General features: G+C 60.1%; 54 protein-coding genes (2 of these 54 cut by a window edge). 13 read left to right on the forward strand and 41 right to left on the reverse strand.

The genetic code is table 11. From position 1 onward, the window contains the following. The 3 genes in view from AC1DU8_RS02155 to AC1DU8_RS02165 are tightly spaced (at most 33 nt apart) and all read right to left on the reverse strand, a layout consistent with a single transcriptional unit that may run on beyond the window. Window positions 1-686: the 5' portion of a CaiB/BaiF CoA transferase family protein gene (locus AC1DU8_RS02155; protein WP_477726384.1), read on the reverse strand. 568 nt of this gene lie to the left of the window's left edge; 686 of the gene's 1,254 nt are visible here — the first part of the coding sequence; the start codon lies at window positions 684-686; its stop codon lies beyond the left edge, outside the window. Window positions 687-719: 33 nt separating this feature from the next. Beyond that, a complete protein-coding gene (locus tag AC1DU8_RS02160) occupies window positions 720-1,652 on the reverse strand; it encodes a LysR family transcriptional regulator (protein ID WP_477701667.1) in 933 nt (310 codons plus the stop codon). A gap of 20 nt (window positions 1,653-1,672) precedes the next feature. Further along, window positions 1,673-2,005 carry a polyhydroxyalkanoic acid system family protein gene (locus AC1DU8_RS02165; protein ID WP_477726385.1) on the reverse strand — a complete coding sequence of 111 codons (333 nt, stop codon included), beginning with the start codon at window positions 2,003-2,005 and terminating at the stop codon, window positions 1,673-1,675. Between the two features lie 394 nt (window positions 2,006-2,399). Here AC1DU8_RS02165 and AC1DU8_RS02170 point away from each other — a divergent pair, with 394 nt between their 5' ends. The 3 genes from AC1DU8_RS02170 (at window position 2,400) to AC1DU8_RS02180 (ending at window position 4,823) form a co-directional block, all read left to right on the forward strand. Then, on the forward strand, window positions 2,400-3,314 hold the full coding sequence (locus AC1DU8_RS02170; RefSeq protein WP_477666527.1) for an alpha/beta fold hydrolase: 915 nt from the start codon (window positions 2,400-2,402) through the stop codon (window positions 3,312-3,314). A 235-nt stretch (window positions 3,315-3,549) separates the two neighbouring features. Beyond that, entirely contained in the window at window positions 3,550-4,356 is an 807-nt protein-coding gene (locus tag AC1DU8_RS02175) for a class I SAM-dependent methyltransferase (RefSeq protein WP_457281260.1), read from the forward strand. Next, the gene (locus tag AC1DU8_RS02180) at window positions 4,353-4,823 is read left to right on the forward strand and encodes a GNAT family N-acetyltransferase (RefSeq protein ID WP_477726386.1); all 471 of its coding nucleotides are present in this window, start codon (window positions 4,353-4,355) and stop codon (window positions 4,821-4,823) included. The genes AC1DU8_RS02175 and AC1DU8_RS02180 overlap by 4 nt, the downstream gene beginning before the upstream one ends. A 51-nt stretch (window positions 4,824-4,874) precedes the next feature. Here the strand turns inward: AC1DU8_RS02180 and AC1DU8_RS02185 are convergent, their stop codons facing one another. Then, on the reverse strand, window positions 4,875-6,014 hold the full coding sequence (locus AC1DU8_RS02185) for an aminopeptidase (RefSeq protein ID WP_457281258.1): 1,140 nt from the start codon (window positions 6,012-6,014) through the stop codon (window positions 4,875-4,877). 6 nt (window positions 6,015-6,020) lie between these two features. Next, complete coding sequence (locus AC1DU8_RS02190; protein ID WP_477726387.1) at window positions 6,021-8,150, reverse strand: molybdopterin-containing oxidoreductase family protein; 2,130 nt, start codon at window positions 8,148-8,150, stop codon at window positions 6,021-6,023. 52 nt (window positions 8,151-8,202) lie between these two features. On the opposite strand from AC1DU8_RS02190, the gene AC1DU8_RS02195 reads away from it, so the two are divergent. Both AC1DU8_RS02195 and AC1DU8_RS02200 read left to right on the forward strand, forming a co-directional pair. Further along, window positions 8,203-9,354 (forward strand): ABC transporter substrate-binding protein, encoded by a 1,152-nt coding sequence (locus tag AC1DU8_RS02195; protein ID WP_457281256.1) that lies wholly within the window; start codon window positions 8,203-8,205, stop codon window positions 9,352-9,354. Between the two features lie 174 nt (window positions 9,355-9,528). Beyond that, window positions 9,529-10,659, forward strand: coding sequence for an ABC transporter substrate-binding protein (locus AC1DU8_RS02200; protein WP_457281255.1), 1,131 nt, complete (start codon window positions 9,529-9,531; stop codon window positions 10,657-10,659). A 126-nt stretch (window positions 10,660-10,785) separates the two neighbouring features. Here the strand turns inward: AC1DU8_RS02200 and argE are convergent, their stop codons facing one another. After that, the gene (gene argE, locus AC1DU8_RS02205) at window positions 10,786-11,940 is read right to left on the reverse strand and encodes an acetylornithine deacetylase (RefSeq protein WP_457281254.1); all 1,155 of its coding nucleotides are present in this window, start codon (window positions 11,938-11,940) and stop codon (window positions 10,786-10,788) included. Between the two features lie 162 nt (window positions 11,941-12,102). Here argE and AC1DU8_RS02210 point away from each other — a divergent pair, with 162 nt between their 5' ends. From AC1DU8_RS02210 to AC1DU8_RS02225, 4 genes are all read left to right on the forward strand, one after another. Next, the gene (locus AC1DU8_RS02210) at window positions 12,103-12,981 is read left to right on the forward strand and encodes a decaprenyl-phosphate phosphoribosyltransferase (RefSeq protein ID WP_477666531.1); all 879 of its coding nucleotides are present in this window, start codon (window positions 12,103-12,105) and stop codon (window positions 12,979-12,981) included. Beyond that, window positions 12,978-13,928 (forward strand): lysylphosphatidylglycerol synthase transmembrane domain-containing protein, encoded by a 951-nt coding sequence (locus AC1DU8_RS02215; protein ID WP_477666532.1) that lies wholly within the window; start codon window positions 12,978-12,980, stop codon window positions 13,926-13,928. Before AC1DU8_RS02210 ends, AC1DU8_RS02215 begins: the two co-directional genes overlap by 4 nt. A 74-nt stretch (window positions 13,929-14,002) precedes the next feature. Beyond that, a complete protein-coding gene (locus AC1DU8_RS02220) occupies window positions 14,003-15,541 on the forward strand; it encodes an ArnT family glycosyltransferase (RefSeq protein WP_457281251.1) in 1,539 nt (512 codons plus the stop codon). Continuing rightward, complete coding sequence (locus AC1DU8_RS02225; RefSeq protein ID WP_477726388.1) at window positions 15,529-16,215, forward strand: HAD-IB family hydrolase; 687 nt, start codon at window positions 15,529-15,531, stop codon at window positions 16,213-16,215. The genes AC1DU8_RS02220 and AC1DU8_RS02225 overlap by 13 nt, the downstream gene beginning before the upstream one ends. Before the next feature lie 339 nt (window positions 16,216-16,554). Here AC1DU8_RS02225 and AC1DU8_RS02230 read toward each other — a convergent pair whose 3' ends face one another. The 4 genes from AC1DU8_RS02230 to AC1DU8_RS02245 all read right to left on the reverse strand — a co-directional run bounded on the left by AC1DU8_RS02230 (window position 16,555) and on the right by AC1DU8_RS02245 (window position 20,194). Beyond that, complete coding sequence (locus AC1DU8_RS02230; protein ID WP_477666535.1) at window positions 16,555-17,328, reverse strand: tetratricopeptide repeat protein; 774 nt, start codon at window positions 17,326-17,328, stop codon at window positions 16,555-16,557. Between the two features lie 59 nt (window positions 17,329-17,387). Next, window positions 17,388-18,047 carry a TetR/AcrR family transcriptional regulator gene (locus AC1DU8_RS02235; RefSeq protein WP_477666536.1) on the reverse strand — a complete coding sequence of 220 codons (660 nt, stop codon included), beginning with the start codon at window positions 18,045-18,047 and terminating at the stop codon, window positions 17,388-17,390. Window positions 18,048-18,180: 133 nt separating this feature from the next. Continuing rightward, window positions 18,181-19,452: a patatin-like phospholipase family protein gene (locus AC1DU8_RS02240; RefSeq protein WP_477726389.1), complete on the reverse strand. Its 1,272-nt coding sequence runs from the start codon at window positions 19,450-19,452 to the stop codon at window positions 18,181-18,183. A 238-nt stretch (window positions 19,453-19,690) separates the two neighbouring features. Continuing rightward, window positions 19,691-20,194, reverse strand: a complete 504-nt coding sequence (locus AC1DU8_RS02245; RefSeq protein ID WP_477726390.1) for a phasin family protein — start codon at window positions 20,192-20,194, stop codon at window positions 19,691-19,693. 249 nt (window positions 20,195-20,443) lie between these two features. Between AC1DU8_RS02245 and AC1DU8_RS02250 the strand changes: the two genes are divergently transcribed. The 4 genes from AC1DU8_RS02250 to rfbC all read left to right on the forward strand — a co-directional run bounded on the left by AC1DU8_RS02250 (window position 20,444) and on the right by rfbC (window position 25,029). Next, entirely contained in the window at window positions 20,444-22,429 is a 1,986-nt protein-coding gene (locus AC1DU8_RS02250) for an SDR family oxidoreductase (protein ID WP_457281246.1), read from the forward strand. Window positions 22,430-22,560: 131 nt separating this feature from the next. Next, on the forward strand, window positions 22,561-23,589 hold the full coding sequence (gene rfbB / locus AC1DU8_RS02255; RefSeq protein ID WP_477726391.1) for a dTDP-glucose 4,6-dehydratase: 1,029 nt from the start codon (window positions 22,561-22,563) through the stop codon (window positions 23,587-23,589). After that, on the forward strand, window positions 23,567-24,484 hold the full coding sequence (gene rfbD / locus AC1DU8_RS02260; protein WP_477726392.1) for a dTDP-4-dehydrorhamnose reductase: 918 nt from the start codon (window positions 23,567-23,569) through the stop codon (window positions 24,482-24,484). The genes rfbB and rfbD overlap by 23 nt, the downstream gene beginning before the upstream one ends. Beyond that, window positions 24,481-25,029 (forward strand): dTDP-4-dehydrorhamnose 3,5-epimerase, encoded by a 549-nt coding sequence (gene rfbC / locus AC1DU8_RS02265; protein ID WP_477726393.1) that lies wholly within the window; start codon window positions 24,481-24,483, stop codon window positions 25,027-25,029. Before rfbD ends, rfbC begins: the two co-directional genes overlap by 4 nt. Before the next feature lie 12 nt (window positions 25,030-25,041). Here rfbC and wecB read toward each other — a convergent pair whose 3' ends face one another. The 31 genes from wecB to AC1DU8_RS02420 form a co-directional block, all read right to left on the reverse strand. Continuing rightward, window positions 25,042-26,169, reverse strand: coding sequence for a non-hydrolyzing UDP-N-acetylglucosamine 2-epimerase (wecB, locus tag AC1DU8_RS02270; protein ID WP_457281242.1), 1,128 nt, complete (start codon window positions 26,167-26,169; stop codon window positions 25,042-25,044). Beyond that, the gene (locus tag AC1DU8_RS02275; protein WP_457281241.1) at window positions 26,162-27,175 is read right to left on the reverse strand and encodes a polysaccharide biosynthesis protein; all 1,014 of its coding nucleotides are present in this window, start codon (window positions 27,173-27,175) and stop codon (window positions 26,162-26,164) included. The genes wecB and AC1DU8_RS02275 overlap by 8 nt, the downstream gene beginning before the upstream one ends. Window positions 27,176-27,184: 9 nt before the next feature. Then, entirely contained in the window at window positions 27,185-28,042 is an 858-nt protein-coding gene (locus AC1DU8_RS02280; protein ID WP_477726394.1) for a dTDP-4-dehydrorhamnose reductase family protein, read from the reverse strand. 10 nt (window positions 28,043-28,052) lie between these two features. Continuing rightward, window positions 28,053-29,285, reverse strand: a complete 1,233-nt coding sequence (locus AC1DU8_RS02285; protein ID WP_477726395.1) for a glycosyltransferase family 4 protein — start codon at window positions 29,283-29,285, stop codon at window positions 28,053-28,055. Next, window positions 29,282-30,340, reverse strand: a complete 1,059-nt coding sequence (locus tag AC1DU8_RS02290; protein ID WP_477726396.1) for a glycosyltransferase — start codon at window positions 30,338-30,340, stop codon at window positions 29,282-29,284. The genes AC1DU8_RS02285 and AC1DU8_RS02290 overlap by 4 nt, the downstream gene beginning before the upstream one ends. After that, the gene (locus AC1DU8_RS02295; RefSeq protein ID WP_477726397.1) at window positions 30,330-32,036 is read right to left on the reverse strand and encodes a hypothetical protein; all 1,707 of its coding nucleotides are present in this window, start codon (window positions 32,034-32,036) and stop codon (window positions 30,330-30,332) included. Before AC1DU8_RS02295 ends, AC1DU8_RS02290 begins: the two co-directional genes overlap by 11 nt. A 66-nt stretch (window positions 32,037-32,102) precedes the next feature. Then, the gene (locus AC1DU8_RS02300) at window positions 32,103-33,497 is read right to left on the reverse strand and encodes a hypothetical protein (protein WP_457281236.1); all 1,395 of its coding nucleotides are present in this window, start codon (window positions 33,495-33,497) and stop codon (window positions 32,103-32,105) included. A gap of 52 nt (window positions 33,498-33,549) precedes the next feature. Next, complete coding sequence (locus tag AC1DU8_RS02305) at window positions 33,550-34,575, reverse strand: glycosyltransferase family 10 domain-containing protein (RefSeq protein WP_477726398.1); 1,026 nt, start codon at window positions 34,573-34,575, stop codon at window positions 33,550-33,552. An 11-nt stretch (window positions 34,576-34,586) separates the two neighbouring features. After that, window positions 34,587-35,618, reverse strand: a complete 1,032-nt coding sequence (locus AC1DU8_RS02310; protein WP_477726399.1) for a glycosyltransferase family 2 protein — start codon at window positions 35,616-35,618, stop codon at window positions 34,587-34,589. Continuing rightward, entirely contained in the window at window positions 35,611-36,609 is a 999-nt protein-coding gene (locus AC1DU8_RS02315) for a CgeB family protein (RefSeq protein WP_457281233.1), read from the reverse strand. The genes AC1DU8_RS02310 and AC1DU8_RS02315 overlap by 8 nt, the downstream gene beginning before the upstream one ends. Then, entirely contained in the window at window positions 36,606-38,033 is a 1,428-nt protein-coding gene (locus AC1DU8_RS02320) for a lipopolysaccharide biosynthesis protein (protein ID WP_457281232.1), read from the reverse strand. The genes AC1DU8_RS02315 and AC1DU8_RS02320 overlap by 4 nt, the downstream gene beginning before the upstream one ends. A 13-nt stretch (window positions 38,034-38,046) precedes the next feature. Then, entirely contained in the window at window positions 38,047-38,940 is an 894-nt protein-coding gene (locus AC1DU8_RS02325; RefSeq protein WP_477726400.1) for a methyltransferase, TIGR04325 family, read from the reverse strand. 17 nt (window positions 38,941-38,957) lie between these two features. Next, on the reverse strand, window positions 38,958-40,160 hold the full coding sequence (locus AC1DU8_RS02330; protein WP_477726401.1) for a polysialyltransferase family glycosyltransferase: 1,203 nt from the start codon (window positions 40,158-40,160) through the stop codon (window positions 38,958-38,960). Window positions 40,161-40,189: 29 nt separating this feature from the next. Next, a complete protein-coding gene (locus AC1DU8_RS02335) occupies window positions 40,190-41,029 on the reverse strand; it encodes an SDR family oxidoreductase (protein WP_477726402.1) in 840 nt (279 codons plus the stop codon). 21 nt (window positions 41,030-41,050) lie between these two features. Beyond that, the gene (locus AC1DU8_RS02340) at window positions 41,051-41,806 is read right to left on the reverse strand and encodes an SDR family NAD(P)-dependent oxidoreductase (RefSeq protein ID WP_477726403.1); all 756 of its coding nucleotides are present in this window, start codon (window positions 41,804-41,806) and stop codon (window positions 41,051-41,053) included. After that, window positions 41,796-42,635 (reverse strand): sugar phosphate isomerase/epimerase family protein, encoded by an 840-nt coding sequence (locus tag AC1DU8_RS02345; protein WP_477726404.1) that lies wholly within the window; start codon window positions 42,633-42,635, stop codon window positions 41,796-41,798. Before AC1DU8_RS02345 ends, AC1DU8_RS02340 begins: the two co-directional genes overlap by 11 nt. Then, complete coding sequence (locus AC1DU8_RS02350; protein ID WP_457281227.1) at window positions 42,628-43,596, reverse strand: class I SAM-dependent methyltransferase; 969 nt, start codon at window positions 43,594-43,596, stop codon at window positions 42,628-42,630. Before AC1DU8_RS02350 ends, AC1DU8_RS02345 begins: the two co-directional genes overlap by 8 nt. Window positions 43,597-43,603: 7 nt before the next feature. Next, complete coding sequence (locus AC1DU8_RS02355; protein ID WP_457281226.1) at window positions 43,604-44,041, reverse strand: VOC family protein; 438 nt, start codon at window positions 44,039-44,041, stop codon at window positions 43,604-43,606. After that, window positions 44,038-45,414 carry an aspartate aminotransferase family protein gene (locus AC1DU8_RS02360; RefSeq protein ID WP_477666558.1) on the reverse strand — a complete coding sequence of 459 codons (1,377 nt, stop codon included), beginning with the start codon at window positions 45,412-45,414 and terminating at the stop codon, window positions 44,038-44,040. Before AC1DU8_RS02360 ends, AC1DU8_RS02355 begins: the two co-directional genes overlap by 4 nt. Window positions 45,415-45,422: 8 nt before the next feature. Continuing rightward, a complete protein-coding gene (locus AC1DU8_RS02365; RefSeq protein WP_477726405.1) occupies window positions 45,423-46,148 on the reverse strand; it encodes an acylneuraminate cytidylyltransferase family protein in 726 nt (241 codons plus the stop codon). Then, window positions 46,145-46,738, reverse strand: coding sequence for a D-sedoheptulose-7-phosphate isomerase (locus AC1DU8_RS02370; RefSeq protein ID WP_457281223.1), 594 nt, complete (start codon window positions 46,736-46,738; stop codon window positions 46,145-46,147). The genes AC1DU8_RS02365 and AC1DU8_RS02370 overlap by 4 nt, the downstream gene beginning before the upstream one ends. Next, window positions 46,735-48,627: an N-acetylneuraminate synthase family protein gene (locus tag AC1DU8_RS02375; RefSeq protein WP_477726406.1), complete on the reverse strand. Its 1,893-nt coding sequence runs from the start codon at window positions 48,625-48,627 to the stop codon at window positions 46,735-46,737. Before AC1DU8_RS02375 ends, AC1DU8_RS02370 begins: the two co-directional genes overlap by 4 nt. Further along, a complete protein-coding gene (locus AC1DU8_RS02380) occupies window positions 48,624-50,012 on the reverse strand; it encodes a GHMP family kinase ATP-binding protein (protein WP_477726407.1) in 1,389 nt (462 codons plus the stop codon). Before AC1DU8_RS02380 ends, AC1DU8_RS02375 begins: the two co-directional genes overlap by 4 nt. Next, complete coding sequence (locus AC1DU8_RS02385; protein WP_477726408.1) at window positions 50,009-50,725, reverse strand: sugar phosphate nucleotidyltransferase; 717 nt, start codon at window positions 50,723-50,725, stop codon at window positions 50,009-50,011. Before AC1DU8_RS02385 ends, AC1DU8_RS02380 begins: the two co-directional genes overlap by 4 nt. Further along, entirely contained in the window at window positions 50,718-51,281 is a 564-nt protein-coding gene (locus AC1DU8_RS02390) for a D-glycero-alpha-D-manno-heptose-1,7-bisphosphate 7-phosphatase (RefSeq protein ID WP_477726409.1), read from the reverse strand. The genes AC1DU8_RS02385 and AC1DU8_RS02390 overlap by 8 nt, the downstream gene beginning before the upstream one ends. Before the next feature lie 4 nt (window positions 51,282-51,285). Continuing rightward, window positions 51,286-52,254, reverse strand: coding sequence for a Gfo/Idh/MocA family oxidoreductase (locus tag AC1DU8_RS02395; protein WP_457281218.1), 969 nt, complete (start codon window positions 52,252-52,254; stop codon window positions 51,286-51,288). Window positions 52,255-52,271: 17 nt separating this feature from the next. Next, window positions 52,272-53,225 (reverse strand): Gfo/Idh/MocA family oxidoreductase, encoded by a 954-nt coding sequence (locus AC1DU8_RS02400; RefSeq protein ID WP_477689613.1) that lies wholly within the window; start codon window positions 53,223-53,225, stop codon window positions 52,272-52,274. After that, window positions 53,222-54,439 (reverse strand): TIGR00180 family glycosyltransferase, encoded by a 1,218-nt coding sequence (locus AC1DU8_RS02405; RefSeq protein ID WP_477726410.1) that lies wholly within the window; start codon window positions 54,437-54,439, stop codon window positions 53,222-53,224. Before AC1DU8_RS02405 ends, AC1DU8_RS02400 begins: the two co-directional genes overlap by 4 nt. Window positions 54,440-54,481: 42 nt before the next feature. After that, a complete protein-coding gene (locus tag AC1DU8_RS02410; protein ID WP_457281215.1) occupies window positions 54,482-55,309 on the reverse strand; it encodes a cephalosporin hydroxylase family protein in 828 nt (275 codons plus the stop codon). After that, a complete protein-coding gene (locus AC1DU8_RS02415) occupies window positions 55,306-56,133 on the reverse strand; it encodes an NAD-dependent epimerase/dehydratase family protein (protein ID WP_457281214.1) in 828 nt (275 codons plus the stop codon). Before AC1DU8_RS02415 ends, AC1DU8_RS02410 begins: the two co-directional genes overlap by 4 nt. Next, window positions 56,130-56,610: the 3' portion of an FkbM family methyltransferase gene (locus tag AC1DU8_RS02420; protein WP_457281213.1), read on the reverse strand. 599 nt of this gene lie beyond the right edge of the window; only the last 481 of its 1,080 coding nucleotides appear in the window; the start codon falls outside the window, past its right edge — the gene reads right to left on this strand; it ends in the stop codon at window positions 56,130-56,132. The genes AC1DU8_RS02415 and AC1DU8_RS02420 overlap by 4 nt, the downstream gene beginning before the upstream one ends.

Genomic DNA, 56,610 nt, shown 5'->3' on the forward strand with positions numbered 1-56,610 from the left:
TATTCAGGCAGCAGGCTTTCCATGCAGTTGAACACCGCTTCATAAAGCGCCACGTCAATCACCTGGCCTTTGCCGGAGCGCTGGCGTTCCTGCATCGCCAGCAGGATGCCGATCACGCCGTGCAGCGCGGCCAGCGTGTCACCAATGCTCACGCCGACGCGCACCGGCACACGGCCCGGCTCGGCCGTCAGGTGGCGCAGGCCGCTCATGGCCTCGGCCACCACGCCGAAGCCCGGCTTGTCGCGGTAAGGGCCGGTCTGGCCGTAGCCGCTGATGCGAAGCATGATGAGTCGTGGGTTCAGCGCCAGCAATTCGTCGGGTCCCAGGCCCCAGCCTTCCATGGCGCCCGGGCGGAAGTTCTCGATCAGCACGTCGGCGTCAAGCGCGAGCTGGCGCACGATGGCCTGCGCTTCAGGACTCTTCAAATCCAGCGCCACCGAGCGCTTGTTGCGCGACTGCACCTGCCACCACACGGAAGTGCCGTCTTTCAGCAGGCGCCATTTGCGCAGCGGGTCGCCCGTGCCCGGCGTTTCGACCTTGATGATGTCGGCGCCGAAGTCCGCCAGCGTCTTGGCGGCAAAAGGCCCGGCAATCAGCTGGCCGAGTTCCAGCACTTTGAGCCCGGTGAGCGGGCCCTGGCCGGGAGCGTGGGTAGAAGCCGCGAGGGATTTTTCAGGGGAGGGCATGGGCGGCAGTGTGCCGCCGCGGTCCGGCTCCGTCTATTTCCGTTTTAGGGCTTTAGGTTTCGCGTTTTGCGAAAGCGGGGTAAGAAAATCCACCAGCGATGCAATCCCCGCATCTGACTGGCCCGCCATGGTGGCCGTCAGCAGGCGGCGCTGGGCCCAGGCGTCGGCCAGCGGCCGCCAGCTGAGCTTCATGCTTTTGACCATGGGTAGCGTCGCGGCCTTGGGCAGGATGGCGACGCCCAGGCCGGAGGCCACCATGTGGCAGACGGCGTCAAAGCTGCGCACCTGCATGCGCAGCTTCAGCGGTCGGTTGGCGGCCAGCGCGGCTTGCTGCTGCTTTTGCAGCATGGCGGCGCCGGCGGTCAGGCTGATCCATTCTTCGTCGAGCGCATCGACAAAGGCCAGCGGCGTTTTGCCTGCCAGCGTGTGGCCGGCCGGCAGGATCAGCACCAGCTCGTCTTCGCGAAAGAGACGCGTGTCCAGCCCTGTGGTGTCGGGCCCTTCCACAAATACCGCCACATCGGCCCGGCCTTCGCGCAGAGTGGCCGCCACGGCTTCCGACACCTGCTCTTCCAGGTCGATATGCACCTGCGGATGCAGCTCGCCATAGCGCGCCAGCAAGGGCGGCAAAAACTGGCTGATGGCGGCGCTACTCGCGCACAGGCGGATGTGGCGCGCGATGCCGCGCCGCAGGTCGGCCAGTTCGCCGCCCAACTGTTCCATGGTCTGCAGCAGCGTGAGCCCGTGTTTGACGAAGACGCGGCCCGCCGCCGTGGGGAGTAGCCCGCGTGGATGGCGTTCGAACAGCGCGTCGCCCAGGGCGTCCTCAAGCTCCCGGATGCGCCGGCTGGCGGCAGCCAGCGCCAGGTGCGAATCGCGTGCAGCGGCCGTCAGGCTGCCTGTCTGGGCGCAGGCCACCGCCAGGCGCACCGACACCAGGTCAAACCGGGCGAGGTTGTAGCTCACGGGGAAATGAGCCTGAAAACTCAGGCCGCTTTCTTTTTGGCGGTGGCTTTTTTGGCCGCAGGCTTTTTCGCGATCAGGGTGTCCAGGTTTTTCACGATTTCGTCCTCGATCCTGTCCTTGAAGGCGCCGAGCAGGAAACCCAGCTTGGCCTGGAGATCGAAGCGGTCCTTGGTGACGGTCAGCGTGCCGCTGACACCCGAGCGGGTAAAGCTGACCAGGTCTTCGTCCTTGCCCTGTTCGTAGGTGCATTCCATGTCGAATTTTTCTTCGGCCTGCTCGGCCCATTTGAAGGCGATCTTGCGCGCCTCCGCAAGGCCCAGGGTGTGTTCGCGCTGGATCTGGATGTCAGCCATTGGTGGTCTCCGTGTTGTTGATTTGAAGCGCCTTGTGCCGTTCGTCTTTGGCAGCCGGGCCAGCCGTTTGACTGCATCATAAAACGCTTACCGGTGCCGACGTTTCGTTCAGGCAGTATTTCAAAGCGGGCTACGCTTTCGGCCCTGTTCAAGACACTGCGTTGTGATGTGATACTGAGCACTGTTGACGCACCCCCATCTACCCGTGCGTTGTCAGACAAATTTGCAACAGCCCCCTCTTTTGAAGAATCCAAATTCCATTCATTTTTGCAAAAGCGCCGATGGAACGGCCATCGCTTTCACTGCAACTGGCTGCGGGCCACCAGTCGTATGGGTCACCCTGCAGTACACCGACAACGACCTGACATCGCCTGGACCCGCGAGCAGGCACTGGATGGACGCGCTGGCCGCCCGCCACACCGTGATCAGGCTCGATATGCGGGGCTGTGGGCTTTCGGAGCGAAAACCTGAGCGCATGTCCCTGGATGCCTGGGTGGAAGACATTGAGGCGGTCGTCAATGCAGCGGGTCTGACGCGCTTTGCCATGGTGGCGGTGTGTACGGGGGCGTATGCGGCAATCGAGTATGCCGCCCGCCATCCTGCCCGGTTGACGCGCCTGGTTATCTATGGAGGGGCCGTTCGCGGGCGTTTGCGGCGTGAACTGACTCCCGCGCAACGGGACGATGCCATGGCGGCGTTGCAGGTGTATGAATCCGGACTGGATGGGCGAAGCGAGTTTGCGGTGTCTTTCCGGCGCATATTCACGGCACAATTTCTCCCGGACGCCTCGGCCGGGCAACTTGAGGCCCATGATCGAATCGTCAGCCAGCGCATGAACGGCGCCATCGCTGCGCAGAGCGTCCGGGCGTTCTATGACCTTGATCTCAGCGAAAGTGCGAAGCGGATTGACACTGCATGCCTGGTTCTACACGCCCGCCGAGACATTTTGTATCCGATAGACGAAGGGCAAAGACTGGCCACACTCATTCCTGCCGCACGCTTCGTTCCGATTGACTCGCACAACAACATCCCTTTGGTGGAGGAGCCGGCATGGCCCGGGGTGCGCGATACCGTGCTTGAATTTCTCGCCGGCAACGAGGGCGCTGTGGCACCTGCTTTCCGGCTGACAGTGCGCCAAGCCGAGGTGCTGAGGCAGGTAGCGCAAGGACAGACCGACAAACAGATCGCACGCACACTATCCCTGAGTCCTCGTACGGTTGAAATGCATGTGAGCGCTGCCTTGAAAGCCCTGGGTAGCAAGACGCGGGCTGAAGCTGCGCACCGGGCCGCGCAATACGGGATTTTCTAGCCCGGTCGTGGTCAGAGAGTCGGCTTGGCTACGGTATTGCCTACCGGGCCGAGATCTCTGGATACCGTAGTTCACACACTGTGCAGAGCCTTGCAGGGGCTGGATACTGCTCTTTCGAGAATCACGTTGCTGGCGTCACATCGACGATGTATGCCTGACCGATTGGGGCATCCCGTGCGGGCACTTTGCCGCAGCTCTGGAACGACATGACAACCAAAAAAAGGATCCATGAAGGATGAAAAGCTACCCGCTGCACAGCAGTGAAAAAGAGCGCGACAGGTTGAAAATGCAGGGGCTGGCGATACTGCCGCTTACCGAGAACCTGTTGACAGGGGCCGGCGTACAGCCTGGGTCCCAGGTCCTGGAACTGGGCTGTGGAAGCGGTGATATGACCTTGTTGCTGGCAAGCCGTGTGGGGCCCGGCGGCGAAGTGACGGCGGTGGACCGGGACCCGGCCCAGCTTGATGCCGCTGCGTTGCGCATCGCTGATTCGGGTTTTCAGAATGTGAAGTTTGTTTTGGCTGATCTGGACGATTTTGAGCCACCCCGGATGTTTGACGCTGTGGTTGGGCGGTACTTCCTGCTGTACATCGCAAGTCCCGAGGCTGCTGTTGCACGCGTGGCCAATTGGGTCCGGCCGGGAGGAGCGATGGCGTTTCTGGAAATGGATTTTTTCCGCGGCGTACACAGCAGCATCTGGCCGCCTGCATCGCCAGAAACACATGAGGCGATTGTGTTCATAGGCGATGTCATGCTGGACGCAGGCATCAATCCGTACATGGCAGCAAGGCTCCCAAGTATTTTGACGCGCTACGGCAGTGTGCAGGTGCAGACATCAGCACCTCTTCAGTATGGTGCACGTTCAATCGAACTGCCTCTGGAGGCGGTCAGGTCGGTCACACCCATGGCTCGAAAGCTCGGGCGTGCTGATGCGGATCATCACGATGTCGACGCGTTGCTGGCCCGGGAATTGGCGGGCCGCGACGAGCACACTGTGACCGTGCCGCCCATGTCTGTTGCTGCCTGGGTTCAACTGGCATGAGGCACGCAGCATCTCCTGTGTGCATTGGCCATCTTGCCGACCACCCGCAGCATCTCGCGGCGCTGGCCGTGTGGCACCAGGCGCAATTCGGCTATCTCAATACATCGGTTACGGGTGAGCAGCGCACGCAGAGGCTGAAGGCATCCGCGCAGAAGGGCGCGTTGCCGATGACCTTTGTGGCGGTCTGCGAAGGCCGGCTTCTGGGGTCGGCAAGCCTGCTGCCGCAAACGATTACCCATTCCCACTTATCGCCTTGGTTGTCCAGCGTTTATGTCGCGTCCGAGCACAGGAACAAGGGGATTGGGTCGGCGCTGGTCCGGCATGTGGTTCGGGAGGCCGCCGGCATGGGCAAAGACAAGGTCTACCTGTTTACGCCGAACAGCGAAGCCTTGTATGCCCGGCTCGGCTGGAAAGTCGTCGAACATACGGAACATCAGGGACACCGCCTCACGATCATGTGCGTGTAAGCCTATAGATACGCCCCTCGCCGCATGTGCTGGGACGCTGCCCAGGCTGAACTACTCTTTGGGCTGTCCGGCCTTGCGTTGGTGACTGTGTGCCTGCGCAAGGTTCACCATGTTGTGTTCAAGTGCCTTGCGCCGTTCGTCCTTGGGTAGCCGGGACAGCTTTTTGACCGCATCATAAAACCGTTGCCAGTCGCGGCCCTCGCGTTCGAACAGCGCTTCAAAGCCCGGTACCAGTTCGTCGTACGCGGCCTGTGCGCCAAACGAGGCATTGTTGGCGTTCGCCACCCACTGGTCGTAGCCGGCAAAGCCGCCCCATGATGCCTTGAGTTCAGCATAGGCGTCGCGAAAGCGCTGGTGCGCTATCATTTTGCTAGCTATTTGCGCAGGTTCTGATTGGGCTGCGGCATCTTTTTGATCATAAATTGCGGCCAATTCGCGGCGCGTGGCCAGTGCCAGCGCGCGGAACTGCCGGCGCCGGCCGTCAAATACGGCGTAGGCCTTGCGTGCGTCGTCACCGGCTTGCGTGGCCAGCCAGCGCTCGCTGCCCAGGCGCTCGACGGCAGTGGCAAACGATTCATTGAACATCATGTCACCCGGCGCATACACCACCTGATGGGACAGTTCATGAAAGATCAGCCGGGCGAGTTCCCCCTCAGGGTAGCCGATGAAGGTGTTGAGCAAGGGGTCGCCGCCGGCCCAGTTCATCCAGCCCAGTGTGGAATACGCGGGCACGCCGTAAACGCTGGCTTCCAGGCCTTCGGCCTTGAGCCGCGCCGCTTCGGCGCGCGCGTCGGCCTCGTTGAAGTAGCCGCGGTAGCCGACACAACCTGTGACCGGGAAGCACCAGGTTTTGAGCGTGAGTGAAAACGCCGGCGCCGCCACCACGTTCCAGACCACGGCGCTGCGGCGCAGGTCGGCATAGCGGCGGTAGCTGGCGTTGTCCGGCAGTTTCAGCTCGGTCACCGCAAAGCTGCGGATGCGCTGCGACAGTTCCAGCCGGCTTTTTAATGAGGCCGATGTTTGCGCTTCGCCGAGCCAGTCGTCCACCGGCCGGGCGGCGTTGAGCATCTGCATGTGGCCGCTGACGGACTGCCAGTAGTAACCCAGGTCAGCACACCCCGTGAGGCATAACGCGGCTGCGGCCAGCGCAGCAGCCAGGCCGGTCAGTGTCTTGGCGCGCGTTCGGCTCACCGTGCCTCAGGCTGTTTCAGCGTCGCGCTGCACCTGCACCAGGCAATCGTAAAAGACGGGGCCGCGGCCCATGTCGGTCAGGTGCTGGCTGGTGAGCTGGTTCACGTTGGTGCCGTCCAGGCCCAGCTTGCGCCACCAGATGCCCAGGCCGTTGACCACGCCGGGGCGTGCCCGCGTGGAGACTTCAGCCTTGACCCGGTACTCGCCGCGCTGGTTGAACACCTTGACGACCGCGCCCGTGGTGATGCCGCGTGCAGCGGCATCGTCCGCATGAATCTCCAGCACCGGTTCGGTTTCCATATCGCGCAGGCTTTTCACGTTGACGAAGGTGGAGTTGAGGAAGTTGCGCGCGGGCGGTGAGATCATGGCCAGCGGGAACTGGTCGGATGTGTTGGCTGCTTCGTAATTGGGCACGTGGCCGGGCAGGCCGTCGGCGCCGGTGGCCGCGAGGCGCGCACTGAAGAACTCGCAGCGCCCGGAGGCGGTGGGGAAGTTGCCGGTGGCAAACGGCGCATCGGGCTGCGCCAGCGTGGCAAAGCCCGTGTCCAGCAATTGCCCAAAGTCCACCTTGTCGCCAAACGTGGCGCGGCACAGCTGCTCATCGTTGTCGGCAAAGCAGGGGTCGGTAAAGCCCATGTGGGCGGCCAGCTCGCGAAAGATCTGCGTATTGGGTTTGGCCTGGCCCATGGGCGCGATAGCGGGGCGATTCAGCAGCACGTCGGTGTGGCCATAGGAGGCATGCATATCCCAATGCTCCAGCTGTGTGGTGGCCGGCAGGATGTAGTCGGCGTAGTCGGCCGTGTCGGTCTGGAAGTGCTCAAGCACGACAGTGAAGAGGTCTTCACGCGCGAAGCCCCGAACCACTTTTCCGGATTCCGGCGCCACTGCCACCGGGTTGCTGTTGTAGACGATCAGCGCCTCGATCTTCGGGCCAAATTGAGGCGATGCAGCTTCGAGCAAGGCGTTGCCGATGGTGCTCATGTTGATGGTGCGCGGCTGGCGGCCCTGCAGCAGGTCGGGCCGCTGCAGGGCGGCTTTGTCGACGGGAAAGAGCCCCGAGCTGCTGAGCAGCACGCCACCGGCGCGATGCCGCCACGCGCCCGTCAGCGCGGGCAGGCAGGCAATGGCACGCGCCGCATTGCCGCCGCCGTGAACGCGCTGCATGCCGTAGTTCAGGCGGATCGCTGCGGGCTGTTTTTTGACAAAGCATTCGCCATAATCGCGCGCCAGCGAGCGGATCTGTTCCGCCGGCACGCCGCAGACCGCGGCTGCACGTTCGGGGGGCCACTGCAGCGCGCGCTCGCGCAGCCCGCCGTCCGGGCTTTGCCAGCCCAGCGTGTGCTGCGCAATGTAGTCGTGGTCGAGCCAGTCGTGGGTGATCAGCTCGTGCATCAGGGCCAGCGCCAGGGCGGCGTCGGTACCCGGCAGCAGCGAGATGTGCTCATGGCATTTCTCGGCGGTTTCGCTTTTTCGCGGATCGATGCAGACAAGTTTTGCGCCGTCGCGCTTGGCTTGTTGTGCGTAACGCCAGAAGTGCAGGTTGCTGCCGATGGAGTTGCTGCCCCAGATGATGATGAGCTTCGATTCGGCAAAAAACTCCACCCGCATGCCGACCTTGCCGCCCAGTGTTTGCGTCAGGGCCTCGCCGCCGGCTGATGAGCAGATGGTGCGGTCCAGGAATGACGCACCGAGTTGGTTGAAAAACCGGCCCGCCATGCTTTCGCCCTGCACCTGGCCCATGGTGCCGGCATAGCTGTAAGGAACGATCGCTTCGGGATTGCGTGCGGCGATGGGCTTGAGGCGGGCCGCAATGTCGGCCAGCGCCGCTTCCCAGCTCACCGGCTCGAACTGTCCGCTGCCTTTCGGGCCGCTGCGCTTGAGCGGGCTCAGCAGGCGCTCCGGATGGTAGGTGCGTTCGGTGTAACGCGACACCTTGTTGCACAGCACGCCGCCGGTATGCGGATGGTCCGGGTTGCCCTGCACGCGGATGGCCACGCCGTCCTCCACTGTGGTCAGCAGCGAGCAGGTGTCGGGGCAGTCGTGCGGGCAGGCACCCAGCACCTGTACGGCCGCAGGCTTCAGCCCGGTGTCAGGTTTGACCTCGGTCCTAGGGGAGATGCTGATGGTATTGCTCATGGTTCAACTTTATATTGACAGCCATACCGGCCCCCGGGGATGAGGAGACAACATGACAACAAAAACAGGAATGCAGTCATTCCGCGCGCTGGTCAGGATCACCATGGTAGCGGCACTGGTCGCCCTGATGGCGCCGTGGGTGTATGCCGAGGACGGCATCAGCAAAACCGCTGTAACGCTGGGGCAGTCACTGGCCATGACGGGGCCCGGCAGCACACTGGCTGTGCCGTTTGCCCAAGGCGCGCGCCTTTACTTCGACCACGTCAATGCCGGCGGTGGCGTCAACGGCCGCAAGATCGAACTGACGACGCTGGACGATGCGGGCAACCCCGATACCGCCGCGGCCAACACCCGCAAGCTGCTGGATCAGAAGGTGTTTTCGCTCTTCGGCTACTACGGCTCGCCACAGGTCACGGCCGTCAACCCGCTGCTGAAAGACACCGACATTTTGCTGTTCGCCCCCATGGCCGGCGCCGACGAACTGCGCGGCTCGCTCTATCCCAACGTGTATTCGGTCCGGCCCGGTTATTCGGAAGAAGCTGCCATGATCACGCGGCACGCCGAAACCCTGGGCATGCGCAAGCTGGCCATACTGCACGGCAAGGATGCCGAATCGCTGGCGGCACTGGATTCAGCCGAGCGCACCATGGGCGGGCTGGGCGCCAACCTGGTGGCCAAGTCGGCCCTCTCGGGCGGCAGTGTGGCCGCGAGCGTTGAACAGATTCTGGGCAAGAAGCCTGAATCCGTACTGGTCATCAGCGACGCTGCCGGCGCCGCCAGCGCGATACGCGATTTGCGCGCCAAGGGATTTCGCGGGCCCATCTACGGCTTTTCCAGCACTGGCGAAAGCCTGTTGGCCGAGCAGCTGGGTGCGGCCGGTGCCGGTGTGGTGGTGGTGCGCGTCACACCCAAGTCGGACAACGCCAAGAGCGTCCTGGTCCGTGAACTGCAGGCCGACGCTACAGCGGCCAAACTGGGCAAACCCAATGTGTACATGCTCGAAGGCTACATCGCTGCCTGGACGTATGTCGAAGCCCTGCGCAAGGCCGGAAAGGACCCGACCCGCGTCAAACTGCGCAAGGCACTGGACACCATGCAGGAGTTGAACCTGGGCGGTTTTCGGGTGCACTTTGACGGGGACCGCGTGGGCTCCAAACTGGTGGAACTCAGCCTGATCGATGCCACCGGACGGGTGCGGGAATAGGAAGAGTGAGATAGCGGAAATTGGCGAGTGTTGTGGGTTGGATGATGCAAAAGGTGACAAATTACCGGCTGTTGCGTTGCTGGCTTCCGCTAAAGTAGTGACCTATCTCACGTATTTGTAACTTAGTTTTTACAAATCAAACCGTTTGTAAATTTTTGTTGCGAAGATAGCGTCATGAACATTACTCGCAGAACCTTTTCCACCGCTGCCGGCGCTTCCGTGCTCGCGGGTTTCAACATCGCGCATGCCCAGACCGACAAGATCATCCTGGGCCAGTCAGCGCCTTTCACCGGCCCGGCTGCGCAGTTGGGCATCCAGTTCTACCAGGGCGCGAAGGTGTACTTCGACCAGGTCAACGAACAGGGCGGCGTCAACAAGCGCCTGATTGAAATCCGCAACCTCGACGACGGCTATGAACCTGCTCGCTGCGCCGAAAACACCCGCAAGCTGATCGAGGATGAGGTGTTTGCATTGTTTGGCTACATCGGCACCCCCACCAGCATCGCTGCTCTGCCGCTGGCCATCAAGGACAAGGTTCCGTTCATCGCGCCGTTCACCGGTGCCATGGCTTTGCGTGAACCTTTCAACAAAAATGTCTTCCATGTGCGCGCGTCCTACAACGACGAAACCGGCCTTATCGTCAAACAGCTGACTGCCCTGGGGCTGAAGAAAATCGCCGTGTTCTACCAGAACGATGCCTACGGCAAGGCCGGGCTGGACGGCGTCACGCTGGCTCTGGGTGCTCAGAACCTGAAGCCGGTGGCGCAGGCGACGGTCGAGCGCAACACGGTGGACGTGGCCAAGGCCGTCACCACGCTGGTGGCCGCGGGCCCCGATGCGGTGGTGCAGATCGGTGCTTACAAGGCCTGCGCAGCTTTCATCCGCGAAGCCCGCAAGGCCGGCTACGGCGGCACGTTCTACAACGTGTCGTTTGTCGGCACGCAGGCGCTGGCCGACGAGCTGGGCAAGGAAGGCGCAGGCGTGGTGGTGTCGCAGGTCATGCCTTCGCCCTACAACGGAGCGCGGCCGATTGTGCGCGAGTTTACCGATGCGGTGAAGGCGGCCGGCAAGGACGCGAAGGTCAATTTCTCCAGCATGGAAGGCTATGTGGCTGCCAGGATTCTGGTGGACGGCCTCAAGCGCGGCGGCCCCAAGATGAGCCGTGATTCGCTGATTTCCGGCCTGGAAGCCATCGGCACCCAGTCGCTCGGCGGGTTTTCCGTGACGTTCTCGCCGACCGACCATGTGGCGTCCCACTTCGTGGAGCTGTCGATGCTGACGGGCGACGGCCGAATCAGGACCTGAAGTACTGACTCCCCCCCGAAGCGGCCTGCGGCCGCCTCCCCCTCAAGGGGGCGCCACTAGTGGCCCGGCAAAGCCGGTTCCACGGTGGCCCGCGCGAAAACCCGCCCACTAGCGAAGTCCGTTCGATCAGGCAATTTGGCGCGTAGCGACCAACCCGCGCATGAAATCCTCGCAGCGCGCGAGCTGTTCCAGGCTCACAAACTCGTCGGGCTGGTGCGCCTGGTTGATGCTGCCGGGCCCGCACACTACCGTGGGAATGCCGGCGTTTTTGAACAGGCCTGCTTCGGTGCCGAAAGCGACCAGCGTGGTCTCTCGTGTGCCGGCCAGGCGCTGCGCCAGTTGGGTCACCGCATCGCCGGCGGAGCCGAGAAAGGCCGGTACTTCACAAATCGTCTCAAAGCTGAAACCGGCGTCGGGCGCTATCTTTTTCATAGCTGGTTGCGCAAGTTCCGCATAGGCTACAAGCTCTTTTTGCATTAAAACTGCATCCGCCGTAGGCAGGTTGCGGAATTCGTAGCGGAACTCCGCGTCGCGCGGCACCACGTTGTCGGCAATGCCGCCGTGGAACTGGCCGACGCTGGCGGTGCTGAAGGGCACATCGAAGCCTTCATAGCGCGGCTCGTTCGCTTCAAAGCCGTCGGCCATGTCGCGCAGCTTGCCGACGACACGCGCCGCCATCTCGATGGCGTTGACGGATTGCGGCGTGAGCGAGGAGTGCGCCTCCTTGCCGCGCACGCAGCATTTGTAGCGGTACACGCCCTTGTGCGCGGTGGCCGGCACCATGCTCGTCGGTTCGCCCACGATGCAGGCGAGCGGCTTGATGCCCGCGTCCTTCATGTCGGCAATCAGTTCCTTCACGCCCATGCAGCCGACTTCCTCGTCGTAGCTCAGCGCCAGGTGCACCGCAAAAGGCGCCTGGCTGTTCAAAAAATCTCCGGCGTGGGCCAGTGCCAGGCCAATAAAGCCCTTCATGTCGCAGCTGCCACGGCCATACAGCCTGCCATCGCTGACCGTGGCCGACAGCGGGTCCAGCGTCCAGTCCTGGTTGTCCCAGGGCACCGTGTCGGTGTGGCCTGACAGGATGATGCCGGCCGGTTTGCCTTCGCCCAGCGTGGCAAACAGGTTGGCCTTGGTTTTGTCTGCATTGGTGGTGATGCGGCTGGCAACGCCGAGCTTTTGCAGCTCGTCGCGCACGAAATGAATCAGCGCCAGGTTGCTGTTGTCGCTGACCGTGTTCATGCGGACCAGGGTCTGGACCAGTTGCAGGGCGCGGGGGGACACGGGAGGAAGCGAAGGGGATGGGATCAAGGTGGGGCCCGGGAAGATGGAGGAGGAAGGCGCGGAATCCATCGCCTATTTTGGCCGCATTCCCGGATATCTGGAGCCGGTCCTGTCAGGTATGCTTCAACGTCGCTTTCCTCCGGGGCGTTTTTGCCCATCCTGATGTCTTCCTTGTCCCCTTCTTCGTCCTCTTCCCCGCTTGCGCTGATACGGCTCATGCGGCCGCACCAGTGGCTCAAAAACGCCTTTGTGTTTGCCGGCCTGGTGTTCAGCCAGAACTGGCAGGACACCGCGCTGGACCTGCGCGTCTTCTACGCCTTTGCGGCGTTCTGCTGCCTCTCAAGCATGGTCTACATCATCAACGACTGGCATGACCGCGCGAGCGACGCCCTGCACCCCACCAAGCGCCACCGGCCGCTGGCCAGCGGCGCAGTGGCTGCCCCGGTGGCGCTGGTGCTGGCGGTCCTGTTGCTGATGGCGGGCCTGCTGCTGGCCGCGGGCAACCGCACGCTGCTGGTGCTGCTGGGCCTGTACACGGTGCTGAACCTGGCGTATTCGTGGCGGCTCAAGCAGGTGCCGGTGGTCGATGTGTCCATCATTGCCTCGGGCTTCATGCTGCGCCTGCTTGCCGGCACCGTGGCGGTGGGGATTCCGCCTTCGCGCTGGCTGCTGCTCACCGGCATTTTTGTGGCCCTGTTCCTCGGTTTTTCCAAACGCAAGGCCGAAACTTTTCATGAAGAAGCCAGCCAGCGCGCCGTGCTGGCGCACTACCCGGCGGCCCTGCTCGACACCTTTATGGCCGCGACCATGACAGCCACGCTCACCACCTACAGCCTGTTTGCCACCAGCCCCGAGGCGCAGCTGCAGCATGGCGAGCGCCTGCTCTACACCGTGCCGGTGGTCATTTTCGGCATGCTGCGCTACACCTACCAGGTGCACCGCGGCCGCGGCGAAGACGTGGCGCGTGACATGCTGCGGGACCCGTGGATCCTGGCGGCCGGCGCGCTCTGGCTGGCCATTTTCCTGAGCCGCCGCCTGTGATTCCCGAGGGCGCTCCGCCGCCCGCGCGCGGTACCTTGCCGTTCAAGCAGCTGTTGCTGGTGCTCGGCGTGGTAGCCACGGCTTATGCGGCCGTGCTGCTGATCTGGGGTGACAGCCCCAGGGCCTCGCTCGCGTTGCTGTGGTCGTGGACGGGCGCCCAGGCAGCAGGCCTTTGCCTGCTCAACTATTTGCTGCGAGGCCTCCGTTGGCGGCTCTGGATGGCCCACTTCGGGCGCCATTTCGGCTGGCTGCAGGGGCTGAGGCTCTACCTGGCCGGTTATGCCTTCACGCCCACGCCGGGCAATGTGGGTGAAGCGGTGCGCGGCCTGATGCTGGCCCAGCGCCCGCTAGGCACCGCGCAAAGCCTGGCCATCTTCGGCGCCGAGCGGCTGGCCGATTTGCTGTGCCTGTTGCTGCTGTGTTTGCCCGCCGTGTGGTGGGGCCTGAACCATGGCGCGATGCCGGCATCACCCGCCTGGCTGGCCGGGCTGCTGGCTGCCGCAGCCCTGCTGCTGGCGTTGGTGCTGGGCCTGCTGTTCAAGCACCGCGCACGGCTGTTCCTGCGCTTTGCCTGGCTGCAGGAAGCCTGGTTGTGCCTGGCGGTGCGTCCGCTGCTCTGGTTTGGCCTGACGTTCGCGGCCTGGGCAGCCCAGGGCGTCGCGGTCTGGCTGGTATGCCGCGAGATGAATGTCCCCCTCGGCCTGCTGACGGCCACCGGGTTTTACGCGACCGCCATGGTGGCCGGTGCGCTGTCTGCCTTGCCGGCGGGCCTGGGCGGCACCGAAGCCGTGCTGACCGGCCTGCTGGTGGCACAGGGCGCCACACCGGCTGCAGCCCTTTCCATCACGGTGCTGGTGCGGCTGCTGACCCTGTGGCTGGCCGTCGCCATTGGCGTGGTGGCCTTGCTTTATAGTGCGGCCATCCGCAAGGAAATCAGTTTTCGCTAGCCCCTGCGGGCCTTCTTTCCTGGCCTTCCCCGCACCATGCAAAGCCGCCAGACCTACCCGTTCCCCTAGTTTTCATGCCCCAGAACCAAGACACCGCCGCTTTTCCCGTTTCGCTGAGCCGCTGGCTGCTGGCCGCCGGCCTTCTGTCACTGCTGCTGCGGTTCTGGATCGCCGTCACCTTTCCGGTCACCGGTGACGAGGCCTTTTTCTATTGGTGGGGGGTGTACCCCGCGTGGGGGTATTCAGACCACCCGCCCATGGTGGGTTGGCTGATCGCGCTGATGCGCGCCACGCTGGGCGACAGCCTCTGGTCGATACGCCTGCCCATCGTGCTGCTGCCGCTGGCTCTGGGCGGGGCGCTTTGGTGGGCCCTCAAGCCGGCGGGCAAGGTGCGCGCTGCCTGGGCCGTGCTGTTTTTCTGGCTGGCGCCGCTGAACTGGCTTAACGTCCTGATCACCACCGACACACCGCTGATTTTCTGGTCGGCACTGTCGGTGGCCGCGCTGATGCGCGCCGAGCGACGGGCGCAGCTGGACCGCGCCGCTTACGGCCTCTACGCCCTGTCGGGCCTTTTCCTGGGCTGTGCCTTTCTGTCGAAGTATTTCTCGGTGGTGCTTGGCTTCACCTACTTCGTTTACTTCGTGTTGTACCGGCGTGAGCGGCTCGCGGGTTTTGCGCTGCTGGTGCTGTGTGCCTTGCCCGGCCCGGCGATCAACATCACCTACAACATGTCGCACGGCTGGTCGAACATCATGTTCAACGTCTACAACCGCAATGAAGACGCGGTGTTCGAATGGCGCAAGCCGCTGACTTACATCGGCATGATGGTCTACCTGATCACGCCCGTGGCGGTGTGGATGGCTGTGCGCTACCGTGATGCGCTGATGGCCGCCGCACGGAACCAGCGCCTGCTGGCCTGCCTGGTGGTGGTGCCGCTGCTGTTTTTTGCGCTGCTGTCAGGCAAGAAGGTGATTGGCCTGCATTGGGTGCTGTCGTTTTACCCTTTTGGCTTCGCCTTTTTGGCGTTTGCCTTGCCGGCTGACAGGCTCAAGGCCTGCGCCAAGGGGCTGGCCGTGTTTGCCGGCCTGCATGTGCTGGCGGTGGCCGGGCTGTACATGACGTCGCTGGATACCTGGAAAACGACCAAGCTTTATCCGCAGATCATCCGCAGCTACAAGACCGCCGAAATGCTGCAGCAGGTCACCGTGCCCGGCGTGGTGCTGATGGGCGAGGCCTATACGCCCGCGTCGATTTTCGGTTTCGAACGCCGCGAATACATGCCGGTGTTCGGCGTCGGCAAGTTCCATGCGCGCCAGGACGACATGCTGGTCGACTTTTCGCTCTACCAGGGCAAGACGGTGCGTGTCATCGTTGCCGACAAGCCGAAACTGGAAGAGTTTGCGCCTTACTTCGAGTCGGTGCGTGTGCTCAGCTTCGAGCAGGACGGCGTGCCCTTCTACGCGGTTGAAGGCATGGGCTTTAAATACCAGGCCTACCGCGAAGGTGTGCTGGGCACGATTTTCAAGCGCTACTTCAACATCCCTTCGTGGCTGCCGATGACGGGCTGCCCGTTCTGCGTGCGCTACTGCGGGCAGGTGCGATGCACGAGGTGATCGCTGCCGGGGCCGGCCCTGTCGTTGCCGCCTTTGACTTCGACGGCACGCTGACCCGGCGCGACACCTTCATGCCCTTCCTGGCGCGCGGCCTGGGCTGGCCGCGGTTCCTGGGGGCCTTGCTCCGCTGTTTCCCCTGGCTGGCCGGTTATGCGCTGCGCCTGGTGCCCAACCACGTCGCCAAGGGCCGGCTGATGCAGGCCACGCTGGCCGGCCGCAGCCTGGCCGAGATGGAGGGCTGGACGGCCCGCTGGCTGGCCCACGATTTTCCCGGCCAGCTGCGTGAGGACGCCATGGCACGCCTGGCCTGGCACCGCGAGGCCGGGCATTGCTGCGTCATGGTCAGCGCGTCGCCCGACATCTACCTGCAGGTGGTGGCGCGGCAGCTGGGGTTTGACGCGCTGCTCTGCACGGAAATGGAAGTGGTGGGCGAGGGTGAGGACGGGCATCTCACCGGCCGCCTCACTGGTCGCATGAGCACCCCCAACTGCCATGGCGAGCAGAAGGTGCTGCGACTGCAGGCCTGGGCGCTGGCGCGCTATGGGGAAACAGCGCTGGACGGCGTCACCCTGTATGCCTACGGCGATACCTCCGGCGACAAGCCCATGCTGCGGCTGGCCCGGCATGCGTGGTACCGGGGCAAGCCTTGGGTGGATGCGGCACGGCCGGTGTGAGGGCTTGAGCCGGTCTGGCCCGGCGCCTGACGCAGGCCGGCCCACGTGGGCGCTATGGTTTTGATAGCTGCTTGCGCAAGACCCCTATGCCTTTCAGCCCTGTTTGGCACTCAAAAGATGCCTCAAAACCTGCTTTGCGATGCTGAAAATCGCCAAAACCGGCTCCAAAGCACCAGTTTGAAGGCCACTTCGACCTGTTTTTGAGCATCAATTTGGCCTCCAGCCCAATATTGACTTGCGCAAGTAGCTATCAAAACCATAGCAAAAAACAGGCAGGGCCCGTGCGCCTTGCGACGCGCGAGCCCTGCCGGGAGTGTTGAGTAAGGCTTCGCTGCCGGCTCAGTCTTCGAGTTCGGCCTTGGCCATCTCCACGTCCAGCCGTTCAGTGGCGTCCAGCGGTTTGCTGGCTGCGGCCTGCTCGTACAGCTTGGTGGCTTCCTTCATTCTCTTGTCGCCTTCCAGCATGACCAGGCCATTGGCGTATTCGATCATGCCGATGGCCGAGCCCGGGTGCAGCTTGAGCGCGTCCTTGTAGAGCGCCAGGCCGATGTCTTTTTTGGCGCCATAGGTCATGCCGCCGATCAGCGAGCCCACCTTGTCGATCACCTCGGCATGGAAGGCCGCCAGTGCAATGTGCGCGTCTGCGTGCTTGGGCGACAGCTTGATGGCTTGCTCCAGCGAATTCTTCACCTTGGTCCCGAGGCCTTGGGCCAGCGCCTTGGCCACGCTGATGCCCTGGCTGTAGCGGCCCAGCGCGTAGGCCTGCCAGTACCACGCGTTGGCGTTCTTCGGGTCAGCTTTTTGCTGGGCTTCGGCGCGTGCGGCCACTTCCATGAACATGTCCAGCTTGGCTTTTTCCTTGGTTTCCAGGTAGGTGGCGTACATGCTGGTGGCCTTGTTGGCCACGGTGATGCCGTCGCCGCCGGCCTTGGCGCCGGCTTCAGCCGCTTTCTGGAAGTCGCCGTTATGAAACAGCACCCAGGCCTGCAATACATCGGCATCCTTGGGCAGGGGCTCACAGTCGCCCTGGTGCAGTCGGGCCCAGCTCTTCTTCAGGCTGGCAGCATCAAATGTGTAGTCGCCGGCGTGGGGAAAGGCAGTCCATTTGGCCATGTGTGTTGTCTCCTTGGTAAAAATTGTTGGTGTTATGAATGACGGCAGTTTGACGGAATTCAAGCCGGGTTGCTGTAAGCCCCGACCAGCGCCTGCAGATGCGCGCGCTGGCCTTGCTCAAGATAGGGAATCAGCAGGTTGAGCACGTGGTGCGCACCGCGCAGCAGGGCGGCCTGTGCGTTGGCAGGTTCCAGCGCGTTGCGTGGGTCGCGCACGTACTCAAAGCTCAGCCAGTAAGTGAGCACCACCACCATGCTGGTGGCCGTGGCCTCGACCTCGCGCGAATCAATCGTCACGGCGCCTGAGCGGCTCATGCCGTCCAGCAGGGCTTTCACGGCGCGGGTCTTGTTTTTGAGCACCCACTGGAAGTGGGTTTCGAGGCGGCGGTTCTTGCTCAGCAGGTCATTGAGGTCGCGGTACAAAAAGCGGTACTGCCAGATCAGCTCGAACAGCGTATGCATGAAAAACCAGGCGTCTTCCACGTCGCGAACGCCGTCGCTGGCATTGAGCAGCTCGCTCAGGGATTTTTCGTAGCGGTCAAACAGCGAGTTGATGAGCTCGTCTTTGGCGGGGTAGTGGTAGTACAGGTTGCCTGGGCTGATGCTGAGCTCGGCGGAGATCAGCGTGGTCGACACATTGGGCTCGCCAAAGCGGTTGAACAGGTCCAGGGTGACCTCCAGGATCCGCTCTGCTGTACGGCGCGGCGCTTTTTTCGCCATAAGTTGTCTACCTCGTGTTGTTCTTTACTCTAACCCAGCGTTTCCCCGGGCGACACTAGGGAAGTCCATCAATCCGCACGGCGGTTTGCAACAGGGTGAACGGCATGGCATGCACCTTTGGCAAACCTTTGGGTTAAGCCCCGGCTGACGCGGGCAGCTTGCGTGCAGCGGGCCGCAGCGCGTGGCTCAAATCTTCCATCACATCTTCGAGCGAGGCAATGGCGCGGCCCACACGGGTGGCGGCAGGTCTTTCAGCCACCAGGTGGCGCCTGGGGTCTTCCAGAACGTCCAGGTTCAGCGACACGCCGTGCCGCGCCAGCGTGGCAGACAGCGTGGTCTTGCGCGAGCGCAGCATTTGACGGGTGTTCTGGTAGGCGTGTTCGGCCAGCTCGCGGCGCTGCCGGTAACTGAAGGTATTGGCCAGGAACATCTCGGTGTCGCGGGCGTCGGGTTCCATCAGCACGATGTCAGTGCCGGGATAGGCGTGCGCGTAGTGCTTCATGCCGAGCTCCAGCCGCGAGTGGATCATCGAGCGGAAGGTCTGGCTCATCACGGCGGGCAGGCCGCCGTGCACGATGCGCGGAATGGCCTGCTTTTCAGCCGGCAGGCCGCGGCGCATGACGCGCTGGTTCATGGCCAGTGCGGGTGCGCGGGTGGCGTTGAAGGGCACCAGCGGGTTCAGGCAAAACATCAGGTCAACGCCGTCGTCCAGTGCCACGCCGGCGTGCATGGTCTTTTTCAGCGCGCCGTCCACGTAGTAGTGGCTGTCGATCTCCACCGGCGGAAACAGGCCCGGCAGGGCCGAGCTGGCCTGCACGGCTTTGGAAATGGGCACGTGGTCCCAGCCGGGGCGGCCGAAGGGCGCGGCGTCCCCGCTGTCAAGATTCGTCGCGACCAGTGTCAGCCGTGTGCGGAGCTGGCGAAAGTCGTTGGTGCGGCCGGGTTTGGAAAACAATGCGGTCAGGCGCGTGTCGATTTCGTCATTGGAGAAAACGCCGGTGGGCAAGGCCGGGCCCAGCGCCTCCAGCGCATTGACCAGTGACTTGCGCCCGAAGGTGGCGCGCCAGGCCGCCGACGCCAGCAGGCCGGGCAGCATGATGCCGCGCCGCAAAAATTCGCCATAGGCCGGCACCATGAGCCAGGCCGGGTCAAACACCTCCGACGCCTGGTCGCCGTTTTCAATGAAGGCGGCACACAGTTCGCGCGGCGTCATGCCGTTGGCAAGGCCCGCCGCGATAAAACCGCCGGCTGACACGCCGACATAGTGGTCCAGTTCGGTGAATGAAAGCCCCTGCAGGGATTCGTCGAGCGCGCACAGCGCACCGATTTCGTAGATGGCGCCCAACGGGCCGCCGCCAGAGAGTGCCAAAGCAATGCGCGACCGGGCGGCGCACCGTTTCGTCATCTTTGCCGGGTCGGCTGGCTGCGTAGCAGCTAGATGACCACCGCCCGACAACGCAAGGGCGATGCGCGGTTTTGCAGGGCGTTTATTTTTTGCGGGCTTCGCTTGGGTCATGGCTGGAAAGTGTAGACGGCGGCCCTGGAACTATTTGCTGCTTTGCAGCAAAGTCAGGGCGCTGGGTGATTGCGCGCAGGCGTAAAAAAAGGGACGGCATGTCCCTTTTCTTGTGAGGCCGCCGTGCTTAAGCCGATTTGCGTGCGGCTGGGCGTTTGGCCGCGGGGCGGGCCGCCTTTTTTGCTGCGGGTTTTCCCGCTGCGGTTTTGGCTGCTGGCTTGCCGCCCATTTTTTGCACATTGCGGTTGAGCTCGTCAATGCGTGCGATCAGGGCGTCCACGTCTTTGGCCGAAGGCACGCCGAGTTTGTTCAGGGCCTTGGCCACGCGGTCTTCAAAGATATTTTCCAGCTTGTCCCACTGGTGGCCGGCCTTGGACTGGATGTCGGTGGCCATGCTGGCCATCTTGTTGGTGGCTTCAGAAATTTTGCCTTCAGCCACGGCCTGGGTCTTGCGCTGGATGGACAGGCCTTCCTTGACCAGGGTCTCAAACACTTTGCCGCCTTCTTCCTGCGCCTTCGAGAATGCGCCCAGGCCCGCCAGCCAGATTTGCTGGGCGGATTCCTTGACGGCACCGGACAGCTGTGGACCGGACTTCTTGTCAGCGCTCATTTTTTGCAGTTTCTTGACCATGGTTTACTCCAGACAGTTTGTGGTTATGGAACTTCGCGGGCAGTATGCCGCACGCATGGGGAAAATATAAGCCCTCCTCGCGGCGGCGTTTAGGTGCGGCGTTCTAGAACCGTGAACAGGTTCTAGGCATGCGGCTCTACGGAAAAGCACGTGTAGTCAGGCTGAGCGCGGGTTTCTGCTGAATAGAGAGTCCTGCCGTTTAAGCAAGAATCACTTTTTGACTTGGCCGTTCAGCGGAGGAAACACAAAATGCATTATTTCGTTACAGGGGCCACAGGCTTCATTGGCAAGCGCCTGGTAAAAAAACTTCTGGAACGAAAAGGAACGACCGTTCATTTCCTGATCCGCAAGGAAAGCGCCGGCAAAGTGGCGGCGCTGCGCGAGTATTGGGGCGTGCCTGCTGCCCGTGCGGTGGCCGTGCACGGCGACCTGACCAGCAAAAAGCTCGGTGTCAGCAGTGAAGACATCAAAAAACTCAAGGGCGAGATCGGGCATTTTTACCATCTCGCCGCCGTGTATGACCTGAGCGCCGACGAGGAAAGCCAGGTGGCCGTCAACATTGACGGCACCCGCAACACGGTGGAGTTTGCCAAGGCGATTGACGCCGGCCACTTTCACCATGTGAGCTCCATCGCCGCTGCCGGCCTCTATGAAGGCGTGTTCCGCGAGGACATGTTCGAAGAGGCCGAAAACTACGAACACCCGTATTTCATGACCAAGCACGAGAGCGAAAAAATCGTGCGCAAGGAATGCAAGGTTCCGTGGACGGTGTTTCGCCCCGCCATGGTGGTCGGCGACAGCACCACCGGCGAAATGGACAAGATCGACGGGCCTTATTACTTCTTCAAGCTGATCCAGCGCATGCGGCAGCTGCTGCCGCCCTGGATGCCGGCGGTGGGGCTGGAAGGCGGGCGGGTCAATATCGTTCCGGTCGACTTTGTTGTCGATGCGCTGGACCACCTCAGCCACAAAACCGGCATTGCCAAAAAATGCTTTCACCTGGTGGACCCGGTGGGTTACCGCGTCGGTGATGTGCTGGACATCTTCAGCCGCGCGGCCCATGCGCCCAAGATGAACCTGTTCGTGAATGCCGCCCTGCTGGGCTTCATTCCGCGCGGCGTCAAAAAGAGCCTGATGGCACTTGCGCCGGTGCGCCGCGTACGCAATGCGGTGCTGGCCGACCTGGGCCTGCCGGAAGACATGCTGACGTTTGTCAACTACCCGACCCGCTTTGACTGCCGCGACACCATGGCTGCGCTCAAGGGTTCGAACATCGAATGTCCCAACCTGAAAGACTACGCCTGGCGCCTCTGGGATTACTGGGAACGCCACCTGGATCCAGACCTGCATATCGACCGGTCGCTGCGCGGCACCGTCAATGGCAAGGTGGTGCTGGTCACCGGTGGTTCATCCGGCATCGGTCTGGCGGCGGCGCACAAGTTTGCCGATGCGGGTGCCATCACCATCATCTGCGGGCGCGACCAGGACAAGCTCGACGAAGCCTGCAAGGAAGCCAAGGCCAAGGGCTATAACTTCGTGGCTTACCCGGCCGACATCGCCGACATGGTGGATTGCGACCGTTTCATCAAGGAACTGATCGCCAACCATGGCGGCGTGGACTTCCTCATCAACAACGCGGGCCGCTCCATCCGCCGCGCCATTGAGGCCAGCTACGACCGTTTTCACGATTACGAGCGCACCATGCAGCTCAATTACTTTGGCTGCCTGCGCGTGACCATGGGGCTGTTGCCCGGCATGGCGGCCAAGCGCAAGGGCCATGTGGTCAACATCAGCTCCATCGGCGTGCTGACCAATGCGCCGCGCTTTTCGGCCTATGTAGCCTCCAAGGCCGCGCTGGACGCCTGGACGCGCTGCGCATCCAGTGAATTTGCCGACGTCGGCATCAGCTTTACCACCATCAACATGCCGCTGGTTCGCACGCCGATGATTGCGCCGACCAACCTGTACAACAACGTGCCCACGCTCTCCCCTGAAGAGGCCGCCGACATGATTGCGCAGGCCTGCATCTTCAAGCCGGTTCGCGTGGCCACCCGCCTGGGCATCACCGGTCAGCTCATGCATGCGCTGGTGCCACGCATCGCCCAGATCGCCATGAACACCAGCTTCCGTATGTTCCCCGACTCATCGGCTGCCAAGGGCGACAAGAGCGCTAAACCGACGCTGTCGGCCGAAGCGGTGGCGATGCAGCAGATGATGCGCGGGATTCATTTCTGAGCATGTTTCAGGCTTGAAGCCAAACGGGCCTGGTTTTCCAGGCCCGTTTTTCGTTGGGCGGCGGCCACGGCTGGGGGATAATTCGTTTCCAGGCGCCGTTGCCGCACGTGCGCCGTCAACAAAGGCTATCCATGATTCTGGTCACTGGCGGAGCCGGTTTTATCGGAGCCAACTTCATTCTGGACTGGCTCGCGTTGCACGATGAGCCGATCCTCAATATCGACAAGCTCACCTACGCGGGCAACCGCTACAACCTTCGCGGGCTTGAGGGTGACAGCCGCCATGTCTTTGCGCACGGCGATATTGCCGACAGCCGGTGGGTGGCCGGCCTGCTCGCGCTGCACCGGCCGCGCGCCATCATCAACTTCGCGGCGGAGTCGCATGTCGACCGCTCCATCGACGCGGCCGAAGAGTTCGTCCAGACCAATATCGTAGGCACTTTCCGCCTGCTGGAGGCCGCGCGTGCCTACTGGTCGGAGCTGGAGGGATCAAGCGGCGCGAACTTTCGGTTTTTGCAGGTGTCGACGGATGAAGTCTATGGCTCGCTGACGTCGGCGGCGGCGGCTTTCCGCGAAGTTGACCGCTATGAGCCCAACAGCCCCTATGCCGCAAGCAAGGCGGCCGCCGACCACCTGGTGCGTGCCAGCCATCGCACCTATGGCCTGCCGGTGCTTACCACCAACTGCGCCAACAACTATGGGCCCTACCAGTTTCCGGAAAAACTGATCCCCCACATGATTGTTGCAGCGCTCGAAGGGCGGCCCCTGCCGGTCTACGGTGATGGCCTGCAGGTGCGCGACTGGCTGTATGTCAAGGACCATTGCAAGGCGATCCGCATGGTGCTGGAGGCCGGCCGGCCCGGTGAGACCTACAACATCGGTTGCCAGGGAGAAAAAACCAATCTGGACGTCGTGCGCACGATTTGCCGCCTGCTCGATGAATTGCGACCGGTGCCGGCCGGCTATGCCGGCCTGATCACCCACGTAGCCGATCGCCGCGGCCATGATGCCCGTTACGCCATCGATTCGAGCAAGATTCGCCATGAGCTGGGCTGGCATGCTGACCAGAGCTTCGAAGCCGGCCTGCGCCACACCGTGCGCTGGTACCTGGACAACCCAGGTTGGCTGCAAGCGGTGCGTGAGCGCGGCCATACCGGGTGAGCCGATGCTGAAGATATTGCTGTTCGGCAAGAGCGGGCAATTGGGCGCGGAGCTCGTGCGCAGCCTGGCCGCGTTGGGCGAGGTGATTGCACCCGATCGGAGCCGGCCTGGCGGCGACCTTGCCGACAGCGCCGGTATCCGGGATGCCGTACTCAGTGCCAGGCCCGATATCGTCGTCAATGCGGCGGCTTTCACCGACGTTGATGCGGCCGAGGGCCAGCCTGATATTGCCAACGCGATCAATGCCGGTGCACCGGCCGTGCTGGCGCGGTCGTGTGACGAGACCGGTGCCTGGTTTGTGCACTATTCAAGCGACTATGTCTTTGATGGCAGCGGGGGAACGCGGCCGTGGATCGAGGCCGACCCCGCCCAGCCGCTGAACGCCTATGGCCGCGGCAAGCTGCTCGGCGACCAGTTGGTGGCAAAAAATTGCGCGCGGCACCTGATCTTCCGCACAAGCTGGCTTTATGCGGCGCATGGTGAAAACTTTGCAAAGAAAATCCTGCACAAGTTGCGCAGGGACGGCCGGCTGGCGGTGGTCAACGACCAGTTCGGTGCGCCCACCGCAGCGGCCTGGCTGGCCGACCTGACTGTATTGGCGTTGACGCGCGTTCTCGCGGATGAGCGATTGGCCGGGCTTTATCACGCGGCTGCCGCCGGTGAAACTTCCTGGCATGGCTATGCGTGTTTTGTCGTCGAGCAGGCACAAAAAACCGGCCTGTTGCCCAGTGTGCCCATCGATGCGGTCCAGCCCGTGGCGTCAACCGCCTACGCGCAGGCAGCCCGCCGCCCATTGAACTCCCGGCTTGATACTTCGAAGCTGCGATGGACTTTCGGAGTCGACATTCCCGGTTGGCAAACGGGTGTCGCCAAAATGGTTGAGGAGCTCTCATGAAGGTCACCCCGACGGCCCTGCCTGAAGTGCTGCTGATTCAGCCTGAAGTTCATGTTGACGCGCGGGGCCTGTTTCTCGAAAGCTTCAACAGGCGCGATTTTGAGCGGGCAACCGGGCTTGACGGCGGTTTTGTACAGGACAACCATTCGCGCTCGGTTCGCCATGTGCTGCGCGGCCTGCATTACCAGCTCAGGCAACCCCAAGGCAAGCTCGTGAGGGTGGTCAGCGGCCGCATCTGGGATGTGGCGGTCGATGTCCGGCGCTCCTCGCCGAATTTCATGCGTTCGGTCGCGTTCGAGCTGTCGGCCCAGGAGCATCGGCAGCTTTGGGTGCCGCCGGGCTTTGCGCACGGCTTTTTGGTGCTTAGCGAATTTGCCGACGTGCTGTACAAGACCACCGACTATTACGCCGCTGAACATGAACGCTGCATCCGTTGGGACGACCCGGATCTGGCGATTGCCTGGCCCCTGGCGGGCGCTGTGCCTCTGCTTTCAGCCAGGGATTGCGACGGCGTGGCTATGGCGCAGGCGGAGCTGCCGCCATAGCCGCCACGCGTATTATTTCTTCGACCAGACGACCCGGTTGATGTAGTCGATGTAGCTCGTCACGACACGCACGATCTGCGTCGAGACGAACGGGTTTTCGTAGTCGGAGATGGGTAGCACCGGGCGCCGGTTGCGGTCATATTGCGACGTCACGATCTCGATGGCGTCTATCACGCGGTCCTTCTTGAGGCCGCTCATGATGAGGGTGCCGACATCCATTCCTTCCGGGCGCTCGTGGGCATTGCGCAGGGTGATGGAGCAGAGGTTGAGCAGCGAAGTTTCTTCCGTGATCGTGCCGCTGTCGGACAGCACGCATTTGGCTTCGACCTGCAGTTTCATGTAGTCGAAAAACCCGAGCGGCTTGCCGAACACGATGCGCTTGTCCAGACCTTCGTAACCAGCCTCCTCCAGCCGTTTTCGCGTGCGTGGATGGGTGGAAACGATCACCGGGAAGCCATACTTTTTGACAAGCTCGGTCAAGGTCTCGAGCAGGTCCTTCAGCGCGTCGGGCGAGTCAACGTTTTCCTCGCGATGCGCGCTGACCAGGAAAAATTCATTGGGCTTGAGGGACAGGCGCGAAATGATGTCGGACTTGTCGATTTGCGGGCGGTAGTGGTCGACGACCTCACGCATGTGCGAGCCGGTCTTGATGATGGTTTCGGGCCGCACGCCTTCGGCGATGAGGTAGCGCCGTGCATGTTCCGTCAGGACCATGTTGATGTCCGACAGGTGGTCGAGCACCTTTCGGTTGAGTTCTTCGGGAACGCGCTGATCGAAGCAGCGGTTGCCTGCCTCCATGTGGAACACCGGGATTTTCCGCCGTTTGGCCGCGATCACTGCCAGGCATGAGTTGGTGTCGCCGTAGAGCAGGACGGCGTCGGGCTTCTCGGCCTGGAACACCTCATCGGCCTTCATGATGATCTGGCCGATGGTCTGGGCCGCGTTTTCACCGACCGCATTGAGAAAGTGGTCGGGCTTGCGAATCTGCAGGTCTTCGAAAAAAATCTGGTTCAGTTCGTAGTCGAAATTCTGGCCCGTGTGCACAAGAATGTGCTGGGTGTGCTTGTCGAGCGCCGCAATCACGCGGCTCATCTTGATCAATTCGGGCCGGGTCCCGACTACCGTCATCACTTTAAACACGAAGTGCCTCCTCAATAAAATCCAGTTTTCCCAAAAGCGCCTTGACCTGGGCGACATTGAGCCGCTCGGTGTTGTGCGATGTGTAGTCGTCCAGTTGCGAGATCCGTTCCTCACCGTCGCTGAAATACTTGGCGTAATTGAGATCGCGGTTGTCTGCGGGAATGCGGTAGTACGCGCCCATGTCGTCGATCCGGGCCATTTCCTCGCGCGACACCAGCGTTTCGTAGAGCTTTTCGCCATGGCGCGTGCCAATGATCTTGGTGGGTTGGTCGTTGCCGCCAAAAATGTCCTTGAGCGCTTGCGCAAGGTCGGCGACGGTCGAGGCCGGCGCCTTCTGCACAAAAATGTCGCCCTGCTGGCCGTGCTCGAACGCGTGCAGCACCAGGTCGACTGAATCGTCGAGTGACATCAGGAAGCGGGTCATGCTGGCGTCGGTCACGGTCAGCGGCGCGCCGCTCTTGAGCTGCGAGACGAACAACGGGATCACCGAGCCGCGCGACGCCATGACGTTGCCATAACGCGTGGCGCAAAGCACGGTCTCGCCATCGTTTTGCATGCGTGCCTTGGCGACCATGAGTTTTTCCATCATTGCCTTGGACACACCCATGGCATTGATCGGATAGACCGCCTTGTCGGTGCTCAGGACGACGACGCGCTTGACGTTGTGGGCGATCGCTGCGTTCATGACGTTCTCCGCGCCCAGTACATTGGTACGCACCGCCTCCATCGGATAGAACTCGCAGGACGGGACCTGCTTGAGTGCTGCCGCGTGAAACACGTAGTCAACACCCTTCATCGCCTGGTGAATGCTGTCGTAGTCGCGGATGTCACCGATGTAAAACTTGAGCTTGTCATTGTTCAGCGCGATCCGCATCTCTTCCTGCTTTTTTTCGTCGCGGCTGAAAATGCGGATTTCGCGCACTTCCGTTGAGAGAAAGCGTTTGAGGACGGCGTTGCCGAACGAGCCGGTGCCGCCGGTGATCATCAGTATTTTGTTGTCAAACATGGCTGATTCTTACAGTTTCGAGGAATGCATGATGTCGATAAGCTCGGGCCAGGCCGGTGCGGTGTAGCCCGTCGCTTCGCGGAAACGGCTGGAATCGAGCGATCGGTCCATCGTAAACGTATTGTCCATCTGAATATCAATGGCCTTGCCGTAGGCTGCGGCGATCAGCTTGAGCAGGTCGTATTTGCCGATCGGGGAGGCGCCAACGTGGTACAGGCCGGTCAGCTCGGGCCGTGGAATCACGATGTCGCGGACGATTTCGGCGAACACGACATTCGGCAGACCCGAAAAAATGGCCTTGTTGAAGCCTTTGCAGGAACCCTGTTGGGCAAGGAACCATTCCAGCAACCCGTAAGCGCTTTGCAATTCGTGGCCTATTGTCGAGGTGCGCAAAGTGATCGCGCCCTGGCCCAGCACCTCGCCCAGGAGCTTGGACTTGCCGTAGACATCTTTTGCGTCGGCCGCGTCGGCTTCGATGTAGTGCCCCTTGGAGCCCGAGAAGACGCAGTCGGTGCTGATATGGATCAAACGTGCCGACGCCGCCAGGCATAGCCCGGCGAGCTGGTGTGGCAGCAACGCGTTGATGGGAATCGCGAGCAACGGATCATCAGCTTCGGTATGGTGCTTGGTCAGGCCGATACAGTTGACGACCACGTCAGGCCGGGCATGGGCAAATGCGCGGATGACGCTGTCGCGGTTGTTGATATCGACAAAGGTCAGCATGCGCTCGGCGATGGCGGGCTCAAAAAAGCGCAGCGCCGCGGCATTTCGCATGCTGCCGAAGACCTGCCAATCCTTTTTTTGGCTCAAGACGCGGATCATGGCGCTGCCGATCATGCCGCTGGCGCCCAATACAAGAACTCTCATCGAAAAAACCTCAAGAAGATTCCGCCAGTGCGCGGAAGTGGTCCATGAGCTGATGTGTCAGCATGTCATGGTCGAAATGCTCTTTGAAATACCGTTGGCCGTTGGCGCCAAGAGTGGCGCGTTCTGGTGCGCCCATCTCAGCCAGCCGGATCACCGCGGCGGCCAGAGCCGGCGCATTCTCGGCCGGAACCGAAAGGCCAGCCCCAGCTTCCTCGACGACGCGGGCACCTTCCCCGTTCAAACAGGCAATTATCGGTCGTCCAGCGGCCATATAGGCCTGGATCTTGTTGGGAATGGTCGCCGCGAAAATCGGCTGGTCGGTCAAGGTTACGAGCAGCGCTGAGGCCTTTTGCATGAGGCCGGGCATCAATTCGACCGGGAAACGGCCGGGCAGGTGCAGGTTGGTGAGCCCGCGCGCCGCAGCTTCTTCGGCCATCCAGGCCTGGCGGCTGCCCTGGCCGACGACCACAAACTGGACATCCGGACGCTCGCGGAGCAGGGTAGCGGCCTCGACAATGGCCTCGACGGCCTGGCCGGCGCCGATATTGCCGGCGAATACGACGCAAAACGCGCCGCTGTCCATAACCGGTATCGGGGGCGCTGGTGCGTCGCCGGGCGCGGCAAATAGCGGGTCAACCGAATTCGGGTAGTAGGCGATGGGTGTGTCGCCGGCCAGTTCGCGAACCTTGGGCACAAATGCCTGCGATTGCACCAGAAGCAGGTCGGTGTGTGCGTAGATACTTTTGACGATGGACCCCACCAACGCCAGTGCATGCGGATTACGCACATAACCCGTGGCCTCCAGGCTTTCCGGCCAGAGATCCTGGACCCAGACGGCAACCTTGCGGTCTTTCAGCCAACCGAGGAACAACGCCGGAATCGCCTGGAGGATCGGCGAAGTACCGTAGGCAAAAATGACGTCGTAGCGTTTGCCGCGCAGCTTCCACGCACCGAAAAGTGTGCCCGAGGCAACAAACGACAAATAGTTGAAGACAAGGTTCAGCGCGCCTTTTTTCCGGCGCGGCGCCAGGGGCACCCTGTATATCGAGATGCCGGCCCATGATTCACGCTGGCAGCCCCAGGCCCGGTAGCCGGGAAAAACCGAGCCTTCAGGATAGTTGGGCTTGCCGGTCAATACGTCGACCTCGAAGCCTTTTTCAACGAGCGTTTTCGCGACATCGTTGATGCGAAAGCTTTCTGGCCAGAAATACTGGCTGACGATCAGGATACGCAATTCGGTCACTCTTCGGGGAAAACATGGGCGAGGAATTCGCCGGCGTTCATTAGGGGAAGCGGCTGCTCGCTTTGGCCGAGAAAGCGCTTCACTGCCCTGGCAATGGAGACCGGTGAATGGGGGTCGAATACCTGCTCGGGGTCGACCACGTCGCGTACGTAGTCGAGTTCTGACGCCAGGATTGCCAGGCCCGCCTGGCGCGCTTCGATCAGTGGCAGGCCAAACGACTCGAACAGTGAGGGATAAACCAGCACCTTCGCCTGGGCGTAAAGGCGCAGGATTTCGTCGTGTGGCCTCGCGCCGAGGTTTTCAACATTCAGACTGTAACGGGCCTTCTTTTCATCGATCCATGCGCAGAGTTCAGGGTGGGCCTTCGGGTCGACGGTCAGCCAAAGCGAAGGATGCATACCGTCGTTCGCCAACAAGCTCCAGGCTTCCATGAGCCGCTTGTGATTTTTGTGAGGCTCACCTGAAGCTACATAGATGAAGCCGCATGCGCTATCGCATGCCTTCGGGGTGCTGTTTCTCTCATAGCCGGCGCTGGTGCTCACAAAGGGCAGTACCGAAACCGGTTTGCCCTTTGCCAGACCCGAGGCATTGAGCAGGTCGCGCATTGAAGGAGTTTGCACGACGAAGGCTTGCGCGTTTTGGGCCTTTTGGGCGAACCATGCCCTTTCGATCAACAGCCGCAGGCGTGTCCTGAGAGGGAAGCTGGCGAGCGTCACCGGGTCGACGAGATAACGGTTCTGCACGAACACCACGGCGCGTCCCTTCAGCTTGAAGAGCGGCGGCAAATTGCCGAAGCACAGCACGAGGTCCGCTGGTCTCACGGATCTGGAAAGCCACCATTCAGCCCTGAAGCGATGCCACACGGTCGGCGCAACAGTAATGACTTTCAAAAGCGGGAGGTATGTCTTCGGCACCGGCATGCGGCTATCGAGCAATGCGGTGGCGTCACGACCAGCCGGCAGAGCCTCAAGCAGTGCGCGCAGCAACGACTGCCCTCCGCCGGAATGCACATTGGTGGCGTGGACAAAAAGGGTTGTTGCCGTTTTAGTTGTCACGTGGTGGCGGGGCTTTTGCCAGTTTCAACTTGTACAGAGCGAACGCAAAACCTCGCGTATGGACCGTCCATACCAGCAGGATACCGCAGCCGAGAACCAGAAAATAAGGAATGCTTTGCTGCGGAGCCACGCCGAATTGAACAGCGGTGCTCGCCATCACGACGCCGTAAAGCGAACAGAGAATGGGGTTGCGGGTCAAGGTTCGTATCAAAAGCTCGACAAGCAGCACCAGGAACGTAAAAATAACCATTCCGAATGCGACGATCCAGAGCGAATTGCTGTAATAGAGGAAGGCCGGCCCGCCAGGCAGGCTTGCAAATCTGAATTTTGTACCGTCGGACTTGAGGTACACAGACTTCGAGATGCTTTGGTAGATATCGGGTTTTCCTATCGCCGGCTTCTCCAGAAAACCGCGACGCAAGAGCGCCGGGTCCTTGCCTGGATAGGCCTGAACGGCCATCAGGCCCTCCAGGCCTATCCATCTGTCAACGCTTAGTTGCAAGAGGCGCGCCGAAAAACCATCGGTCAGCTGATAGCCAAACTCATTGAGTAACAGCCGGGATTGCGCCGAATCCGTGCCCATGGCTTCCGCCCATTTCTTCTTTTCGGCGGCCATGATCGCTTCCAGCTGTATTTTCTCGATATTCAGTTTTCGCATCAATTCAATGATTGGCGGACGCTTTTCCGGGGGGGCGATTTTGAGTTGATCCTCCAGCGTGCCGAGTTGGCCGCTGACAATTTCCCAACGGTAGTAGGCCTCGTGGTAGGCCGTGCTTGTATACAGGCCGGTCTGGTAGAAGTAGTTCCGGAATGTCGTGACGGCCGATATGGATACCACCAGCAGCGCGCAAAAGGAAGCGGCGAGCATGACTGTTTTCAGGCGCGACCAGCCCGCCAGCTTGTGCCTGAATTGGTGTAAAACGAAAAGTTGTGGAACGGCGTGAAAGATATAGGCCGCCCGGCTCAGGATCGACGTGCTCGAGAGAAAAGCCTCAATCAAAATGCCATAAGCTGCCAAGGCGGGATTCTTCCCGAGCGTGATGTCCCACCAGGCAAAAAGGGCAACGAAAGTAGCCAGGCCGATGTTGAGCAGCCAGGCTACTACCGAGTTCAGCGGCCACATCAGGGATGCTTTTGGCGCAAGGCCGATTCGATGTATTCCGTATGCCAGATTGACAATCAGCACCCCTGCCATCGCGAGCGCCAGCGCAAGCCATAGCCATTTCCGATTTGGTTCGTACCATGAAGGCACAATGAGTTTTCTTTCCTCGCGCATGGGGCTGGCACGTCTTGCCAGGGCTGCATAGGCCATGCCGCCCGCAATGACACCCAAGCTGGCCACGCTTGCCACCAGCAGTACTTCGTCCCACGCTGCTGGCGCACCCTCGAACAATCCGATGGGTTCGACATACGGGTAATTAAAAATGGTGTGAATCGTCAGTTTGAGCCAGAGTCCGAGCCACAGAAATACCGTCAGGAACAAATAGCCATAACTGTGTTTCTGACGGAATCCGGTGATCAGCATGACGCCGGTCGCGACCGAAAAAAGCAGATAAGACTCCTTGGCGCCGGTATAGCCAGACAGTCCCAGGGTGAAAAATATGAGCCAGATGCCGACGCCCGCGATCATGAAGCTCCTGGCCCACAGGTTTTCCTCCGATGGCATATCAATAATTTTCAGGAGTCGCGGAATCATGTTTGTCGTGGCATGGAATATTTAAAGATCGCAGGTCACAAATTTGTGCTCTGCGGATGTTGATTTTCAAAGAGCTCGTGAGTCGGTGCTGGCGCCCGATGCTGTTGGCTGCAGGAGGTGAAACCATATTGCGTAGAGCCACATATGCCAGAAGCTCAGGTCGGGCTGAATCCGCTGGGCGCCCATTACGAGAACGGCGCCGATGCTTAACGACACCGCAACGTTGACGTGTCCATCAAATGATTTGTTGTCCGCCCTGACGATGGTTCGCAGGGCAAGCCAGCCCATCGTCGCAAAAAGGCCGATGTAAAAGATTCCACCGGCGACGCCGGATTCCAGTGTCGCGACCGCATAACCTACAGCAATCGAGTTCTGCACGGTTTGCATGCCGAGCGCGGTGCCAGTTCCGATCGGATGCTCCTTCAAGTAATCGATGACGATACGCAGCCCCTCTTTTCGGTCATGAAGTGACAACGACTTACCGGTTGGTGTGGTGCTCAGGGCATGGGCAACCCGGTGTACGCAGGTCTCACGGTCAGACGAATGCTCTTTCATGCATCCTTCGACCAGTGCCATGGCGGATTTGTCGCTCAAGTTCTCAAGATACTGTTTGGTGCAGGCGCCGGCCAGGCTGTACATCAGGGCAATGGCGCCTATTGCACCCGCCAGGAAGATCACCAACTTATGATCGCCAACAGACCTTTTGATGACCATCAGAAGCAAAATCAGCACCAGCACCATGCAGAGAAAAAGCCCGGCACCCAGGGACATGCTAAGCATCAATCCGAGCACGATAACGGTGGACCGAAGATAAGCCTTCTCCGCGATGAGGAACCAGAACAGCGCGGGCATCAATGCGAACGCGTAGGTTCCGGGCTCCTCGCTGAGTCCCTGAATGCGGAACACCGGCGTGGGCGGGCATATGGGCGTGTTGGTGATGTAGTAGGCACCGAAGAAAACGTCCGCCGCACGTCCTCCGACTTCCATCGTGCTGAAGGGATGGATGCCGAGCAACACCGCCGCTATGGCGGCAAGCGAAAAAACAACCGTCGCGACCATCAAGTTCGAATAAATGCGCAGGCTTGCGTAGACAAATTTTCGATTGATGTGGAAAAGCAGAAACAGGAAAAACAGGAACTTGGTGAACAGGATGCACCACTGCACGATGCTGGTTCTCGATGTCGCATGGACAGAAGCGATCAATAGCATGCATAGATAGCCCGCCCAGAAAATCAGCATGAGTTTATGCAGAGGCGTCAGCGTCAATTGGTTGCGCTGTGCTGTGAGGGCGACAAACAGACAGATCACGAGCAGACAGATCGCGAAACCGGCCTGGAACAGCGTGATGTTGAATTGCTTCAGCATCACCGGAAAGAGCGACCACGAAAATACCGTGAGAAAGATCAGCAATACCTGAGAATCTTTGCCCCATGGAAGCTCAAAAAATGGATTTCTGATCATCCTGGTCGGCCTCGAGCGCGCTGAGAATCGGATTCGACAGAATACGAGGGGTTCATTGCGCGTCTCCGACAATCCTCAGCAAGGAATCGGTATATCGTCGGCCCTGCTCGCTTTGAACAAACCGTCGGCCGTGTTCGCGCATTTGCCGAACCGCTTCGGGCGACATTGCCGCAGCCGCCTTGTAGGCATCGTGCCATGATGAAAATTCGCGGCAATCGATATAGGCTTCTTTGGGGATCAACTGCTTGATATCGGGAGCACCCAAATACAGGGGAATCGTTCCCGCATAGAAGCAGTCGAAAATTTTCTCGGTTACGTACCCCTGCATCGCCATGTTTTCGAGACAGAGGCAGAAGTTGTATTGACTCAGTACCTCGTATTTCGATTCGCACGAGCCTCTGTAAATCGACAGCAGCGTTTTGCGCCGGCTTATATAGGGCCACCAGAGAGACGTACGAGCCTTTAATTTGGCCCAACCGCGACCATAAAGATCGACAACACCGGATTCCGCCAGTTCGGTCATCGCCTCGATGCGGCGGCTGTAGAGCTCGTTCGGCACTTTGCGTGGCACATGGTTTCCGTTGATCACCACGATGCGATTGAGACGGTCACGCCGAGACCAGTAGGGTTCCATAACATCTTCGCGAGGCTGCGGCCAATACAGTTGGCGCAATCGCGAGCTGTCAACACCTGCGAGCGAATAGCCGTCACCGTTCACGTTGTGGACATAGACCCGCTCGAAAGCTGCGGTCAATTCCGGTAAGGCCTTATAGATACTCGGGTCGACGACGGGCGGCTCCAGCACCAAAAAGGCTCGAAGGTGTACATCAGGACGTGCAGCCAGCATCTTGAAGTTGTCGAGGACGCCGAGCGAGTAGTAGTCCTTGGGGGTGTTGTTTGCTGGCAAGGACATCAGGTAATCGGCGGTGCGTACGGTTCTGCCGGCACTGGCGTGCACTTCGCGCACGCGCGCGTAGGGCACCAATGTCCCGTCGCGATTGAGCGCGAGATTCGACAAGTCGAACATCTGGTCCTGCCGGTAGGCCGGCGGCGTGTCGATGTAAATTTCGTCGGACACTGGAGCGGGAATCACTTCTTGCTTATCCTCTTGAGATGAACCAGCGAAATCCTGGCCAGGCCATCGAGTCGCAAACCGAGCATGACCTTGAGGTACAGGCCCAGCAGAAAAACGCCGAGCCCCCGTTTGGTCTGTAGAGCTGCCTTTAGGGCGTCCCGTGAAAATACATTGGGGAAAAGTTCCTGAGCCAGCTGCGGCTCACCGCGCAACAGGGCGTTGGCGGCGCGCATGACCTGGTCGCGACGTTCGAGGCGTCCGTAGTTGACCATATCCTCAGCGGTAACCAGTTTGCACACGTCGGGTTGCGCGAGATAGTAGTCCATCACGGTAAAAAAAGCCGCACGACGCGTATCAAGGCGTACATTCGCCGACCACTGGCTGCTGCTGATGCGGTATCGCATGGTCGCTCCAGGCAGTATTCCGATGGGCCCAAGCTGCAGCATCCTGAGCCAGACGTCAAGGTCGCCGCTCGGGCCGAACAGTTCTCCGCGCCAGCTCTTGATGTTCTGCTGATAAACGCTGGTGCGCGCCATCACGCTGGGACAGATCAGAAAATTGGAATGCTTGAGAATCGCCCTGAAGACCTCGGGAAAATGATACAACGGGCCAGTGGCCGCCAGTTCGGGGGGCTGTCGGATCGCACCGATGGGGCGGTTGTCCTCATCGATCAGCAGTGCTTGTGTAAACGCTGCTCCGGCTTGTGGGTGCACCTCGAGAAATGCGACCTGTGACGCGACCATATCTGATTCGTAGATATCGTCCGCATGGTAAATCGCGGTGTATTTCCCCGTTGCCAGTTCGATGCAACGATTGAAATTGCCTTCGCCACCGATATTGACCGCGTTGCGGTAGAGCGTGATGCGGCTGTCAGAAAATCCTTCGACAACTGCGATCGTGCTGTCGGTCGAGTGATTGTCGACCACGTGAATTTTGAGGTTCCCGTAACTCTGGTTTAGCACCGAATGCAAAGTGGCTGCGACGGTTTTTTCCGCGTTATAAGTCGGGATGCAGATGCAGACCAGTGGCAGTGTATTGTCAGCCATCGATGAGTCCCATCCTGGCGAACGCGTGCCGAAAGCGGTGGCCGAAGGTGTGCTCCGCAAGAGTCCGGGCATAACCGGCATCGGCGATGCTTTCTCTCAGTGCAGTCTCTGCGAGATAAAGCGCAACCTTTTGCTGAAGGTCATCGGGGTCCAGGTAGATGGCAATCTCTGTGCCTATACCGTAGTGCCGTTCCAGTCCCTCAACGTAGTACGAGAGCTGAAACCCGCCAGTGCCGTTAATCTCGAAATGACGGGCCTTGATCTGTTCGACGGACTTCGGCGAGCGGATGCGATTGACCAGACCGCGCGGGGACGACAGCAGGTAACGCGCGTCCCAGGAGGTCGAATTCGACATATTCAGGTTGATGCGGCTTTCATTGAACAGCTGGACCATCTCCTCGTGCGACACGATGCCGCCTGGCCAGCGGTACCCGGCAACTTTGACATTGAACCCCGCTTTGCGCAGGCGATTGATGAGCCATTCGCGATAGGGGTGCCAGGCACCTACAAACGACACGTCGTATTTTTTTTCGACAGACGCTTTCCGGTAAATGCTGTTGTTGCAGCCGAACGGGAAATAGATCACATTTTCCAGGCCCAATGCCCGGTATTTCTGCTCACCATATACGTCGGGTGTTGTGAAAAAATCGAACTGTGGCGCCCAGTAGCGCGAAAACTCGACGCGCCAGGTGTCGTCGTGGAAAAAGCACAGTGTGCGTGTGAGCTGTTTCATCGACTTGATCGTGTCTGGCTCGAACTGATCGGTATAAAGCGAGAACATCGCGAAGTCAGGCCTGGACGCCGCCGCGACCTCGATCAGCTTGCGGTTCATGGCCGACTTGCCCATTTGCTGAATCTCGGTCATGTAGTCAAACAGCACGACCTCGTGTCCGAGCGCAAGCAGGCTTTGGTAGAAGTTGTAGTACTCGTACGAATGGCCGCGTGTCGGGTCGCCATAGTCATACGACATGCAAACAAGGAGGATTTTCATGAAACTTTGTCGTGCCTTGGCAAATAGGGATAGAGCAGCCAGTAGAACATCGGCAGGAAGGCCAGCCCGGTGACAACGATCAGTACACCCGCCGCAATGATGCCCGGACTGTTCATGGCCCACCGGCCGGCCGTCGCAATCAGCATCAGGCCAGCGCCCATTGCGGTGCCTTTGAGCAACATACGCAACGGCAGCCGCATATCGAGCGCGACGATCATCAGGTAGTGCATGGCGACCAACATGCCGACGCCGGCCAGCGAGCGAGCCAGACCGACGCCATGCGCGCCCATGCCGGGCGCCAGAAACTTGATCAGCACGATGCAGATTACTGCGCCGAGCAGGTTCGGCAGCAGCAGCAGACGGGTCTTCATCTTGGCGTGGGCCGACATGCTGTAGACGCCGGCAACAACGCGTGCACCTTCTGCCAGCACGCCCCAGATCACGAACTGCGATGCCGATTGGTATGCCGGGCCCACCATGAATCGCGTCAACTCCGGCGCCAGACTGATCAACAAAAAGGTTACGAGCATCAGTGAGGGCAGGATCGCGCCAGCATATTTATTCCAGGCGGCGGACTGTTCCTCGATCGTGCTGGTGCTGACCCGTTTGTAGAACCGCGGCTGGAAGTAGGTTGTCAGCACTGATTCGAACGCGGCCATCAGCCCCGCGCTGATACCGTAGCCCGCGACAAACAGGCCGAGTGCAGCGAGACCCAGCGAGTCGGCGACGAAAAAGCGGTAGCCTTGCGTCTGCAGCCAATTAAACCCGACGGAGATTGCAACCGGCCAGGCGAAATCGAACAACAGCTTGAGGTGCGAGCGCGACAGTTTATCTGCGGGTTGCTCCGGCCTGAGTTTGTCGAAAAACAACTTGACGCCTATCACCGCGAACACCGTTTGACCGATCAGCAAGCCGAGCAGCCAGTATTCAGCTGTTGGTGCGAAGTATTCGACCAGCGCATAGGCGCTCGCCAGGCCCACGCCAATTGTTGCGAGCGTGAGGACGATAAAACGCCCGCGCAACTCCAGCAGGTTCAGCGAAGGAATCGCCGTCTGGTTGATCGTGTTGAAGAGTAGCGAGCCACAGACCAGCACCAGCAGCCACACGGTATTAAACTGGAAGCCGAAGGCGTGGATTTTGTTGAGCACGCCCAGTGTCAGCGCCGCGAACAGGCAGACACCAAGAAGATAGATCCAGTGCAGCTTGAGATAGTGTTTGGCACGGCCGAGTTCATCCCAGGCGTGAAACCTCCGATTGATGAACATACCAATCGGGTTGACGAGAAACAGCGCAAAAAAGGCTGTGGCGGCTGTAATCAGCGAGAGACGGCCCATTTCGCTAGGTGGCAAATAAGTCGTAGCCACCCGCATCACCAAAAGGAGCAGAATGAATTGGGCTGCACGCCCGAAGATGATGACTAGCACGTTCTATTTCCGGTCATGGCGCAACGACGGAAGTCGCAGAGGCATCGCTGGCAGGTCGTCCTGATTGCTTCTGAAAAACCAGGGCATGATCGACAATTTGAGAAAATTCTTCTGGAATCATCTTCTTGCCGTTCCTCCAGTATTTTCCGGAATCGGCGTTACTGTAGTAGTTCGCAATCATCTCATAGCCATGGCCGCGCATCAGTTGAGCCAGCCGTTCGACGCTGAGCAATACAACTGGGATTCGCCCGCAAAAACCTTTGACGGTCGTGACGTTTTGCATGGTGTAGGCCACAGGCTGATTGTCCCTGGGGGCCGGATGGCGGGATACGATGATGAACCTGGCCTGGCTGCGACACAGCAGTGCCAGCGTTGCTTCGTAATCTAGACAATACTGGAGCGTACTTGAAACGTTAAGTACGTCTATCTTGGCGCTGTGCGTCAACAGCGATTCGAAATCAGTTGAAAAAGACACGCCATCTGCGCCGAACAACCTGGTCCCGAGTGCGCAGTTGGCGGAGCTGTCGACGACCGTGAAATCAAGCTGCCTGCCTGCTTTATTTTGCGTCTTCAGTGCTGGCCAATACATACCTACGCCGCCACCGAAATCGACTATGCGACCAGAGGCTGCATGATCACCGGCGGGCGCGATCGATGCGATCAGCGACAGGCACATCTCGTTCATGTCTTGGTGACTGACACCGCCGACGCGCGAGTGAGCCCTTTCGGAAACATAAGAAATCCAGTTCGGGTGCTCGAATGGATTGTCATTTGACGGCTGTAGTTCCGCTGCATCCCGGTAGAGGCCGTCATAAATCGGCCGTTCCAGCTTCAGCCGCTGCAGGGCCCCGCGCGCCAAGACGAAAAGAATCGGTGGCAGGATTTGTTTGATCAGATGTTTGAACATGGGTGTCTCATGACTGGCTAAGTCTGCGAAGCCGGCGGTTCCACGTTCGAATTCCAGATCTGCGGGCCGTCGTAGAGTAACGAGGAAATGTTCACGCCGGACTTGTATCCCGGGTCAATTTCACGCAGATTCGCTATGTAGCGGTAGCCCAAGCTTTCCAAGGTGAAGTTGCAGACGCCGAATTCTCTGACGGATGGCAGCAGATGAAATAGGAAAATCGGCTGACAGCCGAAAAAGAAAGCATCGAACATCGCCGCGCCCATGGTTCCAACGACAACCCCAGGCCTTATTTGCTCCATGGCCGTGTTGCTGGGGACCGCATTATCGACAAGATGAATATTGGAATGCTGAGCAGCTAGCGCAGTGTAGAAACTGCACACTTCGTTTTGAGCGGCCCAATCTCCCGGGTGAATTTTCAAATGAACCTCCGAAAAAGCTGCAGCCATTACGCGCAGGGCCTCTGCGGAGATTGCAAGCTCTTCGGTTTTCAGGCCAAAAGCGTCGAGATTGTTGGCGAAGAAGATCGCAACCTGATCGTTCTTTGGTAAAAACGCCTGTTCGGACACCAAAAAATGCCGATAACCGCGAATCTCCAGGGGCCGATCGATAGGCAGGCGCATTCTCGAATAGACGGCATTGAGATATTTCTCGCGTATCCGGACATACATCCGGCCTTCGAATCCTTTTTTGGCATAGGCCGGTATACCCAATGCCTTGAAGGCGAAGTTGTAAAGGACCAGGAATAACCGGTCGGTCCACGAAAGATGTCGGTCGTGGAAGCTGCTGTTATTGAAATAAAACCCAATGCCTTCGTCGTAGAGATAAACCTGCCCACCAGCATGTCGCATCTGCGCGGCTAGCAAAGCATTGTTGATTTCATACTCCGTTGTGATGACAAGCAAGTCTCCCGGCCGGAACTGAAAGCGGTGCTTTAGCCGTATCTGGTGAAAATATGCCTTCAAGTAACTTATTGGATTCTTGAAGCTGAGGCCGGAACATAGCGGATGGACATCCACCGGCTCGAGAGCGAAGCCTAGCGACTCTGCCAACTGGTTGCGCGGTGACCGGTGTGAAATGAACGTCACGCCGGACATGGGAAGCCGATTCTCTTCCATGATCGACAACGCCAGGTTGGTGTGATGGTCATTGTCGATTGAGAAATAAACCATACGTGTGCAAAGCCGGTGAGAGTGGTGATGGGGGTTGGTGGCAGATGCCATCGCAGCGCTGAACGGCCCGTGGGACGCTGCTACCAGACCGACCTTCCTCCGTCCATCACGATATTTTGGCCATTCATATACGAAGAGGCGTCCGAACAGAGGAACTGCACGGCGGCTCGGTACTCGTCCCCAGCCGCCATGCGGCCCAACGGAATCAACGCGCTGAGCCGGGTCACGAATTCCTCACCCTGACCATTGAACACACCGCCCGGAGAAATCGCATTGGCGCGCACGCCCTGTTCTGGCCAGTAGGTTGCAAGGTAGCGCGTCAAGCCGATCAGGCCAGCCTTGATGACGGAGTAGGTGACCGGTTTGACGGGTTGCAGATGCTCAGGCAGTCCCGGTTTTCGATACAGGCGCTGGTCCGGCGAGAACACCGAAAGGTCTGACGCGATGTTCAGGATTACGCCGCCTTTGCCGTCAGCGGCCATCGCAGTGCCGAAGACCTGACTGCAGAGGAACGCGCCGGTCAGCCCGACCGCGATTTGCAGATTCCATTGATCGATTGGAAAGTTCTCGAGACGAGAGCTCTCGACCATGCCGGCGCCAGCCGTAACCTTGGGGTCAATCGCCGCGTTGTTGACCAAAATGTCTATCCGTTGTCCGGCAGCCGCAAGCCGCGCGGATAGCGCGGCGACCGCTTCCGGATTCGAAACATCGAGGATCGCGGTATGGATGCGGCTTTCATCCGAGGAGCGGGCCAGGAGTTCTTTGGCCGAAGCGAGTGCGCCGTCACCGATGTCGGTAAGCACCACGGCCGCGCCACTTTCGAGCAACGCTGCTGCGTGCTCCCGACCGAGCAGGCCTGCGGCACCCGTGATCAGCGCGGTTTTTCCCGTGAGATCGAACTTTTTGAATGCGGTAGTCATGGGCGTTCCTTCGAGTTGCCGCTATGCGCGGACCTGGCCACCGTCGAGTGTCCAGACTGCGCCGGTTGCAAAACCCGAGCGCGATGAGGCGAGATAAGCCGCCAGTTGACCGATGTCCTGCGGCGTGCCGAGGCGCGCCAGCGCGACGTTGGCGGCCAGCATCGACTGCACGCCATTTGCATCGGCTGCCAGCTTTCTGTCCCACACGGAGCCGTCAAACAGAATGTTGCCGGGTGCTATCGCATTGATGCGCACACCCTGGGCGCCGAGTGGTCGGGCAATGCCGCGCACGTAGGCGTGCAGCGCGGCTTTGGCGGCCGAATAGGTAACCGGCGCGCCCGGGATGACCTCGAGCCCACAGATCGACGAGATGCAGATCACCGCGCCGCGCGAAGCGGCGAGCGCGGTACGCGCCGCCTCGACCGTATGGGTGACGCTCCAGAGGTTTAGCGCGAACACGCGTTGCCATTCCTCGGGAGTCTCCAGGCCCGGTGCTACCGAACGGCCGCTACCGACATTGCAAACCAGAATGTCGAGCCTGCCGAGCGCCCGAGTCGCTTCGTCGACAACCTGTCGTGCCTGGCCTGCATCGGAGACATCCCCCGCGACAGCCGCTGCGGATTTCAGGGCCATAGATGCCACTTTCAAGGCATCGGCGTCACGTCCGTTTATCGCGACCCTGCAGCCCTCGGCTTGCAGCGCCTCGGCAATGGCCCGGCCGATTCCGCGTGAGGAGCCGGTGACCAAGGCTGTTTTGCCGGCAAGTTCAAGCTCCATGGCGTGCTATCCAGTTGACAACCATGTCGCGGTAGCGGCAAAGTGCGCCAGCATGGTCGCCGTCATGCGCCCGGGCAGTTTGCAGGATGTAATTGCCTTTGTAGTCAACTTTTGCGAGTGCTGAAAAAACAGTTTCGAAATCAGCGCTGCCTGTGCCAAGTGGCACCGTGGTACCGCCGAGCACGCGGTCTTTGATATGCACGTTGACGATGCGATGGCCGTAGGCCGCGATTTCGTCGGCAGGCCGCATTCCGAGCCCAGCGCTGTTGCCGATGTCGTAGTTCACCCCGAAAAGTGCGGGATCCAGCCGTTCGATAAAACGCGCGAGTTCGGACGGTCCAAAATCCGACTCAAAGACGACCTGAACGCCCAGTTCGGCCAGCAGCGGGGCGTGAGCCTGCAGCACGGAGACCAGATGGTCTTCCTGTGCGCGTGTCGCCAGGCTGCCGTTGTCGACCAATGGCAGGACCATCATGACGATGCCGACTGCGGAACAAGCCTTGGCCACGGCCCGAAAATCCTCTTGCAACTGCTCGGCTTGCGCCGTATCGGCCTTCCAGAACGGACTCTGCATGAAGCAGTCACCGGTCAGCGAACCGATGCGCACGCCATACCGCGCGCGCAGCGCCGTGATCTCCGAGCGGCCAGCCTCGGTCAGCAACGGGTTGCTGTAGAGCAGGTCCTGATCGAGCGTCCACTCCATGAGGCCAAAGCCATGAGCCGCGGCCGTGGGAAATTCAGCCTGCCAGCAGTCCCATGGAAAAGCCTGGATGCGACCGTTGACGAGCGGCGACAGCCGTCCCTGCATGAAACCGATACGCTCAGACATTTTTGATCACCATCATCATGTTGGCGGTTGCCTTGTTCTTCACGAGTCGCGCGACGTATTCTTCGTTGAGTGCTTTCATTTTTGCGGTGAGCCAGGTCGACATGTCAGGGTCCGCGCCGGCCAGGTCGATTTCGCTGAGGCCGACATTGCAGGTCGCCTGAGGTCCGTTGTTCATGATCCAGTTCAGGTGATTCAACAGGTTGTAGTCCTGAGTGAACGAGATATCGATCTGTGCGTTGTCGAAACCCGCGAGCTGAGCGGTTTTCCTGAGTGAGTCTTCGGTGAAGTAGTGCAGATGCGCTGAATGGTAGAAGAACTTCTGGTATGCCTTGACATTCCAGATCGACAATAACGGGTCGTTGAGGTTGGGCACTTCAATAAACAGCGTCGCACCTTTTTGGGTCGACTGTTGCAGGTCGCGTAGAAACACAACGGGATCCTCAACGTGTTCGAGCACCTGGAATGCACAGACCACATCGTATCGCTGGTCCGCAAAGCGGGACTCGCGCAGAAATTCTGAGTCCGCCTCTATATCCAGCTCCGATGACATGAAGTCACAGCAGGCCTTGTCGAGCTCAATCGCGTTGACGAGCGCCACGCGATCCTTGACATTGACCAGGAACTGCCCCGATGAGGCGCCGACTTCCAGCAGGCGGGTTTCGGCCGACAGGTATGGCCCGATGGCCTTGAGCCGATCATGCTGGTAATTTTTGTAAACGTCGAAAATCTCGCGCGCGTTGGTCGCCGCGGCTTCGGCATTGTGCGAATACTCCTGGCGGTAATTCTCTGCGTAGTAGGCTTTGGCGTCCGGTGCCTGATTCTCCGAAAGAAAACCGTGTCGGCAGGGCTCACAATAAAAAACGATACCTGTGCCTCGTCGCAAAGTAGTCGATAGCACGCCGGCGGTTGCCTGCCTGCAGAGCGGGCAACTGGCTTGGTGAGAGTGTTGGGTGAAGATCATTGTGGGATCATTCCTGCAATATTTCGACCAGTTCCAGCAATACGCCTTCGGGCCCCCGGCAGTAGGTGACCTTGACCTTGCCGTCTGGGGAATGCTGTGGTGGTGCAAAAAAAGTGACGCCCGCACCTGCGAGTTTTTTGCAGAGGACGTCGATATCTTTCACGGTCATTGCAACATGCGTAAAGCCGGTGGAATAGGGTGTTCCGGTCCAGGCTGGCCTGTCTGGGTGCGAATGGAAATAAAGCAACTCGATCATGCCGCCTTCAGGTGCGGTAAGTTTCGACGTTGTCAGGCGCACGTTTTTCAGGCCCATCATTGCGTCGATGTGCGGCCCCGACTCGTCCATTTGCCGTGCCACGGTGAACCCCAGCAGGTCCCGCCAGAAGCGCAGCGCTGCATCGAGGTCGGCGACGACCAGGCCAGTATGGCGAATCTGCGTGATCATTTGGCCGCGATCTCGGCGATAGCCTCGCCGAGCACATCCACACCTTCGAGCAGGGCTTCGTCGGTGATCGTCAGTGGAGGGCCGATCTTGATCGATTCGCGCCCGGTATGCACGACCAGCAACCCCTTCTGCATGCAGAGTTCAGCGACCTGACTCGTGAACGGGCCGTCGGCCGCGCCGGTCTTGGGGTGTTTGAACAGTACCGCCGCGATCAGGCCTCGACCCAGCAGGTGTGAGATGCGATCGGGAAAACGCGCCTGCAGTTTGTGCAGTGCGGCAAACAGCAGCTCGCCCTTGCGCGCGGTCTCGGCGACAAGATTGCGGTCTTCCATCTCCTCGATGACGGCAAGGCCAGCGGCGCAGACCAGGGGGTTGGCCGAGTGCGTGCTGCTCATGTTGCCGACATCGGGCAGGTCCATGATCGCGGCGCGGCCGATCACGCCGGACAGTGGCACGCCTCCGCCCATGCCCTTGCCGCAGCAGATCAGGTCGGGTGTCACGCCGTAGTGCTGGAAGCCGAAGGCCTTGCCGGTGCGGCCAAAGCCGGCCTGCATTTCGTCAAAGGTCAGCAGGATGCCGTGCTTGCGGCAGACGCGCTCGATTGCTTGCACATATTCTGGCGGGTAGAACACTGCGCCCCATCCCTGGAAGGTTTCGAGCATGAAGCCGCAAACGTCTTGCGCAATGTCGATACCGGCCTTCTCGAGCCTGGCCAGGCTCTCGTCCAGAAACGCTTCCGGCGTGCGTCCGGCCAGGGCCCATGGATAGGGGAACGGGATGTGATGAATGTCGGCGTCCTGGTAGCCTATCCATTCGCGCTGGGCCAGATTACTGCTGAGCATTTGCGCGCCCATCGTGCGGCCGTGCCAGTTGCCTTCGATGCAGATCACGCCGCGGCGGCGTTTGCCTTCCTTCTGGCCGTTCATGCGCATGAGCTTGAGCGCGCCTTCGGTCGCTTCGGTACCGGCCGAAAGCAGGAAAGCCTTTTCGAACGGTGCACCGGCGAACGCGACCAGTTTTTCGAGATAGCGTGCGCGGTTCTCGTTCGCATAGGCATAACAACCATAGAGCGGGCGGTCCAGCGTTTCTTTCATGGCGGCGGTCACGCGCGGATTTGAATGTCCGACGTTCGCGACAAAAATGGTCGAGGTGAAGTCGATCCAGCGGTTGCCAGCGGCGTCGTAGATGCTGTAGTCCTCGGCCCGATCCCAGACCAGCGGCAACTGGCCGTGCATGGAACGCGATTCGCAGGCCTCAAGCCGTTCGAGCACTTCGCGCGTGCCCGGCGTCGGGATCGCGGTCTGGATCAGGCGGTTGGCGGTCGAGACCGGTGGAACGGATTGGGGCAGGCGGGAAAAGGAATGTGCGGCCATGATTGTCTTCAGTTGAAAAGTTTTTGTGACACACCCGGCATCCGGGTGATCTGGAATTCCAGGTGTTCGAAATCGTCAAGCGTGTCGACCTCGACCACCGATGGTGTGACAAAGGGCAGCACATGGTTGCCGTGCATCAGACCCGACTTCCGGATGAACGCGCTCGACAGCACATCAACATAGCCATTGGCCTGGTAGGTGTTCGGAAATTGCTGGCGCGCGTTGTTCGCCGCGTCAAGCTCGGTATTGTCCGCACCAAGGCGCTTGAGTTGACCCCCCTCCGCCATCTCGAAGGTCTTGTAGGCCGACTCGGACATCTCGTGTACCGATCGCAGCGCGGTTGCTTGCGGCGCTGCGATGAAAGCTTTCACTGCGTCATCGATTAACTGCGGGTCGCGCAGTGGCGTGGTTGGCCTGATATGCACGATGTATTCGGGCTCGCCGCTTTCGGCTGCCAGCCAGTCGAGCGCGTGGACAATGAAGTCATAGTCGGTCGAACGATCGCCCGAGATCGCTTCCGGGCGCAGGAACGGCGCTTCGGCGCCGAGTTCCCGCGACAATGCCGCGTATTCGGCCGAATCGGTCGAAACGATGACGCGGTCGATGGTCGCCGACCGCAGGCAGGCGGCGATCGACCAGGCCAGCAGCGCGTGGCCGCCAAGGGGTTTGATATTTTTGTGGGGGACTCCCTTGGAGCCCGCTCGTGCCGGAATCAGCGCCACGATTTTTGTCATTTCTTTTCGGCTCCCTTTGGAAAATACCAGGCCTCGACCAGACCGCACAGAATATGCCCGACCAGAATGTGGCACTCCTGGATGCGCGCGGTTTCATTCGATGGAATGCGCAGGCATTCGCAAGCTTCATTGAGCTTGCCACCGCCCGCACCAGTCCAGGCGAATGTACTCACGCCGCGCTCGCGGGCGGCCTGGACGGCCATCAGGATATTGGCACTGTTGCCGCTGGTCGAGATCGCAATGAAGACATCTTCCGGTTTCGCCAGTGCCTCAAGCTCGCGCGCGAACACGAACTCATAGCCATAGTCGTTGCCGATCGCGCTGATCGCCGAATTATTGGCCGCAAGTACCACCGATGCGAGCGGCGCGCGGTCGAACAGGAAACGCGAAGTGAACTCCGCTGACAGATGCTGTGCATCGGCAAAGCTGCCGCCGTTGCCTGCAAAAATGATCTTGCCGCCGGCCTTCAGCGAGGCCAGGCAAGCCTGCGCGAGTTTCTCGATCTGCTGCAGCAACGCACCGTCAGCCAGCAGCGCTTGCTTGACCGCGATGGACGCTTCGACCTGTGTTTTGATCTGCTCTAGGCTCACAGGGTACCTTCCAGCTTTTCGAGCGCGATCCAGAAACCCTCGCCGCCGTTCTTGTGGCCCTGCCAGATCTCGGGGATGAACGAAGCGGTCGGGCAGCCTTTTTCCAGGATTCTGCCGAGTCGCGTGAAGTCGATGTCGCCTTCGCCGATCTGCAGGCCCTCGCCGTTGAGGCCCTGGGCGTCGCCGAGATGCAGGTGCGCCGAGATCGGCGCGATCTTTTCGGCGAAGTCATAGAAGTCGATGCCGAAATGGTTGCAGGTCAGGCGCGTGTGCGAGATGTCGAAACACATGCGCAGGTTCAGGCGTTGGCACCAGTCGACGATTTCCTCGATGCGGACGAAGATGTTCTGGAAGCGCTGACCGCCGAAATGCCAGGGGAACGGCGCCATGGTCTGCGGGATCAGTTCGACGCCTTCCATGTCGAGTTCGCCGAGGCTTTTTGCGAAGCGTTCGTAATAGGCCGTGATGACGTCGGGCGGCAGCGGCGCGTCCATCGTGAAGCCGCCGATATTCGCGACGATCGGCGGTCGGATGGTCTTCGGAAAGAAGCGTTTGAGGCCGCGCGTGATATTGATGACGCGCTGGGTTTCAGCGATCGACTGGCGGCGGTAGTCTTCGTCGGGCGAGGCCAGATCCATGAGCCGGCTGTTGGCGAACAGCTCGGGCGCATGGACCACAAAATCACAGGGATAAGTGCCACTCAGGAAATCGTCCAGCTTGAGCTCCATGTCCGAATACGACAGGTGAAATTCGAACAGATCGGGTTTGATGCGCGAGTTGTATTCACCGAAGTCGTGATAGCGGACGGGTACTCCCCAGGGACGCTTGAAGCGGTAGGGCCGCGGCTCGATCCGTTCGTCCTTGAGGTCCGACGGATAGAAGAAGTCCTCTGCCGCCATGTCGTGCTGCAAGGTGCGGCCCAGCAGTTTTTCGTAGTGCTGCGGCGACAGGCCCTGGCCAGGGCTGCGCACCTGCACATCCTCAGGCCGGACGATCGAGCCCTTCTTGAGGGCTTTCGCGGCGACCAGGCTTTTTCCGAGGTTCTCGCGGTTGATCATCTCGCCTTGTGAGATGCGGCGCTCACGGCCGTCGCCAAGCGCCTGCTCAATCTCGCGGATACCCTCGATCAGGCGCTTGAATTCCGCATGCTCGAGGCTGGCCGCGTGGTCGGGGCCTTCCATGCTGCGGTCCAGCGTGAAGTGGCGTTCGATCACGCAGGCACCGAGGCCGGTCGCGGCCAGGGTGACGGCGATACCTCGCTCATGGCCTGAATAACCAACCAGTGGATGGATCAGTTTGAGTTTTTCCATCCAGCGCAGGTGGATGTCGTGCAGCGGCGCCGGGTAGGTGCTGTTGCAGTGCAGCAGCACGAACGAAGCGTTGCGCTTGTTAAGGAAGTCGACGGTGACCTGGACTTCCTCGCGCAGGCTCATGCCGGTAGACAGGATCAGCGGTTTGCCGGTTGCGCAGAGCTTCTCGAGCAGCGGCAGGTTGGTCAGATCGGCCGAGGCTACCTTGTAGGCCGGCACGTGCAACTGCTCGAGCACGTCGACGCTGTGTTGATCCCACGGCGTGCAGAGGTAGAGAATGCCCTTGCTCCCGCAATAGGCTGCGAGTTCGCGGTGCTGTTCAATTGAGAGTTCGAAGCGGCGCAGCAGGTCGAGCACGTATTCGGTGCCGAGGTCCTCGCCGTCCTTGCGCAGGGTGCGCTGGCGATAGACCTCGTCGAGTTTACGCAACTGGAACTTGGCGCAATCCGCGCCCATCTCGACGGCCAGGTCGACCATCTGCCTGGCGCGCTCAAAGCTGCCGTTGTGGTTGTTCCCGATCTCGGCGATCACAAATGCCCTGCCGGCTCCGATTTCAAAATTGGCGATGCTGATGCTCATGTCTTTTCCGGGTGGGGTTGATTCTTGCCTTCGCGCGCGGACCAGGCGCGCAGCCCTTCCTGCTCGAAGCGGAATGGGCGCACATTCAGGCCCAGGCTTTCGAGCTTTCCAATGAGCTCGTGTTTACGGAACGGTGTGACATAAAAAAGAAAGAACCCGCCGCCGCCGGCGCCAAGCAGCTTGCCGCCAAGGGCTCCGTGCGCGCGCGCGTCCTCATAGATTTGGTCGAGCCGGTCGTTCGATATCTTGCTGCTGAACTGGCGTTTGAGCAGCCACGACTCATGCAACGCCTGGCCGAACTGCAGCAGCCTGCCGCGCAACAGATGGTTGCGAATGCGGTAGGTGAGCTCGACATTGGTCTGCACTTTCTGCCTGATGTCGTGCTGCTGCATCTGTTGGCGCTGGTCCTGATGGATGTCGCCGGAGTCGTGTGGTGAGCCGGTATCGCAAAGTACCAGGCTTTCCTCAAGTTCGAGCTGAACATCGGCCGGTATCCGCAGTGGATGAACGATGTTCTGGTCCATCCGGAATTCCATGAAATTGAAGCCGCCAAACACCGTCGCATACTGGTCCTGCCAACCGCCCGCAATACCCAGATAGAGCCGCTCGGCCTGAAATGCGAGTTCCGCGATTTCGTGCGAGTCCCAGCGGTCCTGGCGGAACTGATTGAAGCAGCCAAGCACGGCTGCCGCGAGTACGGCCGAGCCACCTAGCCCGGAATTCATCGGGAAATCGGAATGCAGGTAGAGCTCAAAACCAAAGTCTGGGTGTACTGCCTTGATCAATGCCAGGATCAGCCCGAAACGGCCCTTTTGTGACAGCGCGTGCTGCAGGTCGTTGGCATGCAGCGATTCACCGAGGTCGCGTGAATGGATCTCGATGCGCGTGTCGTCGCGCTTGCGCAAAGTGGCGTGGCTGTAGAGCGAGATCGTTGTGTTGATCACGGCTCCGCCTTCACCGGCGAAGAAATGCGTGAGGTCTGAACCGCCACCGCCAAAGCTGATCCGCACCGGCGAGCGCGCTCGCGCATAGACAGGCTCTTCGATCTGACGCGGCATGTGGTCGCGGCTTACGATTCCGGCCAGGCGCCGGTTTTCGTCGAGCAGCGGTATGACTTTGATATGGTGGTCGAGCTGTTTGAGCAGCAGTTCGCGCGAACTTGCCTTGTCGGCCCAGACGAAGTCAGGGTTAGCGCAGGACTTGATGGCGTCCTCGAGTTGCGCGCCTTCGAGCAGCTTGCGCCGCACGTCCCCGTCGGTCGCCAATCCGGTCGCCATGCCTTCGGCATTGGTCGTCAGCACGATGCCATGGTGGTTGGCTTCGAGTTGCGTCAATGCATCGCGCAACGACGCATTTTCTGAAATCAAGAATAATTCGAAGCTCACAGGGTTCCCGCCTTGTTTGACGCTATCCATCGGCAAAACCGGAAATAGTCTTCCGGCACGCCGATATCGATAAAGTCGGTATTCAGTGAAACAGCTGTCAGCCGGTTGTCGGCCGCCAAATCCGGGAAGACATCCCGCTCCAGGGAAAAGGGCTTGCCATCCCAATGCCTAAACAGGTCCGCATCGAGATGGTACAGACCAGCATTAATCAGGCCTTTACCGCGGCTGCTCTGCTTTTCCTCAAAAAGGGCTATTTTATTGGCCGACGTCCGTACGCTGCCATAGCGTTCCGTATTTTCTACGTAAATTACGGCCATCGAAGGCGATTCGGCTGCAAATACCGCGCTGATACCGCTGCCGAGCCAGGTATCGGCGTTGCTGACGAGGAAGGAACCCGCGAGGGCATGTTGCCGTACTGCGTAGGCCACGGCACCACCCGTTCCCAGCGGTTCGGGTTCCACCAGGAAGTCGACTTCGCAGCCATGGAGCCGACCGGTTTGCGCAAGCCCGCCAACGAATTCTTCGATCAGTTCGGATTGGTGATGCAGCAGAAATGTCATCGAACGTACCCCTTGGGCGATCCAGCTGTCGACCAGGTAGCCGAGATAGGGCTCGCCTGCGACCGGTGCCAGCGGTTTGGGGACGTCCGAGACGGCACTGCGCAGGCGTGTGCCGAAGCCACCTGCGAGCACCAGCAGGCGAGGTTCAGCCATGATGTTCACTGCTCCAGGCCAACAGCATGTCAACGGCCTCGCCGAAGTTGTCGCATACCTCGAAATGTGCCTCAAGCGAACGAGTCGCGAGCTCATGGTGCAGGTTGTGCACGCCGGTGTTTACGCCAATGCCGCGGCAGCTGAGGTTGGCGGCCGTCATGAGATCGCTCAGGTTGTCGCCGATATAGCAGATATCGGTGGCTTGTTTCGAATATCTCGAGAGCAGTTCGAGGCCGAACCTGGGTGATGGCTTGCGATACAGTGCGGGCACCTCGGGCACTTCCGGGCAGATGCAAATCTCTTCGAACGGCGCCGGACCGAGGTCGAGCTGACGCAGCATTTCGTTGTTGCAGCGAACTGCCATCTCAAACGGGAAATAGCCGCGACCGACCCCCGACTGATTGGTGTGCAAAAACAATAGGTGACCGGCGGCCCGTAGCCGCGTCAAGCCCTCGCGCACGCCCGGCAACAAGACCACCTGCGCCGGATCGCAGAGATAAGGCACATGCCTTATCAGGGTGCCGTCCCTGTCGAAAACGATCAGTTGCGAGGTCATCTTTTCAGGCCGCCTTGCTGCCTGTCTCGGGCGTCGCTGTGTAACCGGCCATCTCGCTGTAGATAGCGCCGTGTTCGAGCTGCTCGGCGATCGTGCAGAACAGCGTGTCGTCGCCTTCAATGAAAGCGCGGGTCTCAGCATGCAATCCCGGCTTGAACTCTTTGTCGATCACATCATCGATGACGACGGGTTCGACTTTGACTGATGCCAGGTGGGTGACCTGTAACTGTTCCATTGGTTTGAAGATAAGCCTGCGCTTGCGGGTCAGCACTTCTACTGCCCAGCGGCCAGGAGCTTCCCAGTCAGCGTGATAGCTAAATAGCACACCGCGTTCGGTTACGCCGGCGCCGCAAAACCGCGCGGCAGCCGAATGCCAGTCAAGCGCGCCAGCACGCCAGCTTTTCCAGTCCTTCGGGAAGCCGCAGAGATGGAACGCAAGGTCGGGCACGTGCGACGAGTTGGCGATGACCCAGGACTGCTTGACTGAATCGGGTAGGGGCATCGGTACGATCGTGTGAGCCCATTCGGTAAATTCGAAGCTGCAACTGAGTGCGCCGCCGTCTTCCTCAATCATTTTCCGTGCCTGCCGGGTCGCGGCGTAGAAGCGCCGGCTGTAAGCGATCAGCACATTGGCCTGGTGCTGCTCAGCTGCCGCCGCGACCGCGCCGAGTTCAGCCAGATTCAGGCCACCGGGCTTTTCAAGCAGGATGCGCCGGGTGCCGGCCTCCAGTAATTGGAGCGCAACCGGCGCAAGCTCCTCGAAACTCGCTGCCACGATCGCCCGTGCAGGCGCTCCTGACTCAGCGAGCGCTTGTACCAAGCCGCCACGTCGGACAGAGTGGCCGGTGGCGGCCTCAAAGGCCTGCGCGGACGATTCGCCACGCCCGATCACCTCGAAGTCCAGGCCCAGATGCTGCAGGACCTTGGCGTATTCGCGGGCATGCGGCCCCGCGCCGATCAACCAGATGTTCATGTCTATGTTCCTCGGCTTCAGGTGATGGGGACAGCGTCGGCTTCGACATCGACGTTGACGCGCCAATGATCGAGCAGCGCTCGAATGTAAGGACGATGAATTTCGAGCGACTGCTCCAAAGTCGGCAATGCACAATCGTTGCTGACAAGAATCGACTCGATGAGTGCGCCGCTTACTTCGCTCTGGAAGGGCAGGCGTCCCGGCAGATCGAGTCCGTCAGAACGTTTTGCGGTGCCGGCCGCTTCGTCGATCGCCCAGCGGTGTATGCCGTCATCGAGTTCAAAGCGGTAGAAGACATCTCCGTCGCCGGCTTCCAGGGCCGCAGTTGATCCGCCCGAGAAGTCGACTTTAAGCGTGCCCATGACCTCCCAGTTGCCGGGGCGCTTGGATTCGATCCAGCCAGGTGCGAGTTCACTGGTATCAAATGTTGTGGGCGTTTCACCGGTCCACCAGGCGAACATGTCCAGAAAGTGGATCGAGTTGCAGGCCAGGCCCCATGCGCCTCCACTGACCTTCAGATGCATTGGTTTGCCGGATGTCAGCTGCGCTTTGATTTGTTGATGCCAGTCGAGCATTCTTCGCGGCGTGTTCACCCAGACTCTGGCGTGGCCAACGTGATGCTCAATCTCGTCGAGCCCTGTCTCACTCTGTGCCAGCACCTTTTCGAGGATCCAGGCGCCTACCGTCGTTCGCGCGGCAATTTCTCGCACCACCTCAGGTCGCCAGCGTGCGGTAGTTGCAACAATCGCGACATCGATTGCTGCCGGCACCGTTGCGAGGGAGGTGTGCAACTGGATCTCATGGGCTCTGTTCGCTTTCTCGACCTCGTCCCAGCGTTGTTGCGCTCTCGCGAGCGACACCGGATCGACGTCTTGAACGTGAATGCAAAGCGGGCTGGCACAGTTCACAAGGCCTTGCAGGTAGCGCGAGCCGAGTTGGCCTGCACCGGAGATGAGGACGCTGTGGGTCATGCTACGTGCCCTTTTCTTGCCCGGTAGAAACCGCTGATCAAATTCTCCATGGCCGACAGTTCGGCGATCAATCGGTCGTCAATCAGAAATTCAACGGGAGGAGTAAGTTTTTGTAGATCTTGCAATTGGCCATAGTTGCCGGGCGTCGGTGCCGGGACAGCACCGAACATGGCTGACTTGAGGTACTCCAGCCATCTGCGCGGCAGCAGCCGTTTGGCGATAGCAGCGGTGCTCTTGCGGAAGGTATTCAATACCGCGCCTGGACCTGTCAGCGCCTGCCTGGCATCACGGTCGAGATCATCGAGATGCCTGATAAATGTCTCGACCGCCTCGCGCACTACGGCACGCGCGCGCGCGTCGTCAACGGTAATGGCGCTTTTGAGCTCACGGGTGAGTATCGCGAAAAACCGCTCGTGCTCCGTCTCAAATTGAGCAGACGACCACCAGTCGCGAAACGACAGACCGCGATTGAAGTCTGTGCTCGTGATAGACCGGTTTTCGCTGGAGCGCATCCAGTACACCTCGTCGACCGTCGAGAGTTTTCCCCAGATATAGGTAGTGATTCCTTGCTGCATCTCGCTCACATAGGGTGACGACCAGTTTTCAAGCTGCCCCCAGGATTTGCACCAGACTGGCGCGCGCAAGACGGCGTAGCAGGTCGCGGCCGTATAGTCCGACATTGCAGTCTGCAGCCGCTGTTCAATCTCGTCCTGTCGGACCGTGTAACGCCAATGCGGGTAACCGTGGCCGTAACTGCAGGCAGTCCCGTCCTGCATGGTATGAAACGCCAGCGACTGCGCTATGCAGGCGCTCAGTGAAGCGTCGCGTTCAAGTGCAAGAATTGCGCTGCAAAGTCCGCTGAACAGAAAAAATTCGTCGTCCCCGAGCAAGGTCGCGTACGGCGTGCGGATATGTTTGGCCGCCATTTTCAGACGGTCAGACATGCTGATTGCAGCATGTAGATAAATTACATCGCTAAGGCCATCCAGCGTCTGCCGCGAGATGCCATCCAGTGGTTGCGGTGAGCCGTCGACGATCACCACGCTCGCACCACTGCCGTGCCAATACACACACTGTCGCAACAGGAAATCCTGTCTTGCATAGCAAGGTATGACCACTGTCAGCAGTGAAAGCGTGGCAAAAGAAGGGTTTTCTTCGTTAGCGCTTTTTCGCAGCGAGTGGGCAAACCAGCTATCGAGTATGGGATTGGCCATGGTTTTCAAACGTCTGGAAACGAATTTCTCCGAAAAAAGGCATCAGATGCGCTTGAGATAGCCGTCTGGAGCCACCGTCAAAAGCAATTTGTTCTCGATGGACTTGTCGATTTCAAATACGAGCTTTCCACCATCGACGGCTTGCCGGCCTTGTTCTTTCAGTCGCTTGAGGTATTCCCATACCGCAGTCTTCGGGTTGTTGCCATGTGCCCAGGGGCGATCAGGGAACATATCGTTCGGCAGATCCTCGACAATCGTGTCGAACACGCAGCAATAACTGCCCGCACTTGTCAAAGGTGCGTAGGCTTCGAGTTCTGCCAATACGTGCTCGTGCGTATGGTTTGAATCGAGAAATACCATGACTTTTCGGTGCTTTTTCGCGATCGCGTGCACCTGTTCGATGATTTTTTCATCGGTCGATGAGCCCTCGAGCATCTGGATGCGGTGCGCCATCGGGTGTGCTTCTATTGCATCGCGATTGTGCTTGCGGATATCGATGTCGAGTCCGAGCACGTGGCGCGATGTGGCTTTCGGGTCGAGCGTGGAGCCGCTTTCGACGGCTTCGCAGTAATCGATCAACGCCAGCATTGCGGCGCTCATGAGCAATGAGCCGCCATGCGCGATGCCTGTTTCGATAATCAGATCCGGCTTGACCTGCCAGATCAGTTCTTGCGTCGCGACCATATCGACCGGGGTCTGGATAATGGGTCGGCCCTGCCATGAAAAGTTATACATATAGCGGCCGCGGAAAGCTTCCGCCATCCATTGCGACGACAGTGATTGCCATGATTTGTTGGCGGGATAGCTGGCGATGGTGCTGAATTTCTCAGCTTCGAAAGCCGCGATTGGATCGTTGGGTGTGGCGCTCACTGTGGTACTCCGTGTTGGATGGGATAGGTGGACAACAAGCCTGAGAGCCGATCTTTCAGCTTCATGGGCAGGTAGTGGAACTCGGTAGTTACCGCCGCTATGTCGACGGTCGGGAAAATGCGCTCGGGCGCGCCTGGTGCGAAGGAGATATGTGCGCCCGTCAGCGCCGCCAGCTCGCGTGCCAGTTCGGCGTGACATACGGATTGCCCGCTAGCTACGTTGTAGAGGCGCTGCCGGCCGCTAATCGCGATATTTTCGAGCAACGGTACGACATCGTCGATGTCGACGTAATCTTTGCAGGAGGTCGGACTTTCATGGATCGTGACGCTATTGGTCTCGCGCAGTTCACGGATCACCGACGCCAGGAATGTAGCTTTACCTTGCCCAGGGCCATAGACATTGGATAGCCTTGCCACCCGCACGGCCGGCGAAGCCTGCGTCAGACACAGGGCTTCACCGAGAAGCTTACTGAGGTCATACAGGCTGTCGGCCGAAGGTGCGATCGAGATTTTCGCATCTTCTTTCGCGCTGTAAGTTGGCGCCAAGCCCGCGTAGACCCGAGTGCTTGAGAGGTATAGCCACGAATCGAAGCGGCTCGACTGGAGCAATGTTGAGAGTAAACCAACATGCGCTTCGACGGTGTCATGTGGCCGACTGCGAAAGTTGGCTGTCAGGCCGATCGCATAAATCACGTGGCCGAGGTTCTCCTCGCTATGGACTAGCGCGCCGCGCACCGGCGCGGTTACTTCGTAACCGCGCTCACGCAGATGAGTGACCAAGTGACGGCCGACAAACCCGGCGCCACCAAACACTGTGAATTTCATTCGCCAGGAAACCCATCCAAGGGATGATGTAGTTCAGGTGATTTATGACGGAGTAACTTGGGGCTCACGTTCTTTACCTGCTTGAAAAGGGGGCCAGATATGAGTTGCGTATTTGCTACGGCCAGCATGTTGAAGCCATGCGGTGGGCCCTCGAGGTAAACGGCCTCGGCCGGAATGAGTTCGATACAAAGCTCCCCGACTTCGTGGTTATTGTGGAAATCGCGCACCGCAAAAAGCTGATAGCCCGCTGCGCTCAACAATTTACAAACTGGTGCATTTAGTAAGCCGTTTGACCAGTCCACATAGTCCCGGTGAACTTCAAAAACGATGCTTGGGTGGTTATTCAGGAGTGTTTTTTCAGCTCCTAGCAGCGCACGAAACTCCGCGCCCTCAATATCGAGCATGATGACGCCGAGTCGGCGTTGCATTGCGGCGCAATAGTCGTCAATTCGTACCGTTTCAAAACTATCTTCGGCA

The sequence above is a fragment of the Polaromonas sp. P3_A5 genome, from assembly GCF_056403055.1.

What these genes read in the sequence shown, in the direction of transcription:
- AC1DU8_RS02165 (WP_477726385.1), bottom strand. Translation starts at nt 2,005, where the DNA reads ATGGCTGACATCCAGATCCAGCGCGAACACACCCTGGGCCTTGCGGAG.
- AC1DU8_RS02170 (WP_477666527.1), top strand. Translation starts at nt 2,400, where the DNA reads ATGGACGCGCTGGCCGCCCGCCACACCGTGATCAGGCTCGATATGCGG.
- AC1DU8_RS02175 (WP_457281260.1), top strand. Translation starts at nt 3,550, where the DNA reads ATGAAAAGCTACCCGCTGCACAGCAGTGAAAAAGAGCGCGACAGGTTG.
- AC1DU8_RS02180 (WP_477726386.1), top strand. Translation starts at nt 4,353, where the DNA reads ATGAGGCACGCAGCATCTCCTGTGTGCATTGGCCATCTTGCCGACCAC.
- AC1DU8_RS02190 (WP_477726387.1), bottom strand. Translation starts at nt 8,150, where the DNA reads ATGAGCAATACCATCAGCATCTCCCCTAGGACCGAGGTCAAACCTGAC.
- AC1DU8_RS02195 (WP_457281256.1), top strand. Translation starts at nt 8,203, where the DNA reads ATGACAACAAAAACAGGAATGCAGTCATTCCGCGCGCTGGTCAGGATC.
- AC1DU8_RS02200 (WP_457281255.1), top strand. Translation starts at nt 9,529, where the DNA reads ATGAACATTACTCGCAGAACCTTTTCCACCGCTGCCGGCGCTTCCGTG.
- AC1DU8_RS02210 (WP_477666531.1), top strand. Translation starts at nt 12,103, where the DNA reads ATGTCTTCCTTGTCCCCTTCTTCGTCCTCTTCCCCGCTTGCGCTGATA.
- AC1DU8_RS02220 (WP_457281251.1), top strand. Translation starts at nt 14,003, where the DNA reads ATGCCCCAGAACCAAGACACCGCCGCTTTTCCCGTTTCGCTGAGCCGC.
- AC1DU8_RS02225 (WP_477726388.1), top strand. Translation starts at nt 15,529, where the DNA reads ATGCACGAGGTGATCGCTGCCGGGGCCGGCCCTGTCGTTGCCGCCTTT.
- AC1DU8_RS02230 (WP_477666535.1), bottom strand. Translation starts at nt 17,328, where the DNA reads ATGGCCAAATGGACTGCCTTTCCCCACGCCGGCGACTACACATTTGAT.
- AC1DU8_RS02235 (WP_477666536.1), bottom strand. Translation starts at nt 18,047, where the DNA reads ATGGCGAAAAAAGCGCCGCGCCGTACAGCAGAGCGGATCCTGGAGGTC.
- AC1DU8_RS02240 (WP_477726389.1), bottom strand. Translation starts at nt 19,452, where the DNA reads ATGACGAAACGGTGCGCCGCCCGGTCGCGCATTGCTTTGGCACTCTCT.
- AC1DU8_RS02245 (WP_477726390.1), bottom strand. Translation starts at nt 20,194, where the DNA reads ATGGTCAAGAAACTGCAAAAAATGAGCGCTGACAAGAAGTCCGGTCCA.
- AC1DU8_RS02250 (WP_457281246.1), top strand. Translation starts at nt 20,444, where the DNA reads ATGCATTATTTCGTTACAGGGGCCACAGGCTTCATTGGCAAGCGCCTG.
- rfbB (WP_477726391.1), top strand. Translation starts at nt 22,561, where the DNA reads ATGATTCTGGTCACTGGCGGAGCCGGTTTTATCGGAGCCAACTTCATT.
- rfbC (WP_477726393.1), top strand. Translation starts at nt 24,481, where the DNA reads ATGAAGGTCACCCCGACGGCCCTGCCTGAAGTGCTGCTGATTCAGCCT.
- AC1DU8_RS02275 (WP_457281241.1), bottom strand. Translation starts at nt 27,175, where the DNA reads ATGTTTGACAACAAAATACTGATGATCACCGGCGGCACCGGCTCGTTC.
- AC1DU8_RS02280 (WP_477726394.1), bottom strand. Translation starts at nt 28,042, where the DNA reads ATGAGAGTTCTTGTATTGGGCGCCAGCGGCATGATCGGCAGCGCCATG.
- AC1DU8_RS02295 (WP_477726397.1), bottom strand. Translation starts at nt 32,036, where the DNA reads ATGATTCCGCGACTCCTGAAAATTATTGATATGCCATCGGAGGAAAAC.
- AC1DU8_RS02300 (WP_457281236.1), bottom strand. Translation starts at nt 33,497, where the DNA reads ATGATCAGAAATCCATTTTTTGAGCTTCCATGGGGCAAAGATTCTCAG.
- AC1DU8_RS02310 (WP_477726399.1), bottom strand. Translation starts at nt 35,618, where the DNA reads ATGGCTGACAATACACTGCCACTGGTCTGCATCTGCATCCCGACTTAT.
- AC1DU8_RS02315 (WP_457281233.1), bottom strand. Translation starts at nt 36,609, where the DNA reads ATGAAAATCCTCCTTGTTTGCATGTCGTATGACTATGGCGACCCGACA.
- AC1DU8_RS02325 (WP_477726400.1), bottom strand. Translation starts at nt 38,940, where the DNA reads ATGTTCAAACATCTGATCAAACAAATCCTGCCACCGATTCTTTTCGTC.
- AC1DU8_RS02330 (WP_477726401.1), bottom strand. Translation starts at nt 40,160, where the DNA reads ATGGCATCTGCCACCAACCCCCATCACCACTCTCACCGGCTTTGCACA.
- AC1DU8_RS02335 (WP_477726402.1), bottom strand. Translation starts at nt 41,029, where the DNA reads ATGACTACCGCATTCAAAAAGTTCGATCTCACGGGAAAAACCGCGCTG.
- AC1DU8_RS02340 (WP_477726403.1), bottom strand. Translation starts at nt 41,806, where the DNA reads ATGGAGCTTGAACTTGCCGGCAAAACAGCCTTGGTCACCGGCTCCTCA.
- AC1DU8_RS02345 (WP_477726404.1), bottom strand. Translation starts at nt 42,635, where the DNA reads ATGTCTGAGCGTATCGGTTTCATGCAGGGACGGCTGTCGCCGCTCGTC.
- AC1DU8_RS02350 (WP_457281227.1), bottom strand. Translation starts at nt 43,596, where the DNA reads ATGATCTTCACCCAACACTCTCACCAAGCCAGTTGCCCGCTCTGCAGG.
- AC1DU8_RS02355 (WP_457281226.1), bottom strand. Translation starts at nt 44,041, where the DNA reads ATGATCACGCAGATTCGCCATACTGGCCTGGTCGTCGCCGACCTCGAT.
- AC1DU8_RS02360 (WP_477666558.1), bottom strand. Translation starts at nt 45,414, where the DNA reads ATGGCCGCACATTCCTTTTCCCGCCTGCCCCAATCCGTTCCACCGGTC.
- AC1DU8_RS02365 (WP_477726405.1), bottom strand. Translation starts at nt 46,148, where the DNA reads ATGACAAAAATCGTGGCGCTGATTCCGGCACGAGCGGGCTCCAAGGGA.
- AC1DU8_RS02375 (WP_477726406.1), bottom strand. Translation starts at nt 48,627, where the DNA reads ATGAGCATCAGCATCGCCAATTTTGAAATCGGAGCCGGCAGGGCATTT.
- AC1DU8_RS02385 (WP_477726408.1), bottom strand. Translation starts at nt 50,725, where the DNA reads ATGGCTGAACCTCGCCTGCTGGTGCTCGCAGGTGGCTTCGGCACACGC.
- AC1DU8_RS02390 (WP_477726409.1), bottom strand. Translation starts at nt 51,281, where the DNA reads ATGACCTCGCAACTGATCGTTTTCGACAGGGACGGCACCCTGATAAGG.
- AC1DU8_RS02395 (WP_457281218.1), bottom strand. Translation starts at nt 52,254, where the DNA reads ATGAACATCTGGTTGATCGGCGCGGGGCCGCATGCCCGCGAATACGCC.
- AC1DU8_RS02400 (WP_477689613.1), bottom strand. Translation starts at nt 53,225, where the DNA reads ATGACCCACAGCGTCCTCATCTCCGGTGCAGGCCAACTCGGCTCGCGC.
- AC1DU8_RS02405 (WP_477726410.1), bottom strand. Translation starts at nt 54,439, where the DNA reads ATGGCCAATCCCATACTCGATAGCTGGTTTGCCCACTCGCTGCGAAAA.
- AC1DU8_RS02415 (WP_457281214.1), bottom strand. Translation starts at nt 56,133, where the DNA reads ATGAAATTCACAGTGTTTGGTGGCGCCGGGTTTGTCGGCCGTCACTTG.